General features: G+C 71.3%; 41 protein-coding genes and 1 riboswitch (1 of these 42 only partly in view). Of the genes, 21 read left to right on the plus strand and 20 right to left on the minus strand.

Features of this window, described 5'->3' with window-relative positions; all coding sequences use genetic code 11:
• Nucleotides 1-215: 215 nt before the first annotated feature.
• The 5 genes from ACI2L3_RS26340 to ACI2L3_RS26360 form a co-directional block, all read right to left on the minus strand.
• Complete coding sequence (locus ACI2L3_RS26340) at nt 216-1,970, minus strand: ABC transporter substrate-binding protein (RefSeq protein WP_404754848.1); 1,755 nt, start codon at nt 1,968-1,970, stop codon at nt 216-218.
• Nucleotides 1,971-2,072: 102 nt separating this feature from the next.
• On the minus strand, nt 2,073-3,077 hold the full coding sequence (locus ACI2L3_RS26345) for an ABC transporter permease (RefSeq protein WP_404754849.1): 1,005 nt from the start codon (nt 3,075-3,077) through the stop codon (nt 2,073-2,075).
• A gap of 298 nt (nt 3,078-3,375) precedes the next feature.
• A complete protein-coding gene (locus tag ACI2L3_RS26350; protein ID WP_404754850.1) occupies nt 3,376-4,149 on the minus strand; it encodes an enhanced serine sensitivity protein SseB C-terminal domain-containing protein in 774 nt (257 codons plus the stop codon).
• 65 nt (nt 4,150-4,214) lie between these two features.
• Nucleotides 4,215-4,997 (minus strand): enhanced serine sensitivity protein SseB, encoded by a 783-nt coding sequence (locus ACI2L3_RS26355; protein WP_404754851.1) that lies wholly within the window; start codon nt 4,995-4,997, stop codon nt 4,215-4,217.
• A 63-nt stretch (nt 4,998-5,060) separates the two neighbouring features.
• Complete coding sequence (locus ACI2L3_RS26360; RefSeq protein WP_404754852.1) at nt 5,061-5,759, minus strand: AAA family ATPase; 699 nt, start codon at nt 5,757-5,759, stop codon at nt 5,061-5,063.
• A 141-nt stretch (nt 5,760-5,900) separates the two neighbouring features.
• A riboswitch (glycine riboswitch) is annotated at nt 5,901-6,008 on the plus strand.
• Nucleotides 6,009-6,157: 149 nt separating this feature from the next.
• Here ACI2L3_RS26360 and gcvT point away from each other — a divergent pair.
• The 4 genes from gcvT to ACI2L3_RS26380 all read left to right on the plus strand — a co-directional run bounded on the left by gcvT (nt 6,158) and on the right by ACI2L3_RS26380 (nt 10,559).
• On the plus strand, nt 6,158-7,291 hold the full coding sequence (gene gcvT / locus ACI2L3_RS26365; RefSeq protein ID WP_404754853.1) for a glycine cleavage system aminomethyltransferase GcvT: 1,134 nt from the start codon (nt 6,158-6,160) through the stop codon (nt 7,289-7,291).
• A 58-nt stretch (nt 7,292-7,349) separates the two neighbouring features.
• Complete coding sequence (gcvH, locus tag ACI2L3_RS26370) at nt 7,350-7,727, plus strand: glycine cleavage system protein GcvH (RefSeq protein WP_404754854.1); 378 nt, start codon at nt 7,350-7,352, stop codon at nt 7,725-7,727.
• A 23-nt stretch (nt 7,728-7,750) separates the two neighbouring features.
• Complete coding sequence (gene glyA, locus ACI2L3_RS26375) at nt 7,751-9,010, plus strand: serine hydroxymethyltransferase (RefSeq protein WP_404754855.1); 1,260 nt, start codon at nt 7,751-7,753, stop codon at nt 9,008-9,010.
• A 163-nt stretch (nt 9,011-9,173) separates the two neighbouring features.
• A complete protein-coding gene (locus ACI2L3_RS26380) occupies nt 9,174-10,559 on the plus strand; it encodes an L-serine ammonia-lyase (protein ID WP_404754856.1) in 1,386 nt (461 codons plus the stop codon).
• Here the strand turns inward: ACI2L3_RS26380 and ACI2L3_RS26385 are convergent.
• Nucleotides 10,546-11,559 carry a LacI family DNA-binding transcriptional regulator gene (locus tag ACI2L3_RS26385; RefSeq protein WP_404754857.1) on the minus strand — a complete coding sequence of 338 codons (1,014 nt, stop codon included), beginning with the start codon at nt 11,557-11,559 and terminating at the stop codon, nt 10,546-10,548. The genes ACI2L3_RS26380 and ACI2L3_RS26385 overlap by 14 nt on opposite strands.
• 80 nt (nt 11,560-11,639) lie before the next feature.
• Complete coding sequence (locus ACI2L3_RS26390; protein ID WP_404754858.1) at nt 11,640-15,923, minus strand: discoidin domain-containing protein; 4,284 nt, start codon at nt 15,921-15,923, stop codon at nt 11,640-11,642.
• Between the two features lie 297 nt (nt 15,924-16,220).
• On the opposite strand from ACI2L3_RS26390, the gene ACI2L3_RS26395 reads away from it, so the two are divergent.
• The 5 genes from ACI2L3_RS26395 (at nt 16,221) to ACI2L3_RS26415 (ending at nt 21,784) form a co-directional block, all read left to right on the plus strand.
• The gene (locus tag ACI2L3_RS26395; protein ID WP_404754859.1) at nt 16,221-17,597 is read left to right on the plus strand and encodes an ABC transporter substrate-binding protein; all 1,377 of its coding nucleotides are present in this window, start codon (nt 16,221-16,223) and stop codon (nt 17,595-17,597) included.
• The gene (locus ACI2L3_RS26400; protein WP_404754905.1) at nt 17,594-18,547 is read left to right on the plus strand and encodes a carbohydrate ABC transporter permease; all 954 of its coding nucleotides are present in this window, start codon (nt 17,594-17,596) and stop codon (nt 18,545-18,547) included. The genes ACI2L3_RS26395 and ACI2L3_RS26400 overlap by 4 nt, the downstream gene beginning before the upstream one ends.
• Before the next feature lie 5 nt (nt 18,548-18,552).
• Nucleotides 18,553-19,434: a carbohydrate ABC transporter permease gene (locus ACI2L3_RS26405; RefSeq protein WP_404754860.1), complete on the plus strand. Its 882-nt coding sequence runs from the start codon at nt 18,553-18,555 to the stop codon at nt 19,432-19,434.
• A gap of 43 nt (nt 19,435-19,477) precedes the next feature.
• Nucleotides 19,478-21,046, plus strand: coding sequence for a glycoside hydrolase family 13 protein (locus ACI2L3_RS26410; RefSeq protein WP_404754861.1), 1,569 nt, complete (start codon nt 19,478-19,480; stop codon nt 21,044-21,046).
• 123 nt (nt 21,047-21,169) lie between these two features.
• Nucleotides 21,170-21,784: an SUKH-4 family immunity protein gene (locus ACI2L3_RS26415; RefSeq protein WP_404754862.1), complete on the plus strand. Its 615-nt coding sequence runs from the start codon at nt 21,170-21,172 to the stop codon at nt 21,782-21,784.
• A gap of 31 nt (nt 21,785-21,815) precedes the next feature.
• Here ACI2L3_RS26415 and ACI2L3_RS26420 read toward each other — a convergent pair whose 3' ends face one another.
• Nucleotides 21,816-23,360 carry an alpha/beta hydrolase gene (locus tag ACI2L3_RS26420; protein WP_404754863.1) on the minus strand — a complete coding sequence of 515 codons (1,545 nt, stop codon included), beginning with the start codon at nt 23,358-23,360 and terminating at the stop codon, nt 21,816-21,818.
• 262 nt (nt 23,361-23,622) lie between these two features.
• Between ACI2L3_RS26420 and ACI2L3_RS26425 the strand changes: the two genes are divergently transcribed.
• Nucleotides 23,623-25,854: a hypothetical protein gene (locus ACI2L3_RS26425; protein WP_404754864.1), complete on the plus strand. Its 2,232-nt coding sequence runs from the start codon at nt 23,623-23,625 to the stop codon at nt 25,852-25,854.
• On the opposite strand, the gene ACI2L3_RS26430 is transcribed toward ACI2L3_RS26425, so the two are convergent.
• Nucleotides 25,836-28,751, minus strand: coding sequence for an AAA family ATPase (locus tag ACI2L3_RS26430; RefSeq protein WP_404754865.1), 2,916 nt, complete (start codon nt 28,749-28,751; stop codon nt 25,836-25,838). The two genes, ACI2L3_RS26425 and ACI2L3_RS26430, sit on opposite strands and share 19 nt — an antisense overlap.
• A 226-nt stretch (nt 28,752-28,977) precedes the next feature.
• Here ACI2L3_RS26430 and ACI2L3_RS26435 point away from each other — a divergent pair, with 226 nt between their 5' ends.
• Entirely contained in the window at nt 28,978-29,196 is a 219-nt protein-coding gene (locus ACI2L3_RS26435) for an EF-hand domain-containing protein (RefSeq protein ID WP_404754866.1), read from the plus strand.
• Between the two features lie 54 nt (nt 29,197-29,250).
• Here ACI2L3_RS26435 and ACI2L3_RS26440 read toward each other — a convergent pair whose 3' ends face one another.
• Nucleotides 29,251-30,051 carry an ABC transporter ATP-binding protein gene (locus ACI2L3_RS26440; RefSeq protein WP_404754867.1) on the minus strand — a complete coding sequence of 267 codons (801 nt, stop codon included), beginning with the start codon at nt 30,049-30,051 and terminating at the stop codon, nt 29,251-29,253.
• Nucleotides 30,048-31,778 carry a 2-isopropylmalate synthase gene (leuA, locus tag ACI2L3_RS26445; protein ID WP_404754906.1) on the minus strand — a complete coding sequence of 577 codons (1,731 nt, stop codon included), beginning with the start codon at nt 31,776-31,778 and terminating at the stop codon, nt 30,048-30,050. The genes ACI2L3_RS26440 and leuA overlap by 4 nt, the downstream gene beginning before the upstream one ends.
• A gap of 242 nt (nt 31,779-32,020) precedes the next feature.
• Between leuA and ACI2L3_RS26450 the strand changes: the two genes are divergently transcribed.
• Both ACI2L3_RS26450 and ACI2L3_RS26455 read left to right on the plus strand, forming a co-directional pair.
• Entirely contained in the window at nt 32,021-32,713 is a 693-nt protein-coding gene (locus ACI2L3_RS26450; RefSeq protein ID WP_404754868.1) for a FadR/GntR family transcriptional regulator, read from the plus strand.
• Nucleotides 32,714-32,787: 74 nt separating this feature from the next.
• Complete coding sequence (locus ACI2L3_RS26455) at nt 32,788-32,994, plus strand: hypothetical protein (RefSeq protein ID WP_404754869.1); 207 nt, start codon at nt 32,788-32,790, stop codon at nt 32,992-32,994.
• Nucleotides 32,995-33,013: 19 nt separating this feature from the next.
• Here ACI2L3_RS26455 and bla read toward each other — a convergent pair whose 3' ends face one another.
• Nucleotides 33,014-34,009: a class A beta-lactamase gene (gene bla / locus ACI2L3_RS26460; RefSeq protein WP_404754870.1), complete on the minus strand. Its 996-nt coding sequence runs from the start codon at nt 34,007-34,009 to the stop codon at nt 33,014-33,016.
• An 88-nt stretch (nt 34,010-34,097) separates the two neighbouring features.
• On the opposite strand from bla, the gene ACI2L3_RS26465 reads away from it, so the two are divergent.
• Nucleotides 34,098-34,757, plus strand: coding sequence for an NADPH-dependent F420 reductase (locus tag ACI2L3_RS26465; RefSeq protein WP_404754871.1), 660 nt, complete (start codon nt 34,098-34,100; stop codon nt 34,755-34,757).
• Between the two features lie 39 nt (nt 34,758-34,796).
• Here the strand turns inward: ACI2L3_RS26465 and ACI2L3_RS26470 are convergent, their stop codons facing one another.
• The 7 genes from ACI2L3_RS26470 to ACI2L3_RS26500 form a co-directional block, all read right to left on the minus strand.
• The gene (locus ACI2L3_RS26470; RefSeq protein WP_404754872.1) at nt 34,797-35,351 is read right to left on the minus strand and encodes a glycoside hydrolase family 25 protein; all 555 of its coding nucleotides are present in this window, start codon (nt 35,349-35,351) and stop codon (nt 34,797-34,799) included.
• A 92-nt stretch (nt 35,352-35,443) separates the two neighbouring features.
• On the minus strand, nt 35,444-36,634 hold the full coding sequence (locus ACI2L3_RS26475; RefSeq protein WP_404754873.1) for a YncE family protein: 1,191 nt from the start codon (nt 36,632-36,634) through the stop codon (nt 35,444-35,446).
• On the minus strand, nt 36,634-37,419 hold the full coding sequence (locus ACI2L3_RS26480) for a polysaccharide deacetylase family protein (RefSeq protein ID WP_404754874.1): 786 nt from the start codon (nt 37,417-37,419) through the stop codon (nt 36,634-36,636). Before ACI2L3_RS26480 ends, ACI2L3_RS26475 begins: the two co-directional genes overlap by 1 nt.
• 376 nt (nt 37,420-37,795) lie before the next feature.
• On the minus strand, nt 37,796-38,299 hold the full coding sequence (locus ACI2L3_RS26485; protein ID WP_150186326.1) for an ATP-binding protein: 504 nt from the start codon (nt 38,297-38,299) through the stop codon (nt 37,796-37,798).
• Between the two features lie 273 nt (nt 38,300-38,572).
• On the minus strand, nt 38,573-39,340 hold the full coding sequence (locus ACI2L3_RS26490) for an enoyl-CoA hydratase/isomerase family protein (protein WP_404754875.1): 768 nt from the start codon (nt 39,338-39,340) through the stop codon (nt 38,573-38,575).
• A gap of 90 nt (nt 39,341-39,430) precedes the next feature.
• Nucleotides 39,431-40,672, minus strand: a complete 1,242-nt coding sequence (locus ACI2L3_RS26495; RefSeq protein WP_404754876.1) for an Ig-like domain-containing protein — start codon at nt 40,670-40,672, stop codon at nt 39,431-39,433.
• Between the two features lie 220 nt (nt 40,673-40,892).
• Nucleotides 40,893-42,062, minus strand: a complete 1,170-nt coding sequence (locus ACI2L3_RS26500) for an Ig-like domain-containing protein (RefSeq protein ID WP_404754907.1) — start codon at nt 42,060-42,062, stop codon at nt 40,893-40,895.
• 196 nt (nt 42,063-42,258) lie between these two features.
• On the opposite strand from ACI2L3_RS26500, the gene glgX reads away from it, so the two are divergent.
• The 3 genes from glgX to ACI2L3_RS26515 all read left to right on the plus strand — a co-directional run bounded on the left by glgX (nt 42,259) and on the right by ACI2L3_RS26515 (nt 47,067).
• Nucleotides 42,259-44,565, plus strand: a complete 2,307-nt coding sequence (gene glgX, locus ACI2L3_RS26505; protein WP_404754877.1) for a glycogen debranching protein GlgX — start codon at nt 42,259-42,261, stop codon at nt 44,563-44,565.
• A gap of 70 nt (nt 44,566-44,635) precedes the next feature.
• Entirely contained in the window at nt 44,636-45,589 is a 954-nt protein-coding gene (locus ACI2L3_RS26510) for a LysR substrate-binding domain-containing protein (protein WP_404754878.1), read from the plus strand.
• 110 nt (nt 45,590-45,699) lie between these two features.
• Entirely contained in the window at nt 45,700-47,067 is a 1,368-nt protein-coding gene (locus ACI2L3_RS26515; protein ID WP_404754879.1) for a carbohydrate-binding protein, read from the plus strand.
• 64 nt (nt 47,068-47,131) lie between these two features.
• Here ACI2L3_RS26515 and ACI2L3_RS26520 read toward each other — a convergent pair whose 3' ends face one another.
• Nucleotides 47,132-48,622 (minus strand): glycosyltransferase family 39 protein, encoded by a 1,491-nt coding sequence (locus tag ACI2L3_RS26520; protein ID WP_404754880.1) that lies wholly within the window; start codon nt 48,620-48,622, stop codon nt 47,132-47,134.
• A gap of 314 nt (nt 48,623-48,936) precedes the next feature.
• Here ACI2L3_RS26520 and ACI2L3_RS26525 point away from each other — a divergent pair, with 314 nt between their 5' ends.
• The 4 genes from ACI2L3_RS26525 to ACI2L3_RS26540 all read left to right on the plus strand — a co-directional run.
• On the plus strand, nt 48,937-51,162 hold the full coding sequence (locus ACI2L3_RS26525; protein WP_404754881.1) for an ABC transporter transmembrane domain-containing protein: 2,226 nt from the start codon (nt 48,937-48,939) through the stop codon (nt 51,160-51,162).
• Entirely contained in the window at nt 51,159-53,042 is a 1,884-nt protein-coding gene (locus tag ACI2L3_RS26530; protein WP_404754882.1) for an ABC transporter ATP-binding protein, read from the plus strand. Before ACI2L3_RS26525 ends, ACI2L3_RS26530 begins: the two co-directional genes overlap by 4 nt.
• A 111-nt stretch (nt 53,043-53,153) precedes the next feature.
• Nucleotides 53,154-53,462, plus strand: coding sequence for a hypothetical protein (locus ACI2L3_RS26535; protein ID WP_404754883.1), 309 nt, complete (start codon nt 53,154-53,156; stop codon nt 53,460-53,462).
• Nucleotides 53,463-53,473: 11 nt separating this feature from the next.
• Nucleotides 53,474-57,671, plus strand: partial view of a polymorphic toxin type 30 domain-containing protein gene (locus tag ACI2L3_RS26540; RefSeq protein WP_404754884.1) — the 5' portion only. It continues 182 nt past the right edge of the window; the window shows 4,198 of its 4,380 coding nt (coding positions 1-4,198); its start codon is at nt 53,474-53,476; its stop codon lies beyond the right edge, outside the window.

Genomic DNA, 57,671 nt, shown 5'->3' on the forward strand with positions numbered 1-57,671 from the left:
TTTTTGTTGTGGTTGGGCCCGCCCTACCCCACCACACCTTGTTGTGGCGGGGGGGGGGGGGGGGGGCGCCCCCCCCCGGCGGGGGGGGGGGGCGGGGGGGGGGGGGGCCCCCCGGGGGGGGGCCCCCCCCCCCCCGCCCGGGGCCATCACCTGCCCTTCGGACTGGCGGGATTCGGCGGCGGTGGGACGGTCAACTACGGGTCGGGCTGCGCCTGTTACTTGACGACGCCGAGCGAGACGTAGTCGTACCGGCCGTTGTAGGCGTCGGACATGTAGGCGTTGGTCAGCCGCGATCCGCGCCAGGTGATGTTCTTCTCGTAGAGGAAGGGCATCCAGTCGGCGTTGTCGAGGATCCGCTTGTCGAGCTGCTTGTAGATCTCGCCGGCCTTGGCCGGGTCGGTCTCAGCGATCGCCTTGTCGAAGAGCGCGTCGATCTTCTTGTCCTTGATCTGCGACTCGTTGTAGTTGCCGTTCTCGATCAGGAAGCGGCTGTCGAACAGCGGCTGCGCGTAGCCCTGGCCGGACGGGAAGTCCGGGCCCCAGCCGCTCATCTGCATGCTGTAGCCGCGCTTCTTCACGACGGAGGGCGAGCCGGTGATGCTGGCGGAGTCGGCGCCGTCGAGGGACTCGACGCTGATGTCGATGCCGACCTTCTTCAGCTGGGCCTGGAGCGCCTCGGCGGCGTCGACCTCACCCGGGTTGTTGTTGCGGGCGGTGAGCTTGGCCTTGAAGCCGTTCGGCTTGCCGCACTTCTTCAGCTCGTCCTTGGCCTTGGCCGCGTCGGGCTTGCCCTTGCGCGCCAGGACGCCGTACGGGTCGTAGTCGCTGTGACCGGGGATCGCCTCGGGGAAGGTGCTGTTGGCGATGTCACCGGCCGCGACCTTGCCGCCGCGGGTCTGCTGCAGGCTCGCGAAGTCCGTGCCGTAGAAGACGGCCTTGCGGCAGTGGACGTCGTCGAAGGGCTCCGCGGTGTGGATCAGGGCGACGTAGCGCACGAAGGACGTGTGCATGTTGTCGACGTTGCCGCGGTGGTCCGAGACGGCGGAGACGCGGCCGGACTGGGTCATGCCCGTGCCGTTGAGGTCGACGTCGTAGTCGCCCGCCATCAGCTTCTTGTCGTTCTCCTCCAGGTTGGCGGAGATCGTCACGTCGATCTTGTCGGGCAGCGCGGCGCGGATCGGGTCCGAGGACTTCTTCCAGGCCGTGTTGCGGACCAGCACGATCTTCTTGCCGGACTTGTACGACTCGAACTTGTACGGGCCCGAGGAGAACGGGCGCGCGGTGTACTTCGCCTTGGTGTCCTTGGCCGCCTTCACCGGCGAACCGGTGGGCATGGCGAGGAACTGCTCGAAGTCACCGTTGCGCTTGGGCAGTTTGAAGACGATGGTCTGGTCGTCGGGCGTCTCGATCGCCTTCAGACCGCCCTTGTCCTTGTAGGGGCCCTTGTACTTCTTGTCCGGGTCGAGCGCCTGCCGGATGTATCCCGGGCCACCGGTGATGGTGTCCGTCGCCCAGGAGCGCTCTATGCCGTACTTGACGTCCTTGGAGGTCAGCTTGGAGCCGTCCTCCCAGGTGACCCCGTCACGCAGCTTGTACGTGTAGGTCTTGCCGTCGTCCGAGATCTTCGCGGTGGAGGTGGCGAGGTCCGGGACCAGCTTCGTGCCCGCCTTGCCCGGCTTGGTGTCGTAGGACACCAGCTGCCGGGTGTAGAAGCGCATGAAGTCCCAGGACATGCCGTAGTAGGCACGCTGGGGGTCGGCCGAGTCGAGGTCCTGCTTGCCGACCATCTTCAGCGTCCCCCCCTTCTTCTTCGACGGGTTGGCCACCTTGTTGAGCGCGGCGTTGTAGCCGGCGCCCTTCGAGTCGCCGTCGCCACCGTCACCGCCGCCGCACGCCGTGGTGGTCACCAGCGCCGCGACGACGAGGGCCGCACCGCTGGTGAGCCGTCGTTTCGAGGAAACTGTGGGCATTTTCTCGTAACCTCCGAGATTCGCGGTCCCTGGCCATGTGCTGCCGGAGAACCATGGTTAGAGCCACCTGACATGCGGCAGGGGCAAGCCGGTTGGGCGCTTCTAGCGCGTCCCCTTCGGGTCGAGCGCGTCCCGCAGCCCGTCGCCGAAGAGGTTGAAGGCCAGCACGGTGATGAAGATCGTGACGCCCGGGAAGACCATGAACATCGGGTCGTGCTCGTACGTCTCGAGCGCGTCCCGCAGCATGCCGCCCCAGGAGGCCGTCGGCGGCTTCACACCGGCGCCGAGGAAGCTGAGGGCCGCCTCCGTGAGGATGTTGGTCGGGATCATCAGCGTCGCGTAGACGGTGATGGGCGCGACCAGGTTGGGCAGCAGCTCGCGGAACAGGATGTGGCGCCGTCCGCCGCCGAGGCTGCGGGCCGCCTCCACGTACTCGCGCTCCCGGAGCGAGAGCGTCTGACCGCGCACGATCCGGCCGACGTAGGGCCAGCCGAAGAAGCCGATGACCAGCACGAGGATGCCGACGCGCACCCCGCTCCCGGTGAGACCGAGCAGGTCGTCCGGCAGGACCGAGACCAGCGAGATGATGAAGAGCAGCTGCGGGAACGAGAGCAGTACGTCCATCACGCGGCTGATCAGGGCGTCGATCCAGCCGCCGAAGTAGCCGGCGATGATGCCGAAGAGCGTGCCGAGGGCGACGGCGACGACGGCCGCCAGGAAGGCCACGAGCAGCGAGATGCGTGCTCCGTAGACGATCCGGCTGAAGATGTCGCGGCCCTTGTTGGGCTCGACGCCGAAGAGGAAGTCGCCGCTGACACCGCCGAGCGCGCCCTTGGGGAGGTTGGTCAGCTCGTCGAGCTCCTCCTGGTGGAAGTCGTTGGGCGGGTGGCCCAGCAGGCTCACGATCAAGGGCGCGAAGATGGCGACCAGCACCAGGAACAGCACCGTGAAACCGCCGGCCAGGGCGACCTTGTCCCGCTTCAGGCGGTTCCAGGCGATCTGCTTGAGGGACCGGCCCTCGACCTTTTTCACCCCTGCATCAACTGCGGGGGCGACGTCCTCGGTCGGGTCCGCGTCCGCAGGTGTGTCATGCAATGGTGCCGTCATCGTGGCAGGGACCCCTCTCAACCGGTGGTGACCGGCCCGCACTTGCCGCTGTAGCGACGTGATCAGTCCGTCGTACACAGGGGGCGAAAGCCCCTGGAGCGGGAGTCTTCATCCACGTCGCGATCTGTTACCAGACTTGACGGGGAAAGGATGCGCAACCGTGATGCTGATCGAGGTGTTCCGTTATGCGGACGCGGGTGAACGAGGGGCGAACACGGGGCAGTTGGGGTGCAAGGCGCCACGGGAGCCCATAGGGTCCCACCGGCACCAGAACGGACATCGCGTCCGTCGGCGCTGCTCAGTACTGCGCGGGGTATCCGTAACCGCCGGCCTGCGCCGGGGCCGCCTGCGCCTCGCGGTCGTAGAACGGGCGGGCGTTGGCGCGCAGCCACATCGCGACCGGGTCGTAGTCGTCGGACATCGCGACGGTCGAGACGGGCAGGCCCTCGGGGACGGCCGGGATGGACTGCTGCATCATCGCGCGCACCGCGTCGACCGACGGCGGCGACGTGTCGTACACGTCCAGGCCGATGGCCAGATAGGGCGCCCCGAGCGCGGGCTGCACCCAGGCGCGGCGCAGCGAGCGCACGGCGGGGGTGCGGTGCGCGTTCTGCGTCAACAGGGCGTAGAACTGGGGGATTTCGATGCTCGGCTCGGTGAGCCGGAGCGGTCCCGCGGGCAGCAGGTCGAGGCCGGTGGCGATGCGGCGCAGATCCAGCCACGGGATGCCGAGGCCGCCGCCGGGCGCGTGCGGGTTGAGCCAGAGGCCGTAGTGGTCGGGGTAGAGGGTGCGGGCGATGTCGGTGCCGCGCACCACTTCGTAGCTGCGGTTCCAGCCACTGGCGGAGAGCTCCTGGGCGGAGGTCACGCACGGGGCGTAGCCGAGGCCGTCAACCTCCATGTTCCCGTACTGGGCGTCGGGCGAGCCGGCCTGGCCGTGCCAGAGCAGCATCCACACCTGGTCGGCGGCGAGGGCGCGCAGCAGTGCCTCGTAGGCGTCGTAACGCCCCGGCGTGACCTGGCGCAGCAACTGCTCGAACTGCCCGGCCGCGGCCGTGCCCGACGCACTCACCCGTAACCGCTCCTTCGTGACGAACTCGGTGTCCCCGTGGAAGACGACAGAGGAATGGAACCAGCTTAAGCGGCGATCCGGTGGTAGAACGGCCGCACCTTCGCGCGCAGCCAGTCGCCCACCGGGTCCTGCGCCACGTCGAGCAGGACGAGGTTCACCGGCCACGGGGCCGGTGCCTGGCCGAGGGCCCGGCCGAGGGCCTCCATGGGGAGCTCGCGGGCGTTGCCGTCCCAGGTGGACAGCTCGACGCCGACGAAGAGGGTGGGTTCGTCCGTCTCGATGGCGGCCAGGCAGCGGCGGGCGGTGAGGACCACGCCGGCCGCCTCGAACTCGCGGCCCGCGGCGGCCAGGAAGTCCACCGGGTCGTGCTGCCAGTCCGGCTCGTACAGGCGCACCCGGCCGCCGGTGGCGGGTCCGTCCAGCGGGGTGCGGCCGGCCCGGCTGAGCTCGGCGACGGCGGGTGGCGGCAGCGGGACGCCGACGGTGCCGTCCGGGTTGAGCGCGATGCCCAGCTGCGGGGGGAGGCCGCGGGCGAACTCCACGGCGGGCGCCACGGTGTGGCCCATCCGGTCGGCCGCTTCGCCGAGGGCCTGCCGGAACTGCTGTTCGGAGCTGAAGACGGGGACGTACGCCTGGCCGTCGATCTCCAGGGTCGGCAGGTCGAGGGTGCCGCTGTCGGGGCCGCCGCCGTTCGGCAGCGGGATCCAGATCTGGCTGCGGCCGAGCACCTCCACGATCCGGGCGCCCGCCGACGCGTCGGCGCCGAGGGAGGCGGCGAGGACCTCCTCCAGTTCGTTGCCCGGCCATCCGCCGTAGGGATGGGCATGTGCCTGCGCCGGAAAGTCCATCTGTCCGTCCAACTCCTGCTCGCGACCGCTCTGCCTGCGGCTCGAACCCTAGCGTCGGCCGCCTCAGCGGTCGAAGGCGATCACCCGGAGGACCTGTGCCGCGTCGCGGTCGAGCAGCACCGCGGAGCGGCAGCCGCGGGGCAGGTCGCCGCGCTCGGTGGCGCCGACGAGGCGGCCGACCGTCCTGCGGTGCCGCGTGAACGCGTACCGGGAGACGCCCCTGCCACGCTCGCGCTGGCCCTGGAGCGCCGTGTCCACCGGGACGTCGAGCAGCAGCAGGTGCAGGGCGGCGCCGCGGCGGGCGGCCTCGCGGGCGAGCCAGCGGCGCACCCACGCCTGGGTGCCGCAGTCGTGCACGACGACGCCGGCCCCGGTGCGCAGGGTGCGGCGCAGGCCGGCGTAGTGCGCGAGGCGGACCAGGGGGCGGTAGACCGCGTACGGCAGCAGGCGGGGCATGCGGTGGGCCCAGCGGTCGCGGGTGTCCTGGGAGTCGATGCGGGGGCCCGTGACGGCCTGCCGCATCAGCGTCGACTTTCCGCCACCGGGCAGCCCGGAGACGACGACGAGGTCGCCCTCGCCGAAGGTGAGGCGGCGGGGGCTGTGGCCGGCCCGCTGCCGCAGGTCCCGGACGACGGCCACGGGGAGCGGGCCGCAGCTCTCCGCGGCCGGGGTGGCGGCCTGCTTGGGCAGTGCCACCCCCGTGGTAGTGGCAAAGACGCTGGTCCTGCTGCGCACCGTGATCGGCCTCCCCGTAGCGGTCACGTACTGCCTTCCCCAGCAAGTGTAAAGAGAAGGTAATGCGGCACAAGAGCATTCCGGGGCCATGGCATCCGTATCCGGGCAAGGGTCCCCCTGGACAGGGTCGCGTGCAATGATGTGCCCGCCAACTCCATACCGGCCGTTTGAATCCGCGCGGGAGAGTCCCCGGAGCCAGCACGCACCGCGTGCCCGGGGCGCCGAAGGAGCAAGTCCCTCCCTTGAATCTCTCAGGCCCCGTACCGCGCGGGCGAGGCACATCTGAAAAGCGGGCCGCCCCGGCGGTCCCACCCAAGGTGCAAGCCGGGCGTCCCGGATACCGGGACACTCTCGGCGAACCTCTCAGGTTCCGATGACAGATGGGGAGGATCGACCTCGCCCGTCATGCCCTGGGAGTTCCCTTCATGAGCACTGCCCCCCGTCTCACAGCCCTCGATGCCGTGCATCGCGCGCTCGGCGCGACCATGACCGACTTCGCGGGCTGGGACATGCCGCTGCGGTACGGCAGCGAGCGCGACGAGCACAACGCCGTGCGCACCAAGGCCGGCCTCTTCGACCTCTCCCACATGGGCGAGATCACGGTCACAGGACCGGAGGCCGTGGACTTCCTGAACTTCTCGCTGGTCGGCAACATCGGCTCCATCGGTGTCGGCCGTGCCCGCTACACGATGATCGTCGCCGAGGACGGCGGCATCCTGGACGACCTGATCGTCTACCGCCTCGGCGAGGCGGAGACCCCCGAGTACATGGTCGTCGCCAACGCCTCCAACGCCCGGACCGTGCTGGACGAGCTGAGCAACCGCGTCGAGGGGTTCGACGCCGAGGTCCGCGACGACCGCGAGGCGTACGCGCTCCTCGCCGTCCAGGGCCCCGAGTCCCCCGGCATCCTCAAGTCACTCACGGATGCCGACCTGGACAACCTCAAGTACTACGCGGGCCTGCCCGGCACCGTCGCGGGCGTCCCCGCGCTGATCGCCCGCACCGGCTACACCGGCGAGGACGGCTTCGAGCTCTTCGTCGCCCCCGGTGACGCCGAGAAGCTGTGGAACGCGCTGATGGAGGCGGGCACGCCGGTCGGCATGGTCCCGGCCGGTCTCTCCTGCCGCGACACGCTGCGCCTGGAGGCGGGCATGCCGCTGTACGGGCACGAGCTGACCGCCGAGCTGACGCCCTTCGACGCCGGGCTCGGCCGCGTCGTCAAGTTCGAGAAGACGTCACAGGCGGACTCCTTCGTGGGCCGCGCGGCCCTGGCCGCCGCCGCCGAGCGCGCCGAGACCGCCCCGCCGCGCAAGCTGGTCGGGCTGATCGCCGAGGGCCGCCGGGTCCCGCGCGCGGGCTTCTCCGTGGTCGCCGACGGCAAGGTCATCGGCGAGGTCACCTCCGGCGCCCCGTCCCCGACGCTGGGCAAGCCGATCGCGATGGCGTACGTCGACGCCGGGCACGCGGCGCCGGGCACGCCGGGTGTCGGTGTGGACATCCGCGGCACCCACGAGCCGTACGAGGTCGTGGCCCTGCCGTTCTACAAGCGCCAGAAGTGACCCCCCGCACATCGTCCCCGTTCCGCAGCACCCACCCGCGTACAGGAGAATTCAGGTCATGAGCAACCCCCAGCAGCTTCGCTACAGCAAGGAGCACGAGTGGCTGTCGGCCACCGAGGACGGCGTGGCGACCGTCGGCATCACGGAGCACGCGGCCAACGCGCTCGGTGACGTCGTCTTCGCCCAGCTCCCCGAGGTCGGCGACACCCTGGTCGCGGGCGAGTCCTGCGGCGAGCTGGAGTCGACCAAGTCGGTCAGCGACCTCTACTCCCCGGTCAACGGCGAGGTCGTCGCCGCCAACCAGGACGTCGTCGAGGACCCGTCGCTGGTCAATTCCGCCCCGTTCGAGGGCGGTTGGCTGTTCAAGGTGCGCATCACGGACGAGCCGGACGACCTGATGTCCGCCGATGAGTACACCGCCTTCACCGCCGGCTGACCCATACCGATAGGGATCGTGTGATGTCGCTTCTGAACACCCCTCTCCACGAGCTGGACCCGGACGTCGCCGCCGCCGTCGACGCCGAGCTCCACCGCCAGCAGTCCACCCTGGAGATGATCGCCTCGGAGAACTTCGCTCCGGTCGCCGTCATGGAGGCCCAGGGCACCGTCCTCACCAACAAGTACGCCGAGGGCTACCCCGGCCGCCGCTACTATGGTGGCTGCGAGCACGTGGACGTGGCCGAGCAGATCGCGATCGACCGGATCAAGGAGCTGTTCGGCGCCGAGTACGCCAACGTCCAGCCGCACTCCGGCGCCTCCGCGAACCAGGCCGCCCTCTTCGCGATCGCCCAGCCCGGCGACACGATCCTCGGCCTCGACCTGGCGCACGGCGGCCACCTCACGCACGGCATGCGCCTGAACTTCTCCGGCAAGCAGTTCAACGTGGTCCCGTACCACGTCGACGAGGCCGGTCTGGTCGACATGGCCGAGGTCGAGCGCCTGGCCAAGGAGAACAGCCCGAAGGTGATCATCGCGGGCTGGTCCGCCTACCCGCGCCACCTGGACTTCGCCGAGTTCCGCCGGATCGCCGACGAGGTCGGCGCGTACCTGTGGGTCGACATGGCGCACTTCGCCGGGCTCGTCGCCGCCGGGCTGCACCCGAACCCGGTGCCCTACGCGGACGTGGTGACCTCCACCACACACAAGACCCTCGGCGGCCCGCGCGGCGGCGTCATCCTGGCCCGCACCAAGGACTTCGCGAAGAAGCTGAACTCCGCGGTCTTCCCCGGCTTCCAGGGCGGCCCGCTCGAGCACGTGATCGCGGCCAAGGCCGTCTCCTTCAAGGTCGCGGCCTCGGAGGAGTTCAAGGAGCGCCAGCAGCGCACCCTGGACGGCGCCCGCATCCTCGCCGAGCGCCTGGTCCAGGAGGACGCGAAGGCCGTCGGCGTCGACGTCCTGTCCGGCGGCACGGACGTGCACCTGGTCCTCGTCGACCTGCGCAACAGCGAGCTCGACGGGCAGCAGGCCGAGGACCGCCTCCACGAGGTCGGCATCACGGTCAACCGCAACGCGATCCCGAACGACCCGCGCCCCCCGATGGTCACCTCGGGCCTGCGGATCGGCACCCCGGCGCTCGCCACGCGCGGCTTCCAGGAGGAGGACTTCCGCGAGGTCGCCGACATCATCGCCGAGGCCCTCAAGCCCGGCTTCGACGCGGACTCCCTCAAGGCCCGGGTGACCGCTCTGGCCGACAAGCACCCGCTGTACCCCAACCTGTAGCATTTTCGTACGCTTTTCGTTCGTACGAAACGTCGGGGCACCGCGCACACTGGAAGTGAACACAGTGAGTGCGGTGCCCCGTGCTCATGCCCGGCTCACGCCCTGCTTTCTGCACCACCCCCGGCAGACAACGGCGTCTACCAACCACCCTTTGGAGTTCTCCGTGGCCATCTCGGTCTTCGACCTGTTCTCGATCGGCATCGGCCCGTCCAGCTCCCACACGGTCGGTCCGATGCGCGCCGCCCGCATGTTCGCGAGCCGCCTCAAGAACGAGGGCCTGATGGCCCACACCACCGCGATACGGGCGGAGCTGTACGGCTCGCTCGGCGCGACCGGCCACGGCCACGGCACCCCGAAGGCCGTCCTGCTCGGCCTGGAGGGCGAGTCGCCCCGCACGGTGAACGTGGAGACGGCCGACGACCGTGTCGAGGAGATCAAGAGCGGCCGCCGCCTCAACCTGCTCGGCATGCACGAGATCGACTTCGACTTCGACGAGGACCTGGTCCTGCACCGCCGCAAGGCGCTGCCGTACCACGCCAACGGCATGACGGTCTTCGCGTACGACCACGAGGGCGCCCTGGTCCTGGAGAAGACGTACTACTCCGTGGGTGGCGGCTTCGTCGTCGACGAGACCGTCCTCAATCAAGAGGGCGCGGCCGGTGAGAACCCGATCGTGCCGGACGACACCGTCCTGAAGTACCCCTTCCGCACCGGTGACGAGCTGCTGCGTCTCTCCGAGGAGACCGGCCTGTCCATCTCCGCGATGATGCTGGAGAACGAGAAGGCCTGGCGCACGGAGGAGGAGATCCGCGAGGGTCTCCTCGACATCTGGCGCGTCATGCAGGCGTGCGTCTCCCGCGGCATGTCCCGCGAGGGCATCCTGCCGGGCGGCCTGAAGGTGCGCCGCCGGGCCGCGAACTCGGCCCGCCAGCTGCGCGCCGAGGGCGACCCGCAGGCCCGCGCCATGGAGTGGATCACGCTCTACGCGATGGCCGTGAACGAGGAGAACGCGGCCGGCGGCCGGGTCGTGACCGCCCCGACGAACGGCGCGGCGGGCATCATCCCGGCCGTCCTGCACTACTACATGAACTTCATCCCCGGGGCCGACGAGGACGGCGTGGTCCGCTTCCTGCTCGCCGCGGGCGCCATCGGCATGCTCTTCAAGGAGAACGCCTCGATCTCCGGCGCCGAGGTCGGCTGCCAGGGCGAGGTCGGCTCCGCCTGCTCGATGGCGGCGGGCGCGCTCGCCGAGGTCCTGGGCGGCTCCCCGGAGAAGGTGGAGAACGCCGCCGAGATCGGCATGGAGCACAACCTCGGCCTGACCTGCGACCCCGTCGGCGGCCTCGTCCAGATCCCGTGCATCGAGCGCAACGGCATGGCGGCGGTCAAGGCCGTCACCGCGGCCAAGATGGCGATGCGGGGCGACGGCTCCCACAAGGTCTCCCTCGACAAGGTCATCAAGACCATGAAGGAGACCGGCGCCGACATGAGCGTCAAGTACAAGGAGACGGCCCGCGGCGGTCTGGCGGTCAACATCATCGAGTGCTGACGCGCTGCGCGGTCGAGCCGCGCACGACGAGCTCCGGTTCGAAGAGGAGCTCGCCGGGGTGGGTCTGGCTGCCGCGGATCTGGGCGCACAGCAGGTCGACCGCCGCGCGGCCCATCGCCTCGATGGGCTGGCGCACGGTCGAAAGGGGCGGTTCCGTGCAGGTCATGAAGGCCGAGTCGTCGTAGCCGACGACGGAGATGTCGGCGGGGACGGAGAGGCCGCGGCGCCGGGCGGCCCTGATCGCGCCGAGTGCGAGCGGGTCGCTCGCGCAGACGACCCCGGTGACGCCCTTGTCCAGCAGGCGCGAGGTGGCGGCCTGGCCGCCTTCCAGCGAGAAGATCGACCGCTCGACGAACTCCTCGGCGAGTGCCGTGCCCGCGGCCTTCGCCACGCCCCGGGCGGCTTCGAGCTTGCGGCGCGAAGGGACGTGGTCGGCGGGGCCGAGGACCAGGCCGATCCGCTCGTGCCCGAGCGAGGCGAGGTGGCGCCAGGCCTGTTCGACGGCGATGGCGTCGTCGCACGCGACGCAGGGGAAGTCGAGGCCCTCGATCGACGCGTTGATGAGGACGACCGGGATGTTCCGCTCCGCAAGGCGGTGGTAGTGGTCGTGCGGCGCGTCGGCCTCCGCGAAGAGACCGCTGGCGAACACCACGCCGGAGACGTGCTGTTGGAGCAGCAGCTCCACGTAGTCGGCCTCGGAGACGCCGCCCCTGGTCTGGGTGCACAGGACGGGCGTGAGCCCCTGCTGGGCGAGGGCGCCGCCGATGACCTCGGCGAACGCGGGGAAGATCGGGTTCTGCAGCTCGGGAAGGACGAGGCCGACGAGCCGGGCGCGCTCGCCGCGCAGTTGCGTGGGCCGCTCGTAGCCGAGGACGTCGAGCGCCGTCAGTACGGACTGCCGGGTCGCGGCGGAGACCCCCGGCTTGCCGTTGAGGACGCGGCTGACCGTCGCCTCGCTGACCCCCACCTTCTTCGCAACTTGAGCAAGTCGTCGCGTCATGGCCGCAAGAATAGCGCAAGGCATGCAAGCCAGTTGCGTATACGGCCGCCCGAAATCCGGGCGGCCGCACGCGTGTCGCGTCAGGGTTGCAGTGTGAGCTTGAACGTGGACGTGTCGTTCTTGATGTTCTGTCCGTTGCCGCTGAACTCGGGCCGTACGAACGTCGCTTCACCGACGGCAGGGCCCTGGCCCGGCTCCGGCATCTCGTTCACATAGATGCCGATCGGTGCGCCCTTGATGGACACGTCCGTGAAGACGGTGTCCTTCACCGGGAATTCGGGCTGCCCGCCGGAGTATTTCGTCTGGAACATCACCCCGTGGTACGTCGGGTCGATGATGTCGACGTTGTTCACCCGGATTCCCTGGAACACCTTCGACGCGGAGAACGCCCAGACGGCGGGGAAGTCCTGGCCCTTCCAGAAGGCGCCGCCGGCCCGCTCGACCGTGATGTTCTCGAAGGTGGTCGGGTCCTTCCCGAAACCGTTCATCGGGTAGCCGAAGTCCAGGGAGCTGATGGTGATTCCGGAGTAGACGAGAGTGTCGGCGATCCGGATGTTGCGGAAGGTGTTGTTGTATCCGCCGTAGACGGCGACACCCGCCGCGCGCCAGGTCAGGACCGTGGTCAGGTTCTCGTAGACGTTGTTCTTCATGTCCGCTCCCCCGGCGTCGATCGCCGAGAAGAGGGCGAAGCTGTCGTCACCGGTGGCCCGTGCCTCGTTGTTCGTGACCCGGTTGTCCGTGCTGCCGTTGGTCATGTTGATCCCGTCGGCGAACATGTCGCGGATCCGCGAGTTCTTGATCGTCATGCGGTCCGTGTTGGCGCCCCAGTAGAGGCACACCATGTGTTCGTTCCAGATGTCGTCGATGGTGATGTCGGAGACGTTCTGGAAGTCGAAGACCTTTCCCGGCCCGTCGATACGGGACGTGTAGTTGCCGAAGTAGGCGAACCCGGAGAAGGAGGAGCCGTTCGCGCTCGCCTCGGCACGGAATCCGATGTCCGTGTTCTCCTGGCTCCTCGGCGCGTGGAAGCGGGTGTACCAGGGCCCGGCGCCGACCACCTTCACGGCCTTTCCGTAGACCTGGAACTTGCTGCCCGTCTCGTAGTCGCCGGGCGGCAGATAGACGCCCGTCAGCTTTCCGGTGGTGTCCATGCGGACCTTGTCCAGGGCGTTCTGCACGTCCTGGTGGGTGAATCCGGCGGGTACGGCGTAGGTGCCCGGGTCCGGGTTGGTCTTCGGGGCCACCTGCTCCAGGTCGACGAAGTCGATGGCGTAGCGGGAGGTGTTGGCGTTGTCCTTCTGGAGTCTGATCTTGCTGCCCGCCTTGACCGTCTCGCCGAGGACGACGTGTGCCTCGTCGTAGATGTGGCGGGCCGGGCCCGCGCCGGGCGAGTTGCCGGGTGCGGCCTCGTCGCCGTACAGCCAGGCGTATTTGGAGGTGAGGTCGATGGCCTTGCGGAAGACGCCGTCGACGTAGATGTTCAGGGTCGCCTCGGTGCCGCCGCCACCCGGCGCGTCCGGGATGGAGAAGCGGGTGACGAGTGTGTTGGTGTCCTGTTTGGCGGTGAACTCCACGGACTCGCCGGTCGAGTTCAGGGTGACGGCCTTGCGGCCCGATGCCTCGCCCGCGAGGTCGCCGACGGTGCGGTTCGGTCCGACGGTCTTCGCGCCGCCGGCGAGCACGCCGTCCTCCGCCTCGTAGGTGTCGTAGGGCATGTCGGCGCCGCAGCCGACGAACAGCGGACGGGTGCTGGTGTTGTTCTCGCGCTTCACCGGCAGCTCGTTGGCGTCGTCGGCGATCACCGTCTTGACGGTGTGGCGGCCGTCGGCGGCCGTCCAGGTGCCGAGCCTGACCGGTGCGGTGGTGTCGCCCGCGCCGATCGTGCCGTTGTGCTCGCCGGTCAGGGTCTTCACCGTGGCGCCCTTGGCGTCCTGCACGAGCAGCGTGATGCCGTGCGCGCCGGACGCGGACGCCTTGCTGCCCTGGTTCTTGATCGCGACGCTGAAGGTGACCTCCTTGCCCTTGGCGGGTGCGGACGGCGTCCAGCTCACCGGTGACGCCACCAGGTCGGACGAGTCGACGGGCTTGACCACCAGCTGGTTCGGGCTCGTGTACGTGTTGTTGCCCTCGTCCTGCTCGATCACCTCGTTCTTGGTGTCGACCTCCGCGCTGAAGGCGTACGAACCCGACGGGCGCGCGCCCGTGTCGGCGCTCACCGTCGTCGACTCGCCCGCGCCGAGCGCGCCCACGGCCGCCGTGCCCGCCTTGTCGCCGCCGAGGCGGAAGGCGGCGTCGGTGGCCGGCGAGGCCTCGCTGCCGCGGTTGCGCACGGTCGCGGTCAGCTTCAGCCCGTCGGTCTCGGCCGGCGCCTCGGGGGCGTACGACAGCTTGGTGATCTCCAGGTCGGGGTTGGCCGCGGGGACGCCCATGACCTGGAACTCGGCGACCTGCCCGGCCGTGGCCCCGCTGTTCGCGGTGAACCGCAGCCGCACGTCGGCGGCCTTGGCGGAGACCGGAATGGTGACGGTGTTCTGATTGCCGGACGGGCTGAAGGAGTACTCCTTCTCCGCCACCAGCGAGGTGAAGTCGGCGGCCCGCTGCTCCCGGCCGAGCACCTGCACCTTCTGCGTACGCGGGCCCCACGCGGCGTCCGGATTGAGCTTGATGACCACCGCGTCGATGTCGGCGTTGGCGCCGAGCTTGACGGTCAGCGTGTTCGGGTAGCTGCCAGCGGCGCCCTCCCAATAGGTGGACGTCTCACCGTCGTTGGCGTTCTCGGCGACGTACGTGTGGATCACGGAGGACGCCGTGATCGGCTTGCCCGCCGCCAGGTCGGTGGTGCCGCCGCCCGGCCGGGTCACGGTGCCGCTGTGCGCCGAGACGTTGCCGGCCGCGTCGCGGGCCCGCACCGAGTAGGTGACCGTGGCGCTCGCGGGCCGCGCGTCGGTGTACGTCGTCACGTCACCGGCGACGGACTTCAGGAGCTTGCCGTCCGCGTACACGTCGTACGCCGTCACCTTCACGTTGTCGTTCGACGCGCCCCAGGTCAGCTTGATCTGTCCGCTGGAGGGCTGGGTGAGGGCGAGGTCCGTGGGTGCGGTCGGGGCCTGCGTGTCCCCCGAATCGCCCTTGCGGGTCACGGAGTTGCTGTTGGCGGAGGCGTTGCCCGCCGCGTCGCGGGCGCGCACGTAGTAGGTGACGGTGGCGCTCGCCGGCTGCGTGTCCGTGTACGTCCGCACGTCGCCGGAGACGCTGGTGCGCAGTTCCCCGTTGGCGTACACGTCGTACGCCGTGACGCCCTTGTCGTCTTCGGACGCGCCCCAGGTGAGCTTGACGCGGCCCGGCTCCGGTTCGGTGAGGGCGAGGCCGGCGGGCGCGGTGGGTGCCTTGGAGTCGCCGCCCGCCGGGCCGTAGATCTCCAGCTCGGACAGCTGGGCGGCGTCCCGGCCCGTGTTGGCGCTGATGAGCACGCGTACGTAGCGCGTGGTGACGGTGTCGAGGGCGAGCGTCGCGGTGTGCTCGGTGGCCGCGGTGAACGCGTGCTCCTTCGACGCGGTCAGATCGGTGAAGTCCGTGCCGTCGGTGCTGCCCTGGAGCTTCAGGGTCTGGCTGCGGCCGTCCCAGCCGCCGGGCAGGCGCAGCACGACCTCGTCGACCTTCACGGACGCGCCGAGGTCGGCCTGGATCCACTGGGGCAGCTTGCCGTTGTCGCTCTCCCAGTAGCTGGCGCGGTTGCCGTCGTTGGCGTGGGCGGCGGTGTACGTCTCGGTGTGGCTGCTCGCCTTGAGGGTCTTGCCGAGGGCCAGGTCGACCGAGGCGTCGGCGGCGGCGTGCACCCGCAGTTCGGCGAGCTGGGCGGCGGGCCAGCCGGTGTTGGCGGTGATGTGCACCCGTATGTGCCGGGTCTGCGCGGCCGGGAAGCGGACCGTCACCGTGTTGCCCTCGCCGGGGGTGAAGGAGTGCGCGGCCGACGCGGCGAGGGTGCTGAAGCCGTCGCCGTCCGGGCTGCCCTGCACGGAGAGGGTCTGCTTGCGGGCCTCCCAGGACGACGGCAGCTTGAGGACCACCTCGTCGACGCGGGTGGCGCGGCCGAGGTCGACCTGCACCCACTGCGGCAGGTCGGACGACGAACTCTCCCAGTACGAAGCCGGGTTGCCGTCGGTGACCTGTCCGGCCGGGTGTGCCGACTTGGCGCTGCTCGCCCTGGCCGGCTTGCCCGCGGCCAGGTCGGGGCCGCCCGCCGCGGAGGCGGACAGGGCGGGCAGGCCGAGCAGGAGCAGGGTCGCGGTGAGGGCGGCGGCGAACGGCCGCCACCACAGGCGGGGTCTCCGGGCCGCGCCCTGGGCGTCTCTGATGCGTCTCATGGCTCGTGCGACTCCTTCGTCTCGTGACGGTCGGTCTCGCGGTGCGCAGGATTTCGCGTTCAGAAGTTGGAGAGTTGCAGAGAAGTGTCGAGTTGACTACGGCCGGGGCGGAAGTCGTCACACCGCTCTGGCGAAGACTCACGGCGGCGCGGTCCACTTCTTGCAAACTTCGTACGACTTATTGCGCGGCCGTTGCGCCGGTGGTTATGTATGCGCCGCACCCGGCACGGCACCCACCGCACGGCAGCACGACCCGGAAGGGGTCTCCTGATGTCATCCACGAGCAGCCGCACAGGCATGAGCAGACGGACGGCCGTGAGCGGACGAACGCTCACGCTCGCCACCGCGACCGTTCTCGCGCTGGTTTCGCTGACCGCTTGCGGCACCAGCAGCGACGGAGGCGACTCGGATTCCGGCGGCACGGTGAAGCTCGACGTCAACGGGCAGCCGCCGAAGACCCAGGCCTTCGAGCGCAAGCTCTTCGACCGGCACGTGCGGCAGTTCGAGAAGGCCAACCCGGACATCGACATCGTGGCCCACGAGGGCTTCATGGACCCGAAGACCTTCAACGCGAAGCTGGCCGGCGGCAAGCTGGAGGACGTCTTCTACGTCTACTTCACCGACACCCGGTCCCTGATCGAGAAGAAGCAGGCCGCGGACATCACGGACGCCGTCGAGGACATGCCGCGCCGCGGCGACATCCAGGACCCGCTGATGAAGATCTTCCAGGACGGGCGGGGCCGCCAGTACGGCCTGCCGACGTCCAACTACTCGATGGGCCTGCTCTACAACCGCGCGCTGTTCGAGAAGGCGGGCCTCGACCCCGACCGGCCGCCGGAGACCTGGGCGGACGTCCGCAAGGCCGCCGAGAAGATCGCCGCACTCGGCGACAACACCGTGGGCTACGCCGACTTCTCCGCGAACAACCAGGGCGGCTGGCACTACACGGCCGAGCTGTACTCCCGCGGCGGCCGGATCGCGACGGAGAGCGACGGCACGTGGAAGGCGGCGTTCAACACCGCGGAGGGCCGGGCCACCTTCCAGGACCTGCACGACATGCGCTGGAAGGACGGGTCCATGGGCAGCAAGCAGCTGCTCCAGGTCGAGGACGTGCAGCGGATGATGGGCTCCGGCAAGCTCGGCATGTACGTCGCGGCGGCCGACAACATCACCGTCATCGCCAAGCAGTTCGGCGGGAAGTACGCGGACTACGCCCTCGCCCCGATGCCGGACGCCAAGGCCACGCTGCTCGGCGGCGAGGGCTACATGATCAACCCCAAGGCGTCCCCGGCGACGGTCAAGGCCGGCGTCAAGTGGATCCAGTGGCGCTACCTGAACCCCGGCCTCATCGAGAAGAACGTCGCCGCCTACGCCGATGCCGAGCTCCCGGTCGGCATCCCGATGCCGACCGTCCCCGACATCTTCGAGGGCCCGGTCCGCGACCGGATCGAGAAGGTGAAGCAGGAGAACGCCAACATGCCGACCGGCAACTACCGGGCTTTCATGGACTCCGCCCCGAAGGTCCCCGGCGTCATCGAGCCGCCCAAGGCCCAGGAGGTCTACTCGGTGCTCGACTCGGCGATGCAGGCCGTCCTCACCAAGAAGGACGCCGACATCGACGCCCTTCTCGACGACGCCGAGAAGAAGGTCAACGCGATCTACCGCGCCGCCTGATGAGCGTGTCGCTGAAGTCGCCGCCCCGGCGCCCTGCCGCACCCCCGCGCTCCCCCGCCCCGTCCGGGCGGCGGGCGGCCCGCCGCCGCGCACTGCGCGAGCACCTGACGGCGTACGGGTTCCTCTGCGCCGCCGTGGCCGTCTTCGCGCTGTTCTCGTGGTGGCCGATCGTCCGCAACGTGCTGCTCGGCTTCCAGCAGGTCAACTTCGCCACCGGCAACACCTGGGTCGGTCTCGACAACTTCGAGAAGCTCCTCGACGACCCGCTCTTCCTCACCGCCTGGAAGAACACCGGCCTCTTCACCCTGTACGCGCTGCTGCTCGGCTTCGCGGTGCCGTTCCTGACCGCGGTGCTCCTGAACGAGTTCCGGCACGCGCGCGCGTACTTCCGCATCCTGGTCTACCTGCCGGTGATGCTGCCGCCCGTGGTCGTGGCGCTGATGTGGAAGTGGTTCTACGACCCGGGCCCCGGCCTGTTCAACGAGATCCTCCGCACCCTGCACCTGCCGACCTCGGCCTGGCTGGACTCCTCCTCCACCTCGCTGATCTCCCTGGTCCTCGTCTCCACCTGGGCCAACATGGGCACCACCACCCTCATCTACCTGGCCGCACTCCAGACCATCCCCGGCGAGCTCTACGAGGCCGCTGAGCTGGACGGCGCGGGCGTCTGGCAGCGGCTGCGCCACGTCACCGTCCCGCAGACCCGGTTCGTGCTGCTCGTCCTGCTGCTCCTCCAGATCGTCGCGACCATGCAGGTCTTCACCGAGCCGTACGTGATGACCGGCGGCGGCCCCGAGGACTCCACGGTCACCGTCATGTTCCTCGTCTACCGGTACGCCTTCGTCTACAACGACTTCGGCACCGCCGGCGCGCTCAGCCTGCTGCTCCTCCTCGTCCTGGCCGCCTTCTCCGCCCTCTATCTGCGGGTCACCCGCGCCGCGAAGGAGTGAGCGGGATGACCGCATCGACGCGCACCCTCGTACGCCCCGCCGTCCTCAGGACCCGCAAGGGACGGCTGATCTACTGGTCCGCGCTCACCGTCGCGCTGGTCCTCTTCACGGTGGCCTTCGTCGTGCCGCTGTACTGGGCGGCGACCGGGGCCATGAAGTCGTCCACGGAGCTGGCGCAGAGCCCGCCCACGTACGTGCCCGAGACCTGGCACCCCGAGAACTACGCGAAGGCGTGGCGGGAGATGGACCTGGCCGGCTACTTCCTCAACACGGTCGTCCTGGCCGGCGGCGCCTGGCTGGTGCAGCTCGCCGTGCAGGTGCCCGCCGCGTACGCCCTGTCGAAGCTGCGCCCGCGGTTCGGGAACGTGGTGCTGGCCCTGATGCTCGTGACCCTGATGATGCCCGCCACCGCCCTGCTCGTGCCGGTCTACCTCACCGTCGTCGACGTCCCCCTCTTCAACCGCAACCTGATCAACAGCCCCAGCGCGGTCTGGCTGCCGGCCGCCGCCAACGCGTTCAACATCTACATCCTCAAGAACTTCTTCGACCGGATCCCCGACGAGATCCTCAACGCGGCGAAGGTGGACGGCGCGGGACCGCTGACGACCATGTGGCGCGTGGTGCTGCCGCTGGCCCGGCCCATCCTCGCCGTCGTCTCCATCCTCTCCATCGTGACGGCATGGAAGGACTTCCTCTGGCCGCTGCTCGTCCTGCCCGACCCGGCGCGGCAACCGCTGAGCGTCTTCCTCCAGCGCGTCGCCCAGGACACCCCGCTCAACAGCCTGGTCGCCGGGCTCGTCATGGCCTCCGTCCCCCTCATCGCCCTGTTCCTGGTCTTCCAGCGCCACATCGTCGCCGGACTCGGCGCCGGCAGCCTCAAGGGCTGAACCGGCGACCACCGGGCCACGGCCGGTACGAAAGGACTCCCTCTTGCCCAGCACGGAGTGGTGGCGCGGTGCTGCCATCTATCAGGTGTACGTCCGGTCCTTCGCGGACGGGAACGGCGACGGCACCGGCGACCTGGCCGGGGTCCGGTCCCGGCTGCCCTATCTCGCCGAACTCGGGGTGGACGCCCTCTGGTTCACCCCGTGGTACCTGTCGCCGCTCGCCGACGGCGGCTACGACGTCGCCGACTACCGCACCATCGACCCGGCGTTCGGCAGCCTCCACGAGGCCGAGCGGCTGATCGCCGAGGCCGGGGACCTCGGCCTGCGCTGCATCGTGGACATCGTGCCGAACCACGTCTCCGACCAGCACGAGTGGTTCAAGGCGGCGCTGACGGCGGGCCCCGGCTCACCGGAGCGGGAACTGTTCCACTTCCGCCCCTGCTCGCCGGAGCCGCCCAACGACTGGGTCGGGGAGTTCGGCGGGGTGCCGTGGTCCCGTACGGAGGACGGCGAGTGGTACCTCCACCTCTTCGCCCCCGAGCAGCCCGACCTCAACTGGGCCCACCCGAAGGTCCGGCAGGAGCACGAGGACGTACTGCGCTTCTGGTTCGAGCGCGGCGCGGCCGGGGTGCGCATCGACTCGGCGGCGCTGCTCGCCAAGGCCGACGGTCTTCCCCCGATGGACCCGGCCCAACCGCACCCCTTCCACGACCGGCCCGAACTGCACGACATCTACCGCTCATGGCGGCGCATCGCCGACGAGTACGGGGCGGCGCTCATCGGCGAGATCTGGCTGCCGGACGCCGAGCGCTTCGCCCGCTACCTGCGCCCGGACGAGCTGCACACCGCGTTCAACTTCGACTTCCTCTCCCGGCCCTGGGACCCGGCACAGCTCTGGGAGTCCATCGACCTCACCCTGTCCACGCACGCCCCGGTCGGCGCGCCCGCCACCTGGGTCCTCGCCAACCACGACGTGACCCGCACGGTCACCCGCTACGGCCGCTCCGACGACACCGGCTTCGCCTTCGAACGCAAACGCTTCGGCGTCCCCACCGACCTGGCGCTCGGCACCCGCAGGGCCCGCGCCGCCGCCCTCCTCACCCTGGCGCTGCCCGGCTCGCTCTACCTGTACCAGGGTGAGGAACTGGGGCTCCCGGAGGCGGACATCCCCCGCGACCGGATCCAGGACCCGATGCACGCCCGCTCGGGCGGCCTCGACCCGGGCAGGGACGGCTGCCGGGTGCCGCTGCCCTGGGACGGCGCGCCACGGCGGAGCTGGCTGCCGGTGCCGCCGGGCTGGTCCGGCTACGCGGCGGAACGGCAGGCCGGCGACCCGGACTCGATGCTCTCCCTCTACCGCACGGCCCTGCGCCTGCGCCGCTCCTTCGCCGAGGCGGGCGCGGGCCCGCTGCGCCGCCTGCGCGCCGACGAACCCGGCGTGCTCTCCTTCGCCCGCGCCTGCGGACAGGACGGCACGACGTGGATCTGCCTGGTCAACTTCGGGCCGGACGACGCGGAGCTTCCCGGGGCGGCCGAACTCGTGCTGGCCAGCGGTCCGTTGGCACCGGGCGGCCGGGTGCCGCGGGACACGGCGGTGTGGCTGCGGGCGTGAGGTCGGGGTGCGAGTGGGGGGCCGTCGCCGGACGCGCCGCGCTCTGTAACGTTGCCGTGGTGACCACTTCGGTCCGTCCACAGTCCTACGGCGCCCTCGCCCCCCGAGTTCGGAGTCCCGGCAGTGCTTTTCGACGTCACCCGCGGCGAGGCCGCCGGTTCCTTCGGTACGGACCGGCTCGTGACCCTGCCCGCCGGCGCCTTTCCCGCCGACGCCGCGGACACCGAGGGCGCCCGCCTCCTGCGGACCGTCGGCGCTCCCACCGGGACACTCCACCTGCGTGAGCCCGACGCGGACTCCGGCCTGCTCCCCCTCGTCCAGGACGTCGTCGACGTCGCGGACTTCGAGGACGCCCCGGAGGGTGCGGGCCGGTGGCCCGTCATCGGCTGGCTCCTCAACGCCCACCTCGCCCTCGCCCCCGAGTCCGGCAAGGTGCACGCCTTCGACGCCGACGAGGAGAGCGCGCGAGTACTCCACACGGACGTCTCCTCCCTCCTCCAAATCACCTTCCGCTTCCAGCACCTGCTCGAAGAGTTCACCTTCGACGGCGACGATGACGAGGAAGCCGGCTTCGAGCGGCTGGAGCGCGAGGTCGAGCGCATCCGTGAGGAGACGAGCCGCGCCGACCCGCTCCCCTTCCAGGACGACGACACCGTCTGGTCGGTGGTCGCCGACGAGATCGCCGGGGGCAGCCGCTTCGTGGACGGCAGCCCTGGCGCCCGCCGGCTCTACGGGTGACCGCCGGCCGAGGTCGGCAGGTGCGGGTGCCTCAGCAGGTCGTGCCGCGGCGGACCGGTTCGAGGGCGATGAGGTAGTCGTCCACGGCGTCATCGACGCAGGCGTTGCCGCGGCCGTAGGCGGTGTGGCCGAGGCCTTCGTACGTCAGGAGCATGCCGCCGGGGAACTGGCCGGCCAGGCTCCGCGCCTCCTCGTACGGGGTGGCGGGGTCGCCGGTGGTGCCGACGACCAGGACCGGCGGCACGCCTTCGGCGTCGACGCGGTGCGGGCGCGCGGTGCCCTTGGGCCAGCTCTTGCAGGTCAGTTCGTCGACGACGCTCGACGTGCCGTACACGCCCGAGGCCTTGTCGGCGGCGTCGAGGGCGCTCCAGTAGGGGCCGGCTGTGTGTGGGTGCGGCACGTCGAGGCAGCTGACGGCGATGATGGCCTCGTCCTCGTTCTCGTTCTCCGCGCCCCTCGGGCGGTGGCTCCCGGTGGCCGGTTCCTCGGAGTCGGCCAGTTCGGCGAGCTTGGTCGCGTCCCCGTCCCCCGCATCGCTCAGCGCCTCCGAAAGGCCCTCCCAGTCGTCCTCCGGGCTGTACATGGCGGCCGTGACCACGTCGAGCAGTGTCCTGGCGTCCACGTCGTACGCGTCCTCGTCCGTGACCGGCAACGGCTCGCGCGCCGCCTCCTCGTACAACCCGTCGATCAGCTCCGCGATCTCCTTCGGGGTCGAGCCGGGGCAGCTGTCGCCCACGATGTCGGCGCAGTGTTCGGCGTAGTCGTCGACGGCCCTGCGGAACCCCTCCCCCTGGCTCAGCGCACGCTGCCGCCAGTCCAGCGCCGGGTCCACCGCACCGTCCAGGGCGAGGGCGCGGACGCGCTCCGGGAACTGTTCGGCGTACGACGTCCCGAGGCTCGTGCCGTACGACCAGCCGAGGTAGGTCAGCTTCCGGTCGCCGAGGGCCGCCCGCAGGACGTCCAGGTCGCGGGCCGCGTCCTCGGTGCCGACGTGGGGCAGGATGCCGCGGCCGGCCTCCGTGCACGCGGCGGCCTGCTCGTCGGCGCCCGCGAGGGCCCGGGCCCGCTCGGCGCCGCTCCGCGGAGCCACCGGTTCCGGAAGGTCACTCTCCGCTTCGTCCGTCCTCGCGCACTGCACCGCGGGGTCGCTGCCCCCGACACCCCTCGGGTCGAAGGAGACGATGTCGAAACGGGCCCGCACCCCAGCGCCGAAGGCATCGCTGCCGTCGGACTTCATGTCGCTCACACCGGAGGCGCCGGGGCCGCCGGGGTTGTAGACGAGCGACCCGATGCGCCGCTCCGGATCGCCCGCCACCGCCTTCACCACCGGCAGGACGAACGTCCCGCCGTTCTCCGGGTGCGCGTAGTCCCGCGGAACCGTCAGGCGAGCGCAGCGGAGTTCGCCGCACGTCTTCCAGGTGAGCTCCTGCCCGTAGAACCGGGCCAGCTCGGGACGCCGGTCCGCGGGCCCGGCGTCCCCCGCCCCGCCCGACGTGCATCCGGCGAGCGGGACGGCGGCGAGGGCTGCCAGGACGAGCCGGAAGGGTCGGTGTCGTCGCGGGCCGGGGCGGTTCAACGGTGCTCCAAGGGGGTCGGTGGGCCGTGCCCAGCTTGCCTCACCGCCCGCGCGGACGCCGGGGTGCCCCCTGCCGGTTCGCACAACGGAGTCCACAGCGGAGTCCACAGCGAATTCCGTAGCGGTTTGCGTAGTTCTACGGATGTCGGGGCCGCCGAGCTTTGAGAGGTTGGTCGGCACCACACCCGAAGCACACCCAGCCATCCCCAGCCATCCCGAGCCACCCCGAGCCATCCCGAGCCATCCCGGACTAGGAACACACATGGGCCCGCAGGGCGCGATCAGGAAACCCCACGCCCGCCCCCGCCACGCGCTCCTGGCCGACATCCGCAGGCTCGACGCCGAACCGTACGGCGGCGCGCGCAACTCCCGCGCCGAGGCGCTCGCCGACGAGGCGGCGGCCACCGGCGACGGGCCGCTGCTCGTGGCGGCGCTGATCCTCCTCGTCCACTCGTACAGCTTCAGTGCCGAGCGCGCGAAGACGTTCGCCCCGTTCGCGCGGCTGCTGCGGAGGTACGACGAGAGCCCGGCGGACTTCGGCGAGGACGGCGTCCGCCAGGTGCACTGGATGTTCAAGTGGGTGGTGGCCGACGCGCGGCAGCAGCCCGACGTGCCGCTGGCCGAGGCCGAGGAGTGGCTGGACCGGATGCGGCGCCACTACCGCGCCGCCGGCTACTCGGAACGGGCCGTGCACGGCGCCGAGTTCCGGCTCGCCCGGCACCTGGGCGACACCGCGCGCGCCACCCGCGCCTACGCCGCATGGACCGCGGCCGCACGCGACGCCATGGCGGACTGCCTGGCCTGCGAGTACGCCACGGAGGGCCTGCGGCAGCTGGACCTCGGCGACGACCGTGCGGCCCTTGAGGGCTGGGAACCCGTCCTGGGCGGCACGCACAGCTGCCACCGCGAACCGCACGAGACCCTCGCCCGGTCGCTGCTCCCGCTGGTGCGCGTCGGCCGCGCGGACCAGGCGCGCGCCCACCATCTGCGCGGCTACCGGATGGTGCGCTCCGACGAGGCGTTCGGCCCCGTCGTCGGCCTGCACCTGGAGTTCTGCGCCCTCACCGGCAACGAACCGCACGGTCTGCGGATCCTCGCCGAGCAGAGCCGGCGCTGGACGGAGACGGGCGACCCGTCGGCGCGTCTGGAGTGGCTGGTGAGCACCGCCCTGCTGATGCGCCGCCTGGTGGAGCCGGGCGGCGGCGACCGGCCGGTGCCCGGGCCGCTCGGCGGCACGTGGACGGCGGCGACCCTCCTCGACCATGCGCGGGACGCGGCCCTGGACCTCGCGGACCGCTTCGACCGGCGCAACGGCACCACGGCGGTCTCCGAGCGCGCCCGGGCCCGCATGGAGTCCCGCCCCCTGCTCGACGCCGCCCTGCCGCTGGGGCTGCGGACGGAGAGCTCCGCAGCCGCCGTCGGTCACCGGCTCGCCGGTCCGCCGGACTCCGACCGCCTCGCCCCGCGCGAGCGGGCCCGCCTGTGCCTGACCCTCGCGCACTCCATGCAGCCCCTCGCCGACGGGACCGGCGCCCGGACGGAACGGCTCCTGACCGACGCCGCGCACTTCGCCGACGTGGCCGGAGAGAGCGCTCTCGGCGCGCTGGCGCGGCTGCGGCTCGGCGGGCTCCACTGCGAGGCGGGCCGCCACGAGGAGGCGGTGTCCGTCCTGGAAGCGGTACTGCCCGACCTCGACGGACTGGACGCGGACGACCGTACGCAGGCACACGTCTGGCTCGCCCGCAGCTATCTCCGCACCGACGAACACCGCCCCGCCGCAGAGCAGTTCACGCTCGCCGCCGACCGCGCGCGGGACGGGTCCGGCGACGGGCATCACGAGGCGTCCCTCGTCCAGCAGGCCGCGCGGGCGCTGGGCCTGGCCGGGCTGTACGCGGAGGCCTCGCGCGCCTACGGACGGGCCGAGGAGCTGTGGCGCGCCCTCGGTGAGCACGGCGCCCTGGTGCGCGCGATGCGGGCCCGCGCCTGGGAGACCCTGGCCGCGCAGGGCCCCGCCGCGGCCGAAGCCGTCATGGCCGAGGCCCTCGACACCAACCGGCGCCGCGCCGAGCAGACGGACCAGGACCCGGAGCGCACCGAGCTGCTCGTCGAACTCGGCCGTACGCACGCCCAGTTGAGCCGCCTGGCACTGGAGCACGCCGACGGCCCGCCGCTCGCGGAGCAGGGACCGCCCGAGCGGTACGCCGCCAACGTACGCGCCTTCGAAGCGGCCCTCGGACACGCGGAAGCGGCGATCGACGCGTTGCGCGCCTGCGGCGGCCCCGGCCTCGCCGACCTGCATCCGACCGAACTGCTCGCCGCACGACTGGAGTTCGTCCTCGGCCGACGTGCCGCGGCGGCGGACCGCGCGCGGTGCGTGGGCGCGGCCGTACGTGAGCGCCCCGACCCCGACGGCACGCTGGCGGCGCTCGCCGAGGAGTGCGACCTGCTGGCCGGGACGTGCGACAGCCCGGCGCCCTACCCGCGCGAGAGCTGAGCGCGGCCGCCGGAGCCGCGCGCCACCAGCGAGGCGAGGGCGGCGCGCGAGGCCACGCCCGTCTTGCGGTAGATGCGGCCGACGTGGCTCTCCACCGTGCGCGTGCTGAGGCAGAGCCTGGCGGCGACCGCCTGATTGCTGAGGCCCTCGGCGACCAGCGCGGAGATCTCCCGCTCGCGGGGCGTCAGGTCGGCGAACGGCTCCGGCGACACCCGTGACCTCGACGGCTGGGGCGGCCTCCACGGCTGCGGAGGTGGCGCCGGCACGTCGGGGGGCCGCGCGACAACGGGGCACCGGCCGCCCTGATCCGCTCCGTCCAGAAGCAGCCGCGCCCCGCCCTCCTCCGCGAGGCGCCGGCCCCGGCGGGTCATCGCGGCCGCCCGGGCGCCGTCCCCCGCCGCCGCCACGAACGGCGCGCCGAGCAGCAGGCTCCGCGCCTCCGGCAGCGCCGCCCCGGCTCGCGCGCTCTCCCGCGCGGCCTCGGTGAAGGCCCGTGCCGCCGCGGCCTGTTCGCCGCGCCGGGCCGCGACCAGCCCTGCGCTCCGCAGCGCGGCGCCACGCTGGACGGGCAGGCCGAGGCGGTCCGCCTCCTGGAGCGCGCGGTCCGCCCAGCGCTCCGCGTCCGCGACATCGCCCGTGTACAGCGCGGAGGTGACGAGCAGCTCGAGGAAGTCGGGCCGCAGCGAGGGCTGTACGCGGGGCAGGTCGCGGCCGCCGCCCGAGTCCAGCAGGACGTCCCGTACGCGGTACGGGTCGCCCGCGCCGAGTGCGGCGTACGCGAGCAGGCACCGGGACATCGTCGCCGCCCAGCCGTCCACCGCGCCCACCGCGGCGGCCGCCTCCTCGGCCGCGGCAAGGACCTCCGGGTCGCCCGCCGGGCGCGTCTGCATGAGGATCACGGCGCGGACGGCGCGGCCGAAGCCGAGGAGTTCGGCGCCGCCGAGGTCCCGCGCGACCGCCACGGACTCGTCGGCCCAGGCGAGGGCCTCGGTCACGCGGCCCGTCGCGCAGCGGACGTACGCGCCGCAGAGCAGCAGCTGCGACAGCGCGAAGGGGAGTCCGGTGCGCCGGGCGATGTCGACGCCGCGTTCCGCGTGGCGCAGCGCGGCGGCGCAGTCGCCGAGGAACGCCTCGCTCCAGGCGAGCCGCACCAGCGACTCGCACCGCCCGGCGAGACCGGCGTCGGTGGCCACGTCGGTGAGCGCGGCGGCCTCGGCGGCATGCCCGCGGGCCGCCGCGGTGTTCCCCTCGTACACCTCGCCCAGCGCGGCCACGGTCAGGGCCTCCGCGACGCCGAGCCCGTCACCGCGCTCCCGGGCGCCGGCCAGGGTCTTCGCGAGCTCGTCGCGCACCTCGGGGTAGCGGGCGGCGAAGAGGGCCCAGTTTCCCCATTCGACGACGAGGCCGGTGTGCTGGGCCGGCGGAGGTCCGGGACGCCGGTCGAGTTCGCGGCGCAGGAGCGCCCCGGCCGCCGCGTACCGCCCCAGGTGGCGCTCCATGAAGGCGCACTGCACGACGGCGGACGTGCGCAGCGCGTCGCCGCCCGCCGCGTCGGGGCCGCACATCCCGATCAGCCGGTGGAGCAGGTCCCTGCTCTCCCGCACGGCACCGGTCATGCCGAGCGCGGTCGCGCGCCGAAGCATCAATTCCTGCCGAGCATCGCGGTGTTCGGTGTCGTCGGGCAGGACGCGCAGGACGGCTCCGAGGAGCCGGGCGCAGACCGCGGGGGCGGTGGCCGCCACCTGCGCGGCGGCCTCCGTCAGGACCGCGGCCGCTTCGGGGTCCCAGCAGGTGAGGGACTGTTCGACGTGGTGGGCGCGGTCGGCGAGGGGCGCGCCGATCCGGGCGAGCTCGGCGGCTGCCGCGCGGTGCAGCTCGTGGCGCCGCCAAGGATCGGCGGCCGCACGGACCCGGGCGGGCAGGAGCGGGTGCCGGAACACGAGGCGGCACCCCGCGGGGTCGGGTCTGAGCAGGTCGCGTCGCGTCAACCGGCTCAGCGCCGCGACGAGTTCGGTGCGCCCGGCGCCCCCGGCGACGACACCGATCAGCTCCGTGGTCGCGTACTCGCCGAGCACCGCGACGGCATCGGTGACGGCACGTTCCAGCGGGGTCAGCGCGGCCAGTTCGTCGAGCGGCAGCGGAACGGGGCGGCCGCGGAGGAGGGCGTGGAAGTACAGGGGGTTGCCTTGGCTCGCCTCGTACATCTCCTCGGCCCGCTCGCGGGACGGACCGCCGTCGGCGCCGAGCCCGCCCGTCAACTCCCCCACGCTCAACGGCCCGAGCGCGAACCGCTCCACCGCCCCGGTGTCGAGTCCGCGGGTGAGGGCGGCGCCGAGCGCGGCCGGGGACTGCCGCTCCCGTCGGGCGACGGCGAGCAGGAAGGGGGCGCGGACGGGGTGCCGTACGAGATGGTCGAGGAGTTCGACGGACGCCTCGTCCGCCCAGTGCAGATCGTCGAGGACGACGACGAGCCCCGGCCCGGCCAGTCCGCCGAGCGCCCCGGCCGTGTCCCGGCAAAGCCCGAAGAGATCCCCGCCGTCCGTGTCGAGCGGCCCGTCGCCCCGCACAGCCGGGGGTAGCGCCGCCAGCGAGGGGAACGCGCGCCGTGCCCGCGGGTCGAGCTCGGCGAAGGCATCGGTGAACGGCCGCAGTGGACGCGTCCGCGCCCGCTCCGACGCCCGCCCCCGCAGCACGGTCACGCCCCGGGCGCGGGCCGACGCCGCGAACTCGGTCAGCAGCCTGCTCTTGCCGATCCCCGGCTCCCCCACCACGTCGACGACCACACCGTGCGCGCCGCCCACACCGTGCGCGCCGCCCACACCATCCGTGCTGCCCATGCTCTCCAGGAGCGCTTCGAGGCGGCCGAGGTCAGCGGCCCTGCCCACGAACTTCTCCACCACGTCCCCCTCACGGAGGCACACGGCCCCCTCGGTGACGTTCTACCTCACCCGTCCCACGCGGGGCGCGGGCGTGGATCTCAGTTCGTGAACAAGAAGCGAGCGAAGGTCTCATTTCGGGAACGAAGGCACCTCACCTGCGAGGACGGCTTCCGCCTGTCATCCGGTCCGGGGGCGGCCGTTACCCTGACCCCCGTCAGTAGTGCACCAAGAAGGGGTGGATCCGGTGGCGGACATCGAAGAAGCGCGCAAGACGTTCGAGCAGTTCGACGCGGACGGCGACGGCTTCATAACGGCGGCCGAGTGGAAGAGCGCCATGGCCAAGATGGGCGACTTCTACGTGACCGAGACGGTGGCCGAGGCCGTGATCGGCGCGAAGGACACCAACGCGGACAAGCGTCTCTCGTTCGACGAGTTCTGGGCGAGCCTGAAGAAGCAGGCGTAACCCGAGCAGCTGAGGGGCCCGACGCATCAGGTGCGCCGGGCCCCTCTCGCGTCCTCAGCGGCGCGCCCGCACGCTCCACCGCCCGTCCGTCCGCTCCAGCCGCACGGGATGGTCGAAACACTTGCTGACCTGGTCGCTCGTCAGTACGTCGCCGACGGCGCCGGAGGCGAGCGCGCGCCCGTCGCGCAGCAGCAGCGCGTGCGTGGTCCCGGCCGGCAGCTCCTCCAGGTGGTGCGTGACCAGGACGGTGGCGAGCTCCGGATGGGCCTCGCGCAGGGTGTCCAGGCTGTCGAGGAGACGCTCGCGCCCGGCGAGGTCGAGACCGGTGGCCGGCTCGTCGAGCAGGACGAGGCGGGGCCTCGGCATCAGGGAGCGCGCGATCAGTGTGCGGCCGCGCTCGCCCTGGGACAGCGTGGGCCACCGAGCGCCCGCGCGGTGCACGAGTCCGAGCAGGTCGATCAACCGGTCGGCCCGCTCCTCCTGCTCCGGCGTCGGGCGCCATCGCGGCACGGGCTCGACGCTGTTGGTGAGCCCGGTGAGGACGACGTCGCGGACCGGCAGCGGTGAGCGCAGCGGATGGCGCGGGTTCACATGTCCGACGTACGCCCGAAGGTCGCGCAGGTCGACGCTGCCCAGGCGGCGGCCGAGCACCTCGACCGTGCCGTGCGTGGGGTGGGTGACGGCGCCGCAGAGGCTGAGCAGGGTCGACTTGCCCGCGCCGTTCGGGCCGAGCAGCGCCCAGTGCTCGCCGGGGCGGACGGTGAGGCCGACCTCGTCGAGGATGGGCCGCCCTTCGCGGACCACGGTGACGTCGTCCGCGCGCAGGACGGGCGGGGTGGAGTCCTGCAGGGTCACCGCGCGGCCCCCGCCCGGTTCACGGCGGCGAGCACGGCCTGCACGGAGGCGGTCAGGACCGACGTGTCCAGGCCCGCGCCCCAGCACTCGACACCCGCATCCCCGCCCCCGTGCTCGGCGCCCCCGACCCGGCACCGCACATACGCGACGGCCTCGCTGCCACCGCCCTCCGTGACGGCGTGCTCGGCATAGTCGAGAATGCCCACCGTGATTCCCGCGGCGGCCAGCGCGTCGACGAAGGCGGACAGCGGACCGTTGCCCGCGCCCTCGAAGTCCCCGGCCCTGTCCCCCACTTGGAGCGTGCAGACGAATCGGTGCGCGCCGTCCGGCGCCCGGTCGGTGGTCCACGAGCTCAGCGCCACCTCACCGTCCCGCCCCGGCGCGACATACGTCGCCAGGAACAGCTCGTACAGCTCCTTCGCCGTCGCCTCCTGGCCACTGTCGTCGGTGGTCCCCTGCACGACGCGCGAGAAGTCGGGCCGCAGGTCCTGCGGCAGGTCGAGGCCGTACCTGTCCCGCAGGACATACGCCATGCCGCCCTTCCCCGACTGGGAGTTGACGCGGATGACGGCCTCGTAGGAGCGGCCGATGTCGGCGGGGTCGATGGGCAGATACGGTACGTCCCACGGCGCCTCGCGCTCCGGCACGCCCAACTCGGCCGCTCGGCGCGCGTGTTCGGCGAACCCCTTGCTGATGGCGTCCTGGTGGGTGCCGGAGAACGCGGTGTGCACGAGGTCGCCGGCGTAGGGGTGGCGGGGGTGCACGGGCAGCCGGTTGCAGTGCTCGACGACCTCGCGGACTGCGTCGATGTCGGAGAAGTCGACCATGGGGTCGACGCCTTGGGCGTAGAGGTTCAGGGCGAGGGTGACCAGGTCGACGTTGCCGGTCCGCTCCCCGTTGCCGAAGAGGCAGCCCTCGACGCGCTGCGCCCCGGCGAGGACGGCGAGCTCGGCGCAGGCCACGCCGGTGCCGCGGTCGTTGTGCGGGTGGACGGAGAGGATGACGGAGTCGCGGCGCGCCAGGTGGCGGTGCATGTACTCGATCTGGTCGGCGTACACGTTCGGCGTCGCGATCTCCACCGTCGCCGGCAGGTTGTGCGTGACGGGCCGGTCGGGGCTCGCGTCCCACAGCTCGGTCAGCCCGTCGCACACTTCGAGCACGTAGTCCGGCTCGGTGAGGTTGAAGGTCTCGGGCGCGAACTGGAAGCGGATGTCGGCGTGCGGCCGCGCGTCGGCGAGCCGCGCCATGTGCGCGGCCGCCTCCTTCACGACGCCGTACACCTCGTCGCGCGACCGCCCGAGGACGACATCACGCCAGACGGGCGAGGTGGGGATGTACAGATGCACGACGGCGCGCGGCAGCCCCTCGACCGACGCGAAGGTGCGGTCGATCAGCTCGGGTCTGGCGGGCGTGAACACGACGACGGTCACGTCGTCCGGCAGCCCGCCGCGGGCGGCACGCCCGGCCAGGTACCGCACGAACTCGAAGTCCGTCCGGCTGGCCGACGGATAGCCGACCTCGATCTCCTTGAACCCCATCGACACCAGCAGATCGAAGAAGCGCCGCTTGCGGTCGGTGTCCATGGGCTCGGCGAGCGCCTGGTTCCCGTCCCGCAGGTCGACGGGCACCCACAGGGGCGCCCGCTCGATCCGGGCACCGGGCCAGCTCCGCTCCGGGGCCGGCACGTCGACGCGCTGCTGGTAGGGCCGGTAGCGGTGGTGCGGCATGGGACCCGGCCGCTGCGGATTCCAGTCGTACGTGGGAGTGGTGACGGTCTCGGTCACGGGGCTCTGCTCCTGGGCTCGGTCGGGAAGACCGGCAGCACGGCACCCCGCGGCGGGGTGCCGGTCGCTTCAGGCCCCGCCGCGGCAGCCGAGAAGAAGGAGCCCGCGGAAGATCACGGCGCTACACTAGCCACACGTCAGCTCCTCAGACAAGTACCAAGTGTCAAGCACCCCAAGGACCCCCGATGCCGCTCGGCTCCGTACGCCCCAGCCCCCTCGTAGAGCAGGCCGCCGCCCGGCTGCGCGAGCAGATCACCACCGGCGCCTGGCCCATCGGCACCAGACTCCCCGGCGAGACGACCCTCGCCAAGGAACTCGGCGTGGGCCGCTCCACCCTCCGCGAGGCCCTGCGCGCCCTCGCCGGCGCGGGCCTCGTGCGGCCGCGCCAGGGCGCCGGGGTCTTCGTCATCGCGACGGAACCGGTCGCGGACTGGCCCACGCGGCTGCGGCGGGCGGCGGTCACCGACGTGTACGAGGTGCGGATGCTGGTGGAGGTGCAGGCGGCGCGGCTCGCGGCGACGCGCCGCACCGACGAGGACATCGCGGCGATGGAGGCCGCGCTCGACGGCCGCAGGACGGCGGCCGCCGCGGCCGACCCGGAGTTCATCGACGCCGACATCGCCCTGCACGCGGCGGTGGTGGCGGCGGCGCACAACCCCGTCCTGACCGACCTCTTCGCCGAGTTCACGCCCGCCCTGCGCCAGGGCCTGATCGACCTGCTCGAACTCACCGACGTACGCGCCGAGGAGAAGAACCACGGAGACGCCGCGCACACGGCGCTCGTCCGGGCGGTCGAATCGGGGGACCCGGACAGGGCGGCCCAGGTCACCGAGGAGGAACTCCAGTCGACGCTCGATCTCCTGCGCGCCACCGACTAGCACCGGCCGTCCGCCGCAGCCCCTGCCTCCGCGTCACTTCCGTGACCCGTAACCGCGGTGATCGTTGGCAGGCCATGACCAACACCAAACGTGTACTTGCCGCGGTCGCCCTCACCGGTGCCGCCCTGTCCTTCTCCGGCGCGGCCCAGGCGCAGGAGTCCAACCCGGCCTCCCCCGTACCGGTGGGCGACGTGACCAACGACGGGGCCGACGTCGTCGCCGGCCTCGTCCCCGTCGTCGAGAAGCAGACGCAGGACGTACTGCGCGCGCTCGGCAAGTAGCGCTCGGCACGCCGCCCGCTCACGTCAGTCCGGCGGCGGCCCGTTCCGCGGCCTCGGCGATGAAGGTGTTCAGCGGGGGCGCGGCGCGGCCGGGACGGTCGGTCAGGACGGCGATCACGAGCGGGGCGCCGCCCGGGGGCCAGGCCACGGCGATGTCGTTGGCCCGGCCCCAGTCGCCGGTGCCGGTCTTGTCCGCGACCCGCCACCCCTTGGGCAGCCCGGCCCGGATCCGCCGCTCGCCCACCTCCGTGGCGTTGCGCAGGAGCCAGCCCTCGAGCAGGGCCCGCTTGTCCGCGGGCAGCGCGTCGCCGAGGACGAGCCTGCGGTAGTCGGCGGCGACCGCGCGCGGCGTGGTGGTGTCGCGCGGGTCCCCGGGGCGTACGTCGTTCAGCTCGGGTTCGTAGTCGTCCATGCGGCTGACCCGGTCGCCGAGTCCGCGCAGGTAGGCGGTCAGCCGGGCCGGGCCGCCGATCTCGCGCATCAGCAGGTTCCCCGCCGTGCCGTCGCTGTACCGGATCGCGGCGTCGCACAGCTCCCTGAGCGTCAGGCCCGTCGCGATGTGGTCCTCGGTGACCGGCGAGATGGAGTCGACGTCGGCGGCGGTGTAGGTGACCCGCTCGTCCAGCCGGCTCAGCGGGCGGTGGTGCAGGACCGCCGCCGCGGCGAGCGTCTTGAACGTCGAGCAGAACGCGAAGCGTTCGTCCGCGCGGTACGTCACCGTCGCGCCGGTGCCGGTCGCCAGGGCGTACACGCCGAGGCGGCCGCCGTGCTCGCGTTCGAGCGCCGCGAATTGCGCGGCGAGGCGCGAGGCGTTCGGGGAGGGGACGTCGGACCGGGCGGAGGAGGGTTCCGGCGGAGGGGACGAGGAGCGGCCGGAGCCCGGCCCGCCGTCCGCACCGCCACCGCACCCGGCCAGCGGCAGGAGCCCCGCGGCGAGCAGCAGGGCACGGCGCCGGGGCCCCGAGCACTCCGCCCCCAAGGGCCCACGCCCACTCCCGCTCTCGCTCTTCGGCATCCGCCGGATTCTCCTCTCTCCCCCGGAATACGGCGACCGTTCCGGAGGTTACCTCCGTTACGACAGCGGATCACCGGAAGGCACAGTCATGAAGATCGGCATCATCGGCGCCGGCAACATCGGCGGCAACCTCACCCGCCGCCTCACCGCCCTCGGCCACGACGTCTCCGTCGCGAACTCGCGCGGCCCGCACACCCTGACCGCCCTCGCCGAGGAGACCGGGGCCAAGCCGGTCGCCGTCGAGGAGGCCGCGCTCGGCGCGCAGGTCGTCGTCGTGACGGTCCCGCTCAAGGCCGTCCCCGATCTGCCCGCCGGTTTCCTGGACGGCGCGGCCGAGAACGTGGCCGTCATCGACACCGGCAACTACTACCCGCAGCAGCGCGACGGGAAGATCGCCGAGATCGAGGACGGCCTGACCGAGAGCCGCTGGACGGAGCGGCAGATCGGCCACCCCGTCATCAAGGCCTTCAACGGCACGTACGCCCAGGACATCCTCGACAAGCCGCTGCCGAAGGGCGCCCCCGGCCGGGTGGCGCTGCCGGTGTCCGGTGACGACGAGGCCGCCAAGAAGGTCGTACGCGACCTCATCGACGAGCTCGGTTTCGACACCGTCGACAACGGCGGCCAGGACGAGTCGTGGCGCCAGCAGCCGGGAACTCCGGTGTACGGCAACACCGGTGGCGTGGAAGAGATCCGCAAGGCCCTGGACGCGGCGTCGCCGGAGCGCACGGCGGACTGGCGCGCCTAGGGCTTGGTTCGGTTCGGGTTCGGGTCGGGCCCGCCCCTGCTACTGGGGCGTGGCCCACTCGCGCAGCTCGTCCGCGCTGTCGAAGGCGGCCACGTTCTTGTCTATCGGTGACGACGTGTACTGGTGGAACTTCCACTTCGCCTGGATGCGGGGCTTGCCCGCCCTGACGTAGTCGGCGATCCACAGGCCGTCGCCCGCGTAGGACGTGGTGTCCCGGTTCAACCAGAAGTCGCGGTTCGCGTACAACAGGACCCGGTGGTCGGGGCGCAGCCGCTTGACCTCACGGATGAACCGGTCCTTCTCCGCGTTCGAGGCGGCCGTGTGGTCCCCCGTCCACTCCCAGTCCGCCGCCAGCAAGTCCCCTTCCTCCTCAGGGGCCTTGCTCACGAAATACTCGGCCTGGGCCTTGATGTTCCCCGGCCACAGGAAGTGGTAGTAGCCCACCACGCAGCCCGCGTCACGGGCGCGCTTCGTCTGGGCGGAGAGCTTCGGGTTGACGTACGAACGGCCCTCTGTCGCCTTTATGATGACGAAGGAGAGGCCGTCCGTGTCGAAGGTCGTCTGGTGCGAGCTGACATCGATGCCACGGATCACGGGCGCCTCCAGGTGGTGGGGGGAAGGCAGGTTTCCGAACTGCCCGTTTGGTGCCCGTTGTCGGCTACGGCCAACCGTCAACCATCAATCGTTCAACGGAAGATCCCCGTGTGCCCGAGCGAGTAGCGGCCGGGCTGCGGGTAGACCGCGAGTCCGTGCGGGCCGTCGCCGACCGGGATGCGGGCCACCTGGACTCCGGTGCGGGTGTCGATGGCGTACACCTCGGAGTCGTAACGCCCGGACAGCCAGAGCGTGTTGCCGTCCGCGGAGACGCCGCCCATGTCGGGGCTGCCGCCGTCCGGGAGCTTCCACTTCTTGGTGAGTTTGTTCTTCGGGAAGTCGAAGACGGAGATGGTGCCCTCGCCGCGGTTGGAGATGTACATCTCCTTGGAGTCGCGGCTGACGTACAGGCCGTGGCAGCCCTTGCCGGTGCGCAGCAGCTTCGGGGTCGTGAACTTCTTGCCGTCCAGGACCCACATGCCGTGCGCCATCATGTCGGCGATGTAGAAGGTCTTGCCGTCGGGGGACATCTTGACGTCCTGCGGCATGGCGCCCTTGAAGGGGATCTTCTGCTGGCCGACGATCTTCATCTTCTCCGTGTCGACCTTGAGGAGTTCGCCGGAGAACTCGCAGGACACGATGAAGTAGCGGCCGTCCATGGAGAAGTCGGCGTGGTTGACGCCCGCGCAGGTGACGGGGACGGTCTTGACGCGCTTCATGGTCTCCGGGTCGCGGAAGACGAGTTCGCGGTCCATGGAGGCCATGACGACGGCGTGTTTGCCGTTCGGCGTGAAGTAGAGGTTGTACGGGTCGGAGACCTCGACCGTGCGGCCCGTCTTGCCGGTCACCGGGTCGATGGCGGTGAGGGTGTCGCCGAGGTCGTTGTTGACCCAGAGCGTCTTCATGTCCCAGGACGGGACGACGTGCTGGGGCTGGTTGCCGACCTCGATGGTCTCGATGACCTCGTACTTCTTGGGGTCGATGACCGACACCGTGTTGGACTCGGTGTTGGGCACGTAGACGCGGTCGAGGAACTTCTTGGCGACGGGCTGGAGGGCGTTCGGCCGGTCGGCGGCGTACGCGTCCTTCGGGTCGAGGACCGGCGGCATGCCGGGCAGGCCGGGGGCGGCCTTCGGCTTCGCGGGCTTGCGGACGCCCTCGGTGCCGATGGCTTCGTCGGACCGGTTGTCGCCGCCGCAGCCCGCGAGGGCGGCGCACACGGCGCCGGCGGCCAGCAGGGCCGCGGTGCGCCTGGTGAGGTTCAGGTTGGCGTTCAGGGACATCAGGTCAGCAGCTCCGTGGTCGTGACCGCGCGCAGGCCGCGGCGTTCCAGTTCTTTCAGGACGGCGGGCAGCGCGGCGACCGTGTCCGCGTACCCGAAGTGCAGGCTCACGACGGATCCCTCGCGGATGTCCCGGGTGATCGCGCGGGTGACGGCCGGGGCGCCCGGCGAGGTGAAGTCGAGGGAGTCGACGTCGTACGAGAGGACGTGCGGGTAGCCCGCGCGGTGGGCGAGGCGTTCGACGAGGGGGGTCGCCGTGCGGGTGCGCGAGGGGCGGAACCAGGTGCCGATGGAGCCGGTGAGGCGGCGCAGGCGCTCGGCGCAGCCGGTGATCTCGGCGTAGGCGTCGGCCTCGGGCATGGCGTTGATGTCGAGGTGGTGGTGGGTGTGGTTGCCCAGGTCGTGGCCGCCGTCGAGGATGCGGCGCGCGAGGTCGGGGTGGTCGTCGAGCCAGCTGCCGACGGCGAGCACGGTGACCTTGGCGCCGGCCTTCTCCGCCTGGCCGAGGAGTGTTCTGGCGGTGGCGGGGTCGCCCTGGCCGTGGAAGGTGAGGGCGACCTGGGGGCGGGTGCGGGGGCCGTGGGTGATCTGGGCGGGCCGGCCGGGGAAGCGGCGGGGTGCGGGGGCGGCCGCGGCGGGGCGGGCCGGGCGGTGGGTGTCGGCTGGGGGCGGGGGGTGGTGCGCGGGGGCGGCGGGGCCGGTCGCGGCGCACCCGGCGGTGAGCGCGCCCGCGGCGACCAGGCGGGTGCCCGCGCGCAGGACTCCGCGGCGGTCGGTCTCGATCACACGACCATTTAATGGGGAAGGTGTGGAAAAGATGCTGATTGGGCGCCTTGGGGGCGTTACGGGTCGGGGGCCCGGGGCCGGGCAGCGTCCCGCCGATCCTTGCGTATCGCCTGCCACAGCGTCCGCTTAACCAGCGTTTACCAGGCAGGTGTCCCATCTCACCAAGGATTCACCTCTAAACTGTCACGTTTTGCCCAGCTAAGGGATGGTATGGGCTTTTGGCTGGATGACGCCCGTCTGCCATAGTCGGAGACACGACCCCCATTGACCCGGGCTCAGGTCGTTCATCAGCGGCCGTGGATCACACCCCATACATCCACGGCCCTTCACGAAGGCCCCCATCGCGCCGACCACGGCCGCCGGGGGCTTTCGCGTGTCAGCGGTCAGCGGCCCGCATCTCGAACCATGTCGTCTTGCCGCGCGGCAGCAGGTCCACGCCCCACCGGTCGGAGAGCTTGTCGACGAGGAACAGGCCGCGGCCGCTCAGGTCCATCTCGTGGACGGGGAGGAGGCAGGGCAGGCCGCGCGAGGGGTCGCGGACCTCGACGCGGATCCAGCCGCGCCGCCGCTGCATGCGGAGGCCGAAGACGCGGGCGCCGGTGTGCCGCACGGCGTTCCCGACGAGTTCCGAGACGAGCAGGACGACGTCCTCGGTGAGTTTCGGGGAGAGTCCCCAGTGGCGCAGGACGACGACCTGGGCGAGGCGGCGCGCGATGGCGGCGGACTCCGGGCGCGACGGCAGCGGAACCTCCGCGTCCGTGGGATTGCCGAACAACTCGAGCGCCTTGAGCGCGTGTTCGTCCTCTACCGCCGGCGACCAGCGCGCCGCGGTCGCACTGCCGTGCCGCCGCGGCCGTTCGTCACCCTCCAGCCCCGCCATGCCCCCCATCATGGCCGCCCAGAGCGCTTTCCGGGGCCGTTCCGGAGGAATAAGCCCCCCGGAACCATCCATTCCGGGGGGCTTGTTTGACATATGCCAGAGGCAGTTAAGTGCCCGAAAACCCACCCTGACCTGCGATGACTTCCCGCTTACGCATGATCACTTAACGCTTCGGGGGTGCGGAGTCAAGCCCGTGTTTAGGCGGCCGTAATCCGCTCCTTCGGGGGACGCCGGCGCTGCCCTACGTCCAACTGACGCCGGACGGGGCCGAGTTCAGACGAACTTGGCCTTGCCCGGGCCCTCCTCGACGAAGCTCCGCATGCCCCGCTCGCGGTCCTCGGTGGCGAACAGCGCCGCGAACCAGGTGCGTTCGATGGCGAGGCCGGTGTCGATGTCGGTCTGCAGGCCCGCGTCGACGGACTCCTTGGCGGCGCGCAGCGCGATGGCCGGGCCCCGCGCGAGGCGCGCGGCCCACGCGTGCGCCTGCTCGTACACCTCGGCGGCGGGGACGACGCGGTCCACCAGGCCGATGGTGAGCGCCTCGTCGGCCTTCACGTGGCGGCCGGTGAAGATGAGGTCCTTGGCCTTGGACGGGCCGACCAGACGGGACAGGCGCTGGGTGCCGCCCGCGCCGGGGATGAGGCCGAGCAGGATCTCCGGCTGGCCCAGCTTCGCGTTGTCGGCGGCGATGCGGAAGTCGGCGCAGAGCGCGAGCTCGCAGCCGCCGCCCAGCGCGTAGCCGGTGACGGCGGCGACGACGGGCTTGGGGATGCGGGCCACGGCGGTGAAGGAGTCCTGGAGGGCTCCGGAGCGTACGACCATGGCCGCGTGGTCCATGGCCTGCATCTCCTTGATGTCCGCGCCCGCCGCGAACACCTTCTCGCCCCCGTAGATCACCACGGCGCGTACGTCGTCGCGCCGCGTGGCCTCCTCGGCGAGCTCCTTGAGGCGGTCCTGGGTAGCGATGTCCAGGGCGTTCATCGGGGGGCGGTCGAGCCGGATCGTGCCGACGCCTTCGGCGACTTCGAGGTGTGCAGTCATGGAAGGCACGTTAGCGGGGGTTAACGGCGCGAGGCCCGGTGCACTTGGTCACAGTGCGCCGGGCCCCGGAGTTGCAGCAGGAGGAAGTGCTTACGCCTTCCACTCCTCCCACGACATGTTCCAGCCGTTGAGGCCGTTGTCCGGCTGGATCTTCTTGTCCGCGGAGTTCTTCACCACGACGACGTCGCCGATGAGCGAGTTGTTGAAGAACCATCCGGCGGGCGTCTTCTTGCTGTAGCCGCCGCGCACGTCGCTCAGGCCTATGCAGCCGTGGCTGGCGTTGGTGTTGCCGAAGGCGCCGCCCGACCAGTAGTTGCCGTGGAGGAACGTGCCGGAGGTCGACAGGCGCATGGCGTGCGGGACGTCCTTGATGTCGTACTCGCCGCCGAAGCCGACGGTCTCGCCGTTCATCCGGGTCACCTGGAGCTTCTCGCTGATGACCATCTCGCCGTTGTACGTGGTGGTGCCGGGGGCGCCCGCCGTGATCGGGATCTTCTTGATCTGCTTGCCGTCGCGGACGACCTTCATCTGGTGCGTCTTGGCGTCGACGGTGGAGACCTGGCTGCGGCCGATGGTGAAGTTCAGGGTCTTGGCCTGCTTGCCGTAGACACCCGGGCGGCCCTCGACGCCGTCGAGGTTGAGCTTGACGGTGACCTTCGTGCCGGCCTTCCAGTATTTCTCCGGGCGGAAGTCGAGGCGGTCGTTGCCGAACCAGTGGCCCTCGACCGGCACGGACGGCTCGGTCTTGATCTCGATGGCCTTCTCGACGGCCTTCGGGTCGGTGATGCCGCGCGTGAAGTTGACCGAGAACGGCATTCCCACGCCGACCTTCGAGCCGTCCTCCGGCGTGAACTGACCGATGAACGTGTTCTTCGGGGTCAGCGTCGTGAAGACGGTGTCCCTGGCGGACGCGCGGCCCTCGGAGTCCTTGGCCACGGCGTGGACCTTGTACTTGGTGGCGGCGGCGAGGTGGTGCGCGGGCGTCCAGCTCGTACCGCCCCCGGTTATCCTGCCCGGCACCGGGTTGCCCTTGCCGTCCTCGACCTTGACCTCGGACAGCTTGCCGTTGTCGGCGCCTATCTTCAGGGCGCCGCTGGTGGCCACGGACTTGGCCCCGTCCTTGGGGGCTATCGACACGACGGCCTTCGAGGGGGCGTTCTTGTCCGCCTCGCCCTTGCCGTCACCGTCGCCGCCCGAGTCCGAGCCGCCCCCGCATGCCGCGACGAACAGCAGCGCCGCCCCCGACACCACCGCCGTCAGTCCCCTGGCGCCCCGCCGTCGCGCGCGCTGCCGCGCGCCAACCGACGTCCCCGATATCGGTCGCCCGTTCAAGATGTTGTCTCCCCTCGCACGGCCTGGATCCAGGCCCGCACCCCAGTGCACCTGCGCGTTTCAGACACGCGCCAGCGATAGATAACCACACGGTTCCGGGCGATGACTCCCCGCCAATGTCACCGTTCCGTTCCAACTGCCCGTGGGGTGCGGCCGGTCCATGATCACCTGGTGGTCGTCCGCCGGTCACCCGGCGGTCACCTGGTGACCGGCCGGGGGATCAGCTGTTCTTCACCCAGTCCTTCCACTCCATGTTCCAGCCGCCGAGGCCGTTGTCGGGAGCGACTTTCTTGTCATCGCTGTTGACGACCTCGACGACGTCCCCGACGAGGGTCCGGTCGAAGAACCAGCCGGCGGGCGTCTCGGCGCTGCCGCCCTTCACGTCGCGCAGGCCCACGCAGCCGTGGCTGACATTCGTGTTGCCGGGGGCGTCCGGCGCCCAGTAGTTGCCGTGCAGGAAGGTGCCGGACGTGGTCAGGCGGATGGCGTGCGGGACGTCGGGGATGTCGTACTCGCCGCCGAAGCCGACGGTGCGGCTGTTCATGCGGGTCACCTCCAGCATCTCCGTCACCACCATCTTTCCGTTGTACGTGGTGGTCTTGGGGGCGCCCGCGGTGATCGGCACGGTGGAGATGAGCTCGCCGTCGCGGCGTACTTCCATGGTGTGTTCGGCGGCGTCGACGAGGGACTCCTGGTGGCGGCCGACGGTGAAGCCGAAGGTCTTGTCCTGGAGGCCGTAGACGCCGGGGGCGGCCTCGACGTCGCGCAGGTGCAGGCCGACGGTGACCTTGGTGCCGGGCTTCCAGTACTTCTCGGGGCGGAAGTCGACGCGAGTCTTGCCGAACCAGTGCGGGCGGATGTCGACGGCCGGGCGGGCGGTGACGCGGATGGCGCGCTGCACGGCCTCGCGGTTCTCGATCTCCCGGTTGAACTCCAGGGAGACGATCATGCCGGTGCCGACGGTGGCGCGGTTCTCCGGTGTCACGTACCCGGTGAAGCGCTCGTCGGGGACGTACGTCCGGAAGGTGGTGTGCCGGGCCGAGCGGCGGCCGTGGCCGTCGAGGGCGACGGCGTCGACCTTGTACGTGGCGGCGAGCGCCAGCGGGCCGTCGTCGAGGGGGTGCCAGGTCATGCCGTCCTCTTCGATGCGGCCCGGCACGTCGAACTTCTGCGCGTCCTGCGTCCGGACCACCTTGACCGACTCCAGGCGGCCGCTCGGCACCTTGACCTCGATGCGTTCGTCCGCCTTGACCCCCTTGCTGTTGTCGCCGGGGGACACCCGGATCACGTCCGCGGGCGAGCGCGGCTTCCCCACGAGTCCGTCGACCTCCGCGGAGGTGCAGCCCGTCGCCCCGGCCAGCAGGCCCGCCCATGTCAGTACCGCGGCCAGCACGGCCCCTGCGCGCCGTGCGCGCCTCGCATCACGTCTCACGTGGGTCCCAACGACCGTCCCCCTGCCTGGGAAACGTGAGTGCGACGCGCACGGTGGGCAGAACCATGGGGAGGACGACGTAGGGGGAGCCGCGGCCGGGACGCCGCACACCCTTCTTCGCGCGTCGGCCGACGGAGCCGCAGGAGGCTGACAGGTGTCGAGCGCAGCCGAGCAAGAGGCAGTGCAGGAGGGGCGGGCGACGGAGCGCGGCACGACCGGGCGGCCCGCCCCCTCGGTGAACGGGAGCAGGCGGGCGGTGGAGCGTGCCGCGCCGGCCCGGCCGGTGTGGCCGGGGGCGCCGACGCCGCTCGGGGCCCGGTTCCGGGTCGGTCCCGACGGGGTGGCGGGCACCAACTTCGCGCTCTGGGCGGGCGGGGCGGAGGCAGTGGAGCTGTGCCTGTTCGACCCCGAGGGCGGCAGGGTCGTCGAGACGCGCTGTCCGCTGACCGAGCTGACGCACGAGATCTGGCACGGTTTCGTGCCGGGCGTGCGACCCGGTCAGCGGTACGGGTACCGGGTGCACGGCCGCTGGGATCCCTGGACGGGCGCTCGCTGGAACCCGGCGAAGCTGCTCCTCGATCCGTACGCGCGCGCGGTGGACGGCGGCCCGGGCAACGACTACGGCCGGCTGCCCGCCGAGGTGTACGGGCACGTGCGGGACTGGCCCCAGCAGCATGTGGCGGACACGGTCCGCGACGACAGGGACTCCGCGCCGTACGTCCCCAAGGGCGTGGTGGTGCACGACGACGCGCCGGACGACGAGTGGGCGGACGACCGGCGTCCGAAGACGCCGTGGGCGGACTCGGTCATCTACGAGCTGCACGTGCGCGGCTTCACGAAGCTGCATCCGGGGGTGCCGGAGGAGCTGCGGGGCACGTACGCGGGGCTTGCGCATCCGGCCGCGCTCGACCATCTCGTACGGCTCGGGGTGACGGCGGTCGAGCTGCTGCCGGTGCACCAGTTCGCGCACGAGGACCACCTGCTGCGGCGGGGGCTGCGCAACTACTGGGGCTACAACTCGATCGGCTACTTCGCCCCGCACGCGGCGTACGCGGCGTCGGGTACGACGGGTCAGCAGGTCGGCGAGTTCAAGCAGATGGTGCGGGCGCTGCACGAGGCCGGGATCGAGGTGATCCTGGACGTGGTCTACAACCACACGGCGGAGGCGGGCGAGCTCGGACCGATGCTGTCCCTCAAGGGCATCGACAACCGCGGCTACTACCGGCTGCAGCCGAACGACGCGCGGCGGTACGCGGACTACACGGGCTGCGGGAACACGCTGCAGGTCGTCCAGCCGCACGTGCTGCGCCTCATCACGGACTCGCTGCGGTACTGGGTGACGGAGATGGGCGTGGACGGCTTCCGCTTCGATCTGGCGGCGGCGCTCGCCCGCTCCTTCCACGACGTGGACATGCTGTCGCCGTTCCTCGCGGTGATCGCGCAGGATCCGGTGCTGCGGCGCGTCAAGCTGATCGCCGAGCCGTGGGATGTGGGCTCGGGCGGCTATCAGGTCGGCGCCTTCCCTCCGCTGTGGACGGAGTGGAACGACCGCTACCGGGGTGCGGTGCGGGACTTCTGGCGGGGCGCGCTGCCGGACGTACGGGATCTGGGGTACCGGCTCTCGGGGTCGAGCGACCTGTACGCGTGGGGCGGGCGCAGGCCGTACGCGTCGGTGAACTTCGTGACGGCGCACGACGGTTTCACGCTGCGCGACCTGGTGACGTACGAGAGGAAGCACAACGAGGCCAACGGGGAGGGGAACCGGGACGGCTCCGACGACAACCGGGCGTGGAACTGCGGCGCCGAGGGCGAGACGGACGACGCGGACATCACGGCACTGCGCCGGCGCCAGCTGCGCAACCTCATGACGACGCTGCTCCTTTCGACCGGGGTGCCGATGCTGGTCGCGGGCGACGAGATGGGGCGTACGCAGCGCGGCTCCAACAACGCGTACTGCCAGGACAACGAGGTCAGCTGGGTCGACTGGGGGCTCAGGGAGGAGCCCGGGTGGCGGGAGCTGTTCGCGCTGACGGCGCGGCTGATCGAGCTGCGGCTGCGGCATCCGGTGCTGCGGCGCCGGTCGTTCTTCTCCGGGCGTGCCCGTTCGGCGGACGGGCTGCGGGATCTGGCGTGGTTCACGGCGGGCGGCACGGAGATGACGGAGGCGGACTGGTACGCGCCGACGGCGACGCTCGGCATGTATCTGTCGGGGCGCGACATACCGGGCCGCGACGCGCTGGGCGCGCCGGTCGTCGACGACAGCTTCCTCGCGGTCCTGCACGCGGCGGACGGGCCGACGTCCTTCGTGCTGCCGGGGCCGCCGTGGGCGGAGGCGTACGAGGTGGTGGTGGACACGTCGCTGGAGGGTCAGGCCGCCGCACCCGGGACCGTGCACCGGGCGGGTGACGCGGTGACGGTGGCGGAGCGTTCCGTGGTGCTCCTGAGGGTGGCCGACAGCTGATGTGCGCATGGTCAGTTCTGGTCCGTACCAGAGTATTGCCCCGGCCCGGGGGTGACTCCAAGCTCGCCTTATGGACCTGGAGTTGCGGCACCTGAAGACGATCCGGGCGATCGCCGACGCGGGCAGCCTGACCAAGGCCGCCACCGCGCTCGGGCTCGCCCAGCCAGCGCTGAGCGCGCAGTTGAAGAGGATCGAGCGTTCGCTGGGCGGTGCGCTCTTCGAGAGGGGGCGGCACGGGGTGCGGGCCACCGCGCTCGGCGAGTTCGTGCTGGCGCGGGCCCGGGTGGTGCTGCCCGCGGTGACCGGGCTGCGGGAGGAGGCGCAGCGGTTCGCGCGGGCCTGGGAGGACGGTGCGGGGTTCCGGCTCGGCGGCATCCACGGGCCGCTGCTCGGCGCGCTGGTGGACCGGCTCGCCACCGCGTATCCGGGGGTGCCGGTGACGACCCACACGTCGTGGTCGGAGCGGGAGATCGCGTCCCGCACGGCGGACGGCCGCCTCGACTTCGCGCTGGTCGGCACGTGCGGGGCGAGTGCCCCGCCGCAGAGCGAGCTCCTGGTGTGGCGCGAGGTGGCCCGCGACCCCGTCTTCGTCATGCTGCCCACCGGCCATCCGCTGGCCGGCCGCCAGGAGATCGACCTGGCGCAGCTCGCGGAGGAGGCGTGGACGGACGTGCCGGGCGACGGCTGTTTCGCGGACTGCTTCTCGGCGGCGTGCGCGCGGGCCGGGTTCACGCCGTCGCGCGTGTACGAGACGGATGTCGCGTCCTGCGTGCACCTGGTGCAGGTGGGGCGGGCGGTGGGCCTGTGCCGGGCGACCTTCCCGCCGACCCCGGGCCTGGTGACGAGACCCCTCTCCGGCGCCCCCCTCTACTGGCGCCACCTCCTCGGCTGGCACCCGACGGCCCCGGCCCACGACACGGCGGCCGCGGTCTTCGCCCTGGCCCGCGCGGCCCACGCGGAGGCCGCGGCCCGCAGCACCAGCTACACGGCGTGGCTCGCGGCACCTTCGCCGCCTCAGTCGTGAGGGTCATAACGTCGGGCAGGGGGGTCGAGTGACAGCTATTGGCGGGCTGTTGAGGCTTCTACGGTGTGGGCGATCCCCGCTCATCCCTCGCACCCCGAGGAGTCCCCCGCATGCTCCCCACCCATCACAGACGTCTCTCCGCCGCCTGTGCCGCGGTCGTCGCGGCCGGTGCGCTCGTCGTCGCCGGACTGCCCGGCACCGCGTCGGCCTCTCCGTCCTCTCCGTCCCCCTCGCTCTCCCCCGCCGAGAGCGCCGCCGTCGGCAAGACCTCTCCCGGAGTCTTGAAGGCCATGCAGCGCGACCTCGGCCTCACGTCGGCGCAGGCCGAGGCCCGTCTGGTCAACGAGGCCGAGGCCGGCGCCGACGCGGGGATCCTGCGGAACGCGCTCGGCCGTGACTTCGCGGGCGCCTGGGTGCACGGTGCCACGTCCGCGAAGCTCACCGTCGCCACCACCGACGCCGCCGACGTCCCCGTGATCGAGGCCCGGGGCGCGCGGGCGCGGGTGGTCGACCACTCGCTGGCCCAACTCGACGCCGCTAAGCGCAAGTTGGACCGGGCCGCCGAGAAGAACGCGGCGCGTGACGTGCCCGTCTGGTACGTCGACGTGCGGACCAACGCCGTCGTGGTGGGCGTCGCGAAGGCCGGCGCCGCCGAGTCCCTCGTCTCCGCCGCCGACGTGGACTCCTCCCTCGTACGCATAGCGAAGACCGCGGAGCGGCCGCGGCCGCTGTACGACCTCGTGGGCGGCGACGCGTACTACATGGGCGGCCGCTGCTCCATCGGCTTCCCGATCACCAAGGGCACCCAGCAGGGCTTCGCCACGGCGGGCCACTGCGGGCGCGCGGGCACGGCGACCACCGGCTACAACCAGGTGGCCCAGGGCACGTTCCAGGCATCCATCTTCCCCGGCAGGGACATGGCCTGGGTCGCCACGAACGCCCAGTGGACCGCCACCCCGTACGTGAAGGGCCAAGGTGGCCAGCGGGTCGGCGTCGGGGGCTCCACGCAGTCCCCGGTGGGTGCGTCGATCTGCCGGTCCGGCTCCACTACGGGGTGGCACTGCGGCACGATCTCGCAGCACAACACCAGCGTCACCTACCCCGAGGGCACCATCAGCGGGGTGACCAGGACGACGGTCTGCGCCGAGCCCGGCGACTCGGGCGGCTCCTACATCTCGGGCAGCCAGGCGCAGGGCGTCACGTCGGGCGGCTCGGGCAACTGCCGCAGCGGCGGCACGACGTACCACCAGCCGATCAATCCGCTGCTCCAGCAGTTCGGTCTGACGCTGAAGACCACGGGTGGCGGCGACCCGGGCCCGGGCGACCCCGAGCCGGGCGGTACGTGGGCGGCGGGCAAGGTGTACGCGGCGGGTGACACGGTCACCTACGGCGGGTCGACGTACCGCTGCCTCCAGGCGCACCAGGCCCAGCCGGGCTGGGAGCCGCCGAACACGCCGGCGCTCTGGCAGCAGGCGTAGGACGGCGATCGCACGGTCCGACGTGCCCTCGGCGACGAGCGCGAGCACTTCACCCCGCGGGTGCTCAGCGGTTCGTCGCCGGGGGCGCGTCCGCGTGGGACGGCCCGGCCGCGCAGCTCGTGCCCCGTTCGTAGGCCTGCACGCGGCGGCCGCGTACCTCCGTGTCGGCGCAGCGTGTGAAGTGAACGGCGAGAACCTTGCGCTTCAGGGCGTCGCGGGCGGTGCCGGGGCGGGCGTCGGCGTCCGCGACGACCAGGATGCGGTGCTTGGCCAGGATCGCCTCGCGGATGTGTCCGGGCGCGCGCTCCGTCCCCTGGAGCGTGCCGGAGGCGGTGGGGCTCTGGGCCAGCGCCAGGTCGTCGAGGCCGGTGAAGGAGTCGGGCGAGACCTCGGCGGTGTCGCGGCGCAGGGAGGGGATGAAGAGCACGCCGTCCCCCGGCCGCGCGGCGCCGGCCACCGTCTCGGCGGGGGCCAGGACGTCGTCGACGCGGCTCTGCGGTGTGCGCAGGCCGAGTTGGAACGGCAGCAGGGCGGCGAAGGCGACGGCGACCGCCGCGGTGAGCAGGCGCCGGGAACGTACGAGGGCGCCGGCGGCCGCGCCGATGAGCACGGCGAGCCCGATATTGGCGTAGAGCACGTACCGGTCTATGTAGAGGGGTTCGACCAGGGAGACGAGCATCAGGGCGAGCACGGGGACGGCCAGCAGGGGCAGGCCGAGGGAGACCGCCGAGACAGTGGGGCGGTCTGCAGGGTCCGTGGCGCCCGCGGCTCTTCCCCGCCGCTTCGCCGCCAGGGCGCACAGCAACCCCGAGGCCACCAGGAGCAGCGGTGCCAGTGCGGTCGACCAGGTGAGCGGGCGTATCCACGCGACCTGTTGCGCCTGGGAGTGGCTGGTGAGGACGAGCGGCAGCGCGCCCGCCGTGGTGGCCGCGGCCGCCGCCGGCCAGTGGGTCAGGAGCCGGGCCGAGCCGCGCCGCCGAGCGATCAGGACGGTCACGGCGTGTGCCGGAAGGGCCAGCAGGGAGAGCCAGTTGAGCAGGGCCGCGACCAGCATGGCACCCGCGTAGCCGGCCCAGGGTGCGACAGCCGTGCGCGGTTCCCTGCGGCCGTCCGCCAGCGTGACGAGGAGACGGGTGGCGACCGCCACCGCGGCCACCACCAGGGCGTAGGACCGGCCTTCCTGGGCGTAGTGCTGGGTGCTCGGCATGAGGGCGAAGGCGGCGCCGGCCGCGAGTCCCGCGCGGGGTCCTGCCAGCCGTCGTGCGGTCGCGGCGGTCACGGCGGCGGCGCCGGCCATGGCGAGGACGGAGGGCAGTCGCAGGGCGAGGAGGCTGTCCCCGAAGACGGCGAAGACGCCGTGCATGAACAGGTAGTAGAGGCCGTGCACGACATCGGCTTGCTGCACCAGGTGTCCGAGCTCGGGCACCGTCCTGTGGGCCGCTTCCCACGTGGCGGCCTCGTCGCGCCACATGCTGTCCTCGCGGGTGATCCCCCAGAGGCCGAGGAGGAGCGTGAGGACCGCGGAACCGGCCGGGCCGAGTGCTGATCTGGGCATGGCGGATCTCCGAGCGGCATGACGGGAGGAGGGGAGGAGGGGAGCGGTGAAGGCGGCCGGGGCCGCGCCGGTGAGCCGGCGGCCGGTCGTGATCACTGCCTTCCACACGCTAGGCAGCGGCGGGATCACGGTCGTCACCTGCGCTGATGACGTGCGAGGTCCGTCGCGAGGGCGACCGCGGACCGGCGTCGGCCTTGCGGCGTAGTACTTCCGTACGCGGCGGCACACTGAACGGGCCCTAGGACCAGCGGAGTACGGAGAGCGGTCCAAAACTCGGTGGGCTGTGTCAGTGGCGATCCGTAGGCTCGCTCCTGATGCCGAAATCAGATGCCCCTGCCAAGGATCGGTCCACCGTACGGACGCTGCTGCGCCTCTGGCCGTACGTGCGGCCGGTGCGAACCCGCCTTCTCATCGCGGCGGTTGTCGCGATCGTCGCCTCCTGTACGGGGCTCGTGTTCCCGCTCGTACTGAAGTGGATGGTGGACGGCCCGGTGGCCGACCGGGACTCGTCGGGGGTGTGGCTCGGGGCTCTGCTGCTCCTGCTCCTCGGCATCGCGGAGGCGCTGCTGTTCGGACTGCGGAGGCTGCTGGTGGCCCGGCCCCTCGCGGGCGTCGAGGCGGCGATGCGGGCCGACCTCTACCGCCATCTGCAGCGGCTCCCGGTGGCCTTCCACGACCGGTGGGCGTCCGGCCAGCTGCTCTCGCGCGGTACGACGGACCTGATGCTCCTACGGATGTTCCTCGCCTTTCCGCTGACGTTCCTGCTGGTCAACGGCGCGACCATCGTGGTCGGAGTGATCATCCTGCTCGGCCAGGACTTCACGCTCGGCCTTGTGCTGCTCGCGCCCGTGGCCCCGATGGTGATCGCCCTCGCGTACTACGAGGGGCGGTACACCGCCGTGGCGCGGCGCGCACAGGACCAGGTCGGGGATCTGACGACGGTCGTCGAGGAGAGCGTGCTCGGCATCCGCATCATCAAGGGGTTCGGCCGGCACCGCAGTCAGGCGCGGGCGTTCCGCGAGCTGTCGCACACGCTGCGCGGCACGGAGCTCGCCAAGGCGCGGATCCTCGCCGCGATCTACGCGGTGATCATGACGCTGCCGGAGGTCGCGATCGGGGCGGCGCTGGTGCTCGGCACGGTGCGGGTCGCGGACGGCGGCCTGTCGGCGGGCACGCTGGTCGCCTTCCTGTCGACGGCGCTCGCGCTGCGCTGGCCGGTGGAGTCGATCGGCTTCCTCCTCGCGATGAGCCAGGAGTCGGCGACGGCCACGGAACGGTACTTCGAGGTGATGGACGCGGAGCCGGAGGGGGTGGCGGGTGCTGCTTCACCGGTGGGTCCGGGTGTCGGCCACGAGGTGCTTGCCGCTCACGGCGGTGGGCTCAGGTTCCACGGTGTGGAGTTCCGTTACCCCGACGCGGCGCCGGACGCGCCCCCCGTCCTCGACCGCGTCGACCTGCACATCCGCTCCGGCGAGACCATGGCGATCGTCGGCGCGACCGGCAGCGGCAAGACGACGCTGACCGCGCTGGTGCCGCGCCTGCACGAGGTGACCGGCGGCCGCATCACGCTGGACGGCGAGGACATCACAGCGATGGACCGCGAGCGTCTCCGTACGCTCGTGTCCGTCGCCTTCGAGGAGCCCACGCTGTTCTCCGCGACGGTCGGCGAGAACGTACTGATGGGCGCCGAAGAGGGCGCGGGCCGCGAGGAGTTGGCGCGGGCGCTCGACGTGGCGCAGGCCGACTTCGCGCACGCCCTGCCGCACGGCACCGACACGCAGGTCGGCGAGCAGGGCCTGAGCCTCTCCGGAGGCCAGCGCCAGCGTCTCGCCCTGGCCCGCGCCGTGGTCGGCCGCCCCCGTTTCCTGGTCCTCGACGACCCGCTGTCCGCCCTCGACGTCCACACGGAGGCGCTGGTGGAGGCGGCGCTGCGGCGGGTCCTCGCGGACACGACCGCGCTGATCGTCGCGCACCGCCCTTCCACGGTGCTGCTCGCCGACCGGGTCGCCCTGCTGTCCGGTGGCCGCGTCGCCGCCGTCGGCACGCACCAGGAGCTGCTGCGGGAGAACGCGGAGTACGCGTGGCTGATGTCGGGGGCCGACGCGCCCGCCCCGGACACGGACGCCGTCCGCCGCACGGGCGCCACACCCAACACGGACGCCGCCCGCCGCACGGATGCCACACCCGACACGGACGCCACTCGCCACACGGGCGCCACACCCGACACGGACGCCACTCGCCGCGCGGATGCCACGCCGGACCCGGACACCACTCGCCGCACGGACACCACTCGCCGCGCGGATGCCACACCCGACACGGACGCCGCCCACCGCACGGGCGCCACACCCGACCCGAACGCCGCCCACCGCACGGATGCCACACCCAACACGGACGCCACTCGCCGCACGGACGCCGTCCGCCGCACGGATGCCACGCCCGACACGTCCCACGACCACACCGCCGCCGTCGGCCCCGCCACCGACGCCGCTCCCCACCTCTCCCCTGCCGCCCCCCACCCCTCCGAGGAGGCCACCCGATGACCTCGTCGACGCCCGTTCGGGAGAAGCCCACCGAGCCCGGCCCCGAGGAGCCGGACCTCGCGGCGGGCGGCCCCGCCCCGGACGACCCCTTCGACAGGGACGAGCTGCCCGCGCCCCCGGGCGCCACCCGCACGCTCCTCCTCTCCCTCCTCTCGCCCCTCCGCGGCCGCGTCACGCTGGCCGCCGTGCTGCTGCTCGTGCAGCAGGCCGTGGTGCAGGCGGGCCCGCTGCTCGTCGCGTACGCCATCGACCGGGGCGTGCCCGCCGTCCGCGCCGACGACTACGGCCCGCTGATCGCGGTCGGCGCCGGCTACCTGCTCTGCGCGGGCGCCTCGGGAGCGCTCCAGTACGCGTTCATCGTCGCCTCCGCGCGCGTGAACCAGGACGTACTGCTGGATCTGCGCGGCCGCATCTTCCGGCACGCGCAGGCGCTCAGCGTCGACTTCCACGAGCGGTACACCTCGGGCCGGCTCATCTCGCGCTCCACCACCGACGTCGAGTCGCTGCGGGAGCTGCTGAGCGAGGGCCTGCAGGAGCTCGTCACGGTGCTGCTGTCGTTCGTCTACATCTCGGTGATGCTGCTCTGGCTGGACCTGGGGCTCGGCGCGGTGGCCGTGGCGTCGTTCGTGCCGCTCTACCTCCTGATCCGGCTCTACCAGCGGCGTGCCGGGGCGATGTTCCGCGACCGGTCGACCGCGATCGCCGCCGTCATCGTGAAGTTCGCGGAGACGATGAACGGCATCCGGCCGGTGCGGGCCTTCCGCAGGGAGCGGGCCAACGACGCGGACTTCGCCGTGCTCAACCAACGGCACGAGCGGACCAACGGCAACGCCATGCTGGAGATGGCCCGCTATGTCGTCGGCTCGCGGCTCGTCGCCAACACGGCCGTCGCCGCCATCGTGCTGTGGGGCGCCCACCGGGTCGCGGACGGCGGGCTCGCGCTCGGGGTGCTGGCCGCCGCCGTGCTGTACCTGCGGCGCCTGTACGACCCGATCGACCGGCTGGGCATGTTCCTCAACTCCTACCAGTCGGCGGCCGCTTCCCTGGAGAAGGTCGCGGGCCTGCTCGCCCAGACGCCGACGGTGCCCGAACCGGAGCCGTCCGCGACGCGCCCCCTGCCCGTCCTGGAGTCGGACCACCCGGGCCGGAAAGTCCGCTTCGAAGGCGTGAGCTTCGCCTACCGGACGGGCGGCGAGGTGCTGCCCCGCTTCGACCTGACGCTGCCCGCCGGGCAGACCGTCGCCGTGGTCGGCTCCACCGGAGCGGGCAAGTCCACGCTGGCCAAGCTGCTCGCCCGCTTCTACGACCCCACGGAGGGCCGCGTCCTCCTGGACGGCGTCGACCTGCGCGAGCTGTCGGGCGCCGAGCTGCGGCGCGGGGTCGTGATGGTGACCCAGGAGGCGTTCCTGTTCTCCGGGACGGTCGCGGAGAACATCGCGATCGGCCGCCCCGACGCCACGCGCGAGGAGATCGAGCGCGCCGCGAAGGCCATCGGCGCCCACGAGTTCATCACGTCGCTCCCCGACGGCTACGACACCGACGTACGCAAACGGGGCGGCCGGATCTCGGCGGGCCAGCGCCAACTGGTCGCCTTCGCCCGCGCCCTCCTCGCCGACCCCGCCGTGCTCATCCTCGACGAGGCGACCAGCTCACTGGACATCCCGGGCGAGCGGGCGGTGCAGCGCGCCATGCACACGGTGCTGCGCGGCCGCACGGCCGTCGTGATCGCCCACCGCCTCTCCACGGTGGAGATCGCCGACCGGGTACTGGTCATGGAACACGGCCGGGTGTCGGAGGACGGCACCCCCGCCGACCTCATCGCGGGAACGGGCGCGTTCGCCGACCTTCACCGGGCGTGGCGGGAGAGTGTGGTGGGCTGACGGCATTCAGCCCGTACGACGGCCTCCACCCCAGTGATCACGCCGCGAGGCAGTCGAACTAACGTTGCCCATTGGCATCTGCGTACAAGGCAAAAAGGGGCGGTACGGGTCATGGGGGACCTGAGCAAGGACTCGGAGTCGATGGCGAAGGCGGCACCGCTGCTGCGCAAGGCTCCGCATCACATGGCCAAACCGCTGCGCGAGTTCAAGGACGCCTCGCACGACCTGTCCGCCCTGGGAGCGCTCGGCGCGCTGATGAGCGCGACGGATGACGTCCGCGAGGGGATGGAGACCCTGTCGAAGGTGGCCTCGCAGATGGTCGACGAGTGGCATGACGAAGCCAAGCTCATGACCGACATCTCCGAGGCGTTCGACGTGCTTGACCTGCTCCTCGAGGCCGCCCAGGGCAAGAAGGGCTGAGGCGCCGGACCATGGTCGACCTCAACCCCCTGCACTACATCAACAAGTTCAACCATATGGCCGGCGACAACATGGCCAGCATGATGGAGTTCCTCGGGATCTCCGACCCGGCCGTGGACCCCGACGGCGTCAGAGAGATCGCCAAGAAGTGGCGTGCTCTGGCCAAGGCGGTCGACGCGTCCGTCAAGGACGCCGAACACGCGCTCACGGACGTCACGTGGGAGGGCAAGGCCGCCCGCGAGTTCTTCAAACGCGCAAAGAAGACCCGCACGCAGGCCACGCAGATGGGCGACGCGCTGCGCGACGGTGCGGACGCGCTCGACAAGTTCGCGGACGAAGCCCACGAGCTGCTCACCGAGCTCAACGTCGTCATCCTCGAGATCATCGAGGTCGAGATGGTGAGTCTGGGCTTGTCGGTGCTCACCGGCGGCGTCTCCGCGGTGGTCGGCAACCTCGCCGCGGGTGCCCGGTTCGCAAAGGCGATGGCGCTGATCGGCCGGATCGAGCACGCTGGTTCGGCGATGGCCCGTACCATCCGCGCCGTCCTCGAAGTGATCCGCGGCCTGTCCAGGGCGCTGAAGGCCCTCAAAGAGATCAAGTCCATCGCGAAGATGGGCAAGCTGGCGGGGCAGGGCGCCAAGTATGCGGCGCTCGACACGTTGTTGCAGGATCCGTCCACCTTCAAGGACCCCGGGAAGATGGCGGAGACCCTGGCGCTGGGCGCGGTCCTGGGGGTGGGGCTCGGTGGCCTGGGCAAGCTGCTCGGCAAGGGCCTGGGCAAGCTGAAGCTGAACTGCTCAACGCTGAGCCGCATGCGGATGCGCCCGGGTTGGGACAAACTTCCTGCCTCTATCCGCAACAACTTGAAGAAGTTCGTCCGCGACCCCATCGACGTCGCCACCGGTGACATGGCGCTGAGCCGCAAGGACATCGAACTTCCGGGTGTGCTCCCCCTCGTGCTGGAGCGCACACACCTCTCCTCGTATCGCTGGGGAGGCTGGTTCGGGCCCTCCTGGGCATCCACGCTCGACCAGCGTCTCCAGGTCGACGATGAGGGGGTGGTCTACGCCGCCGCAGACGGGGCACGCATCTGCTTCCCCCTGCCTGATGCCGGGACGCACGAACCGGTACGTGCTGACACCCCGGGCACCCGCCTCACCCTGCGCTTCGCCCCCGCCCTCGACCACGACCAAGCCGGAGCCCTGCAAATCGAGGACCCCGACACCGGCCTCACCCACGTCTTCCACCACCCGGTCCCCGCCGCGGCCGAAGCCACGCTCGACCTTCCCCTCCAGCACATCCAGGACCGCAACGGCAACCGCGTCTCCGTCGAGTACGACGAGGACCTGAGCGACCTGCCCCGCGCCGTCGTCCACTCGGGCGGCTACCGCATCGCACTGGACCACCACGCGGACCTGCCCCGCATCACGAGGCTGCGCCTGATCGATCCCGCGGATCCGGAGGCGCCCGGCACCACCGTCCTGTCCTTCGCCTACGACGAGGCCGGCCATCTGACCGAGGAGATCAACTCCTCCGGGCTGCCCCTGCGGTACACCTACGACGCCGAGGGCCGCATCACCTCGTGGACGGACCGCAACGACACCACCTACTGGTACGCCTACGACGAGCACGGCCGCGTCATCGAGACCGGCGGCACCGGCGGTGCCCTGGCCTCCACTCTCACCTACGACACCGCTACCCGCACAACCCGTATCACCGACTCCCTCGGTCACACCAGGACGTACGAGCACAACGAGTTCTGCCGCCTCATCCGCGAGACCGACCCCCTCGGCAACACCACCTGCCAGGACTGGGACTCCGAGCACCGGCTGACCGCCGTCACCGACCAGCTCGGGCGCACGACTCGCTACACCTACAGCCACGGCGGATACGTGACTGCCGTCGTCCACCCTGACGGAGGCCGAACGGTTGGCGTGCACAATGAACTCGGTCTGCTCACGGAACTCACCACACCGGCCGGGGTTCAGTGGCGGCTTGAGTACGACGAGCACGGCAACCGCACGACCATGACGGACCCCTCCGGCGCGACGACTGGCGTGACGTACAACCATGCAGGTCACCCCACCTCCACCGTCGACGCTCTCGGCAACACGACACTCTTCAGGTGCGACGCAGCAGGCCTGCCGCTCGCGGTCACGGACCCCTTGGGCGCCGTCACGACGTATGAACGCAATGCCTTCGGACTGCCCTCCCTGATCACAGATCCCTCAGGGGGCACAACACACCTGGAGTGGACACTCGAAGGAAAACTGGCCCGCGCCACGGCTCCCGACGGAAACCACGAGTCGTGGACCTATGACGGCGAGGGCAACTGCATCTCCCACACCGATGCGATCGGCGCGGTCTCACGCTTCGAGTACACCCACTTCGACCTGATGTCGGCTCGCACAGGGCCGGACGGCACTCGGTACGAATTCACCTACGACACCGAGATGCGCTCGACGAAGGTGGCCAGTCCTCAGGGCCTCACATGGCAGTACGAGTACGACGCCGTAGGCAACCTGATATCAGAGACGGACTTCGACGGCCGCCGACTCACGTACGAGTACAACCCGGCGGGCCTCCTGACCCGCCGTACCAATTCCCTCGGCCAAACAGTCAGTTTTGTGCACAACGCGTTGGGTCAGGTGACGCGGAAAGAATCGGAAGGGCAGGTCACGACCTACGCCTACGACCTGTCGAATCAGCTGGCCGAAGCCGCTGGGCCAGAGGTTACGGTGTCCTTCGTTCGCGACGCCTCGGGCCGTCTTCACTCGGAGACAGTCAACGGCCGAGTGGTGACATACGCGTACGACACGCTGGGCCGACGTATCAGCCGCACCACGCCCAGCGGCGCCACCAGCACGTGGACCTATGACGCGGCAGGCCATCAGACCCAGCTGGTGACCTCGGGGCGCGTCATCGACTTCACCCACGACCTGGCGGGCCTGGAACTTGGCCGCCGCATTGGCGATACGCTCAACCTGACCCACGGCTACGACGCCCTGGGCCGCCTCACCCGCCAGTCGCTGTCGGACATGGGGGGCAACTCGATCCAGGAGCGGGCGTACACGTACCGTCCTGACGGTTACCTGACCGCGATCGAGGACCAGCTCTCCGGCAGGCGCACCTTTGAACTCGACGCGGCAGGCCGGGTGACGACGGTGCGCGCGGCCGGTTGGGCGGAGCAGTACACCTACGACGAGGTGGGCAACCAAACATCTGCCTCCTGGCCAGTAGCGCACCCCGGCCGGGAGGCCGTCGGTGAGCGCATCTACGAAGGCTCCCGCCTCACCCGCGCGGGAGGCGTCCGCTACGAACATGACGCGCTGGGCCGCATCATCCTGCGCCAGAAGACCCGGTTGTCCCGCAAGCCGGACACCTGGCGCTATGAGTGGGACGCGGAGGACCGCCTCACTCAAGTGATCACACCGGATGGCACTCGTTGGCGATACACCTACGACCCTCTGGGCCGTCGCACGGCCAAGCTTCGCCTCAGCGATGACGGCGAATCCGTCGTGGAGCAGGTCGACTTCACCTGGGACGGCACGACACTGTGCGAGCAGAGGACTACGTCTTCGAAGCTGCCGTGCCCGATCGCCCTTACCTGGGATCACCAAGGCACACGCCCAATCGCCCAGACCGAACGCAAGGCAGTAGCGGACTCCCCACAACAAGAGGTCGACTCCCGCTTCTTCGCCATCATCACAGACCTGGTTGGAGCACCCAGCGAACTTGTCGACGACAAGGGGCGCCTGGCCTGGCGATCCCGCTCGACCTTGTGGGGCAACACCGCTTGGGCCGAGAAGAGCACCACTTACACGCCCCTGCGCTTCCCAGGCCAGTACTACGACCCCGAAACAGGCCTGCACTACAACTACTTCCGCCATTACGATCCAGAAACCGCCCGCTATGTGACTGCGGACCCCTTGGGAATCGAGCCAGCACCCAACCCCACCTCATATGTCCACAATCCGCACACATGGGCCGATCCACTGGGGCTCAGTCCGTGCCCGCCTCGCGTCGAGGGTGGCGGCTGGGACATGAGGGGGCGTACGCCCCTCAGCGTCGTGCCGGACAATGCCGAGATGCGTGTGCTCACACCGCACCCGAACGGCGGGTCCCAGAAGGGCGTTGAATACAAGTGGCAGGACCCCGAAACAGGGAACACGGTCCGGCTCCGCGTTCACGATAAGGACGGGACCGCTC

The organism is Streptomyces sp. NPDC029674, from assembly GCF_044903205.1.
Lineage (GTDB): Bacteria > Actinomycetota > Actinomycetes > Streptomycetales > Streptomycetaceae > Streptomyces.

What these genes read in the sequence shown, in the direction of transcription:
- ACI2L3_RS26515 (WP_404754879.1), top strand. Translation starts at nt 45,700, where the DNA reads ATGCTCCCCACCCATCACAGACGTCTCTCCGCCGCCTGTGCCGCGGTC.
- leuA (WP_404754906.1), bottom strand. Translation starts at nt 31,778, where the DNA reads ATGCCGCACCACCGCTACCGGCCCTACCAGCAGCGCGTCGACGTGCCG.
- ACI2L3_RS26485 (WP_150186326.1), bottom strand. Translation starts at nt 38,299, where the DNA reads ATGGCGGGGCTGGAGGGTGACGAACGGCCGCGGCGGCACGGCAGTGCG.
- ACI2L3_RS26520 (WP_404754880.1), bottom strand. Translation starts at nt 48,622, where the DNA reads ATGCCCAGATCAGCACTCGGCCCGGCCGGTTCCGCGGTCCTCACGCTC.
- ACI2L3_RS26465 (WP_404754871.1), top strand. Translation starts at nt 34,098, where the DNA reads ATGAAGATCGGCATCATCGGCGCCGGCAACATCGGCGGCAACCTCACC.
- glyA (WP_404754855.1), top strand. Translation starts at nt 7,751, where the DNA reads ATGTCGCTTCTGAACACCCCTCTCCACGAGCTGGACCCGGACGTCGCC.
- gcvT (WP_404754853.1), top strand. Translation starts at nt 6,158, where the DNA reads ATGAGCACTGCCCCCCGTCTCACAGCCCTCGATGCCGTGCATCGCGCG.
- ACI2L3_RS26490 (WP_404754875.1), bottom strand. Translation starts at nt 39,340, where the DNA reads ATGACTGCACACCTCGAAGTCGCCGAAGGCGTCGGCACGATCCGGCTC.
- ACI2L3_RS26425 (WP_404754864.1), top strand. Translation starts at nt 23,623, where the DNA reads ATGGGCCCGCAGGGCGCGATCAGGAAACCCCACGCCCGCCCCCGCCAC.
- ACI2L3_RS26390 (WP_404754858.1), bottom strand. Translation starts at nt 15,923, where the DNA reads ATGAGACGCATCAGAGACGCCCAGGGCGCGGCCCGGAGACCCCGCCTG.
- ACI2L3_RS26475 (WP_404754873.1), bottom strand. Translation starts at nt 36,634, where the DNA reads ATGTCCCTGAACGCCAACCTGAACCTCACCAGGCGCACCGCGGCCCTG.
- ACI2L3_RS26405 (WP_404754860.1), top strand. Translation starts at nt 18,553, where the DNA reads ATGACCGCATCGACGCGCACCCTCGTACGCCCCGCCGTCCTCAGGACC.
- ACI2L3_RS26340 (WP_404754848.1), bottom strand. Translation starts at nt 1,970, where the DNA reads ATGCCCACAGTTTCCTCGAAACGACGGCTCACCAGCGGTGCGGCCCTC.
- ACI2L3_RS26530 (WP_404754882.1), top strand. Translation starts at nt 51,159, where the DNA reads ATGACCTCGTCGACGCCCGTTCGGGAGAAGCCCACCGAGCCCGGCCCC.
- ACI2L3_RS26510 (WP_404754878.1), top strand. Translation starts at nt 44,636, where the DNA reads ATGGACCTGGAGTTGCGGCACCTGAAGACGATCCGGGCGATCGCCGAC.
- ACI2L3_RS26450 (WP_404754868.1), top strand. Translation starts at nt 32,021, where the DNA reads ATGCCGCTCGGCTCCGTACGCCCCAGCCCCCTCGTAGAGCAGGCCGCC.
- ACI2L3_RS26455 (WP_404754869.1), top strand. Translation starts at nt 32,788, where the DNA reads ATGACCAACACCAAACGTGTACTTGCCGCGGTCGCCCTCACCGGTGCC.
- ACI2L3_RS26395 (WP_404754859.1), top strand. Translation starts at nt 16,221, where the DNA reads ATGAGCAGACGGACGGCCGTGAGCGGACGAACGCTCACGCTCGCCACC.
- ACI2L3_RS26535 (WP_404754883.1), top strand. Translation starts at nt 53,154, where the DNA reads ATGGGGGACCTGAGCAAGGACTCGGAGTCGATGGCGAAGGCGGCACCG.
- ACI2L3_RS26385 (WP_404754857.1), bottom strand. Translation starts at nt 11,559, where the DNA reads ATGACGCGACGACTTGCTCAAGTTGCGAAGAAGGTGGGGGTCAGCGAG.
- bla (WP_404754870.1), bottom strand. Translation starts at nt 34,009, where the DNA reads ATGCCGAAGAGCGAGAGCGGGAGTGGGCGTGGGCCCTTGGGGGCGGAG.
- ACI2L3_RS26345 (WP_404754849.1), bottom strand. Translation starts at nt 3,077, where the DNA reads ATGACGGCACCATTGCATGACACACCTGCGGACGCGGACCCGACCGAG.
- gcvH (WP_404754854.1), top strand. Translation starts at nt 7,350, where the DNA reads ATGAGCAACCCCCAGCAGCTTCGCTACAGCAAGGAGCACGAGTGGCTG.
- ACI2L3_RS26355 (WP_404754851.1), bottom strand. Translation starts at nt 4,997, where the DNA reads ATGGACTTTCCGGCGCAGGCACATGCCCATCCCTACGGCGGATGGCCG.
- ACI2L3_RS26525 (WP_404754881.1), top strand. Translation starts at nt 48,937, where the DNA reads ATGCCGAAATCAGATGCCCCTGCCAAGGATCGGTCCACCGTACGGACG.